This is a genomic window from Vibrio sp. PNB23_22_6 (assembly GCF_052877535.1).
Window position 1 is genome coordinate 57672 of the sequence record NZ_JBNFXP010000008.1, and the last position, 57671, is coordinate 115342.

A 57671-nucleotide genomic window follows, 5' to 3' on the forward strand; every position below is an offset into this window, starting at 1 on the left:
ATGGCATTGTTACGGTCAAGTGGTTTACCAACAATTTTGCCATCAATGACACACACTTGGTCACTACCTATGACTAAACTAGGCTGCTCTGTATCGCAGGATGTCGCTTTATCGATGGCGAGCCTCTGTACTAAGTCCAACGGACGCTCATCAGGCTGTGGTGTTTCGTCGCAATCTGGCGACACGCAAATAAACGGTGTTGAAAGTTTTTCCAGCAATTGTTTACGAAAAGGGGAAGTTGAGGCTAAAACAAGTTGGTAATTTTTCATTTTGAATTACAATTCACAAAAGCATTTTAGATAGCATAATCGATCAAAATTGATTCTGGCTAATGCTCTGTATGTTAAGCGTAAAAAAGTACAACTTTTTTTCCTTTTTCTTTGACTAATTTTGATTTGGAAGATAATATTCGCGCCCTATGCAAAAGGTAAAATTACCGCGAACGGTTGATCCGGCTAAAGCGGCACAGAAACGACTAGATTTCGATGGCATCATCCAAGCTAGTCTTTTTAAGCGCTTAGCGGAAATGACTGATGGCGTAAAACGCGACGCAGAAGTCTCATTGTCATTTGAGATAGATGAACAGCGACTTGTTGTTATCTCTGGTAAAGCTAACATCGAAGTCGAATTAGAGTGTCAGCGTTGTAACGAGGTATTCACACATCTGTGTGAAGTTGAATTCCTTTACACTCCTTACTACGGTGAGAAGACGGAAGAGGAAGCACCAGAAATTTATGATTTGGTAGATCTAAATGAGTATGGTGAATTAGACCTTATACAACTGGTTGAAGACGAGTTCATCTTAGCATTACCTCAAATTGCGATGCATGATGAAGCGGATTGTAGCGTTGATTCAAATAACATGGTTTTTGGTGAGATTCCTGAAGAAATTGAGGAAAAGAAACCGAATCCATTCGACGTTTTGAAAAGTTTGAAAAAGTAATCAGTGTGGTAATTGATGCTTTCTCATCTTTGAACCCAATAGTATAGGAGTAGGGTCAATGGCCGTACAAAAGAGCAAGAAGTCACGTTCAATGCGTGGTATGCGTCGTTCACACGATGCACTAACTACAGCAGCACTTTCTGTAGATGCAACTTCAGGTGAAACTCACCTACGTCACAACGTAACTGCTGAAGGTTACTACCGTGGCAAAAAGGTTATCAACAAGTAAGGTTGACCTTTGCAAAATATTACCGTTGCACTTGATGCAATGGGCGGGGATTTCGGTCCACGCGTAACAGTGCCTGCCGCCGTGCAGGCACTGTCTCATTTCCCAGAGCTAAAAGTGATTCTTATAGGTGATCAATCTCTGATCACGTCTCAATTATCTCAACTAGGTACATCAACCAGTTCTCGTTTGAGCATTGTTCATAGTGAGAAAGTGATTTCAAATTCAGAAAAACCTTCTTTAGCGCTGCGTAATAGTCAAAACAGTTCTATGCGTATGGCGCTCGATCTCGTTTCTGAAAGTGAGGCCGATGCTTGCGTGAGTGGTGGTAACACCGGCGCGCTAATGGCGCTGTCACGCTTTATTCTTAAGCTGCTTCCTGGTATTGAACGTCCTGCATTAGTTTCAGCTTTACCTACCATCAGTGGAAAACGTACTTGGATGTTAGATCTTGGGGCGAATGTGTCGTGTGATGCCGACAGTCTTTTCCAATTTGCTGTAATGGGTAGTGCACTAGCAGAAGAACATTTAGGTCGTCCCCCTCGTGTCGCTGTATTGAATATTGGTGCAGAAGAAATCAAAGGGAACGATTTAGTTAAACGCTGTGCAGAAATGCTTTCTCAAACCGACACGATTAACTTTGTTGGTTATATTGAAGGTAATCAAATTTTGCATGATGTTGCCGATGTTATTGTCTGTGATGGCTTTGTCGGCAATGTATGCTTAAAAGCCAGTGAGGGAACAGCGCATCTCTTTATCGAAAAGCTCAAAACGAGCATGATGGCATCAACGATAAAGGGGTGGATTGCTAGAAAGTTGTTTTCTCGGCTATTTAATGAACTAAAAACACTGAACCCCGACCAGTATAACGGCGCAAGTTTGCTAGGATTGCGCGGCATTGTCATAAAAAGCCATGGAAGTGCGGATGTATCTGCGATTGTCAATGCACTTGGCGAGGCAGTACACGAGGTCAAACGACAAGTACCAAGCCGTATTAGCGATCGTTTGGAAGCGGTTTTACTCGAGAGGCATTATTAGTCTTCATGTATAGCAAAATTTTAGGTACTGGCAGCTACCTGCCATCTCAAGTGCGTACGAACGCTGACTTAGAAAAAATGGTAGATACAAGTGATGAGTGGATCGTCGCTCGCACAGGTATTAAAGAGCGTCGAATTGCAGCAGAAGATGAAACTGTTGCGGACATGGCATTCTACGCAGCTGAAAATGCAATCGATATGGCCGGCATCGATAAAAATGATATCGACCTCATTATCGTTGCGACCACAAGCAGTAGCCATACTTTCCCTTCATCTGCGTGTCAGGTGCAGGCAAAGCTTGGTATTAAAGGTTGTCCTGCTTTTGACTTAGCCGCTGCTTGTTCCGGCTTTGTATACGCATTGTCTGTCGCTGATCAACACATTAAAACGGGTATGTGCAAAAACGTACTTGTGATTGGTGCAGACGCATTGTCAAAAACATGTGACCCGACTGACCGTTCAACCATCATTCTATTTGGTGACGCTGCGGGCGCTGTGGTTGTGGGTGCTAGCGAAGAGCCTGGTATCATCTCTACACACGTGTATTCAGATGGTCAATTTGGCGATCTACTGAGTCTTCCTGTGCCACAACGTGGCAAAGATGCCGACCAGTGGCTGCACATGGCGGGCAACGAAGTTTTTAAAGTGGCCGTAACTCAGCTCTCTAAGCTAGTAAAAGATACGCTTGAAGCGAACGATATGCACAAGTCTGAATTAGACTGGTTAGTGCCGCACCAAGCGAACTATCGTATTATTTCAGCGACAGCGAAGAAACTTTCGATGTCACTAGACCAAGTCGTGATTACATTAGATAAACACGGCAACACGTCTGCTGCAACAGTGCCAACTGCACTGGATGAAGCGGTTCGTGATGGTCGTATTAAACGTGGTCAAACCCTGCTTCTTGAAGCGTTTGGCGGGGGATTCACTTGGGGCTCTGCCCTAGTGAAATTCTAAGTTTCATAAGAATTAAAAATTTAAGATGCGCTAAGGTGCATCTTATTTCTTTTTACTTTGCTTAAAGGAAGACAACATGAGCAAGTTTGCTATCGTATTTCCAGGCCAAGGCTCACAAGCTGTAGGTATGCTTGCTGATCTAGGCGAACAATATGACGTAGTAAAACAAACATTTGCAGAAGCATCTGACGCACTAGGTTACGACCTATGGGCGCTTGTTCAAAATGGACCTGCAGAAGATCTAAACCAAACTTTCCGTACTCAACCTGCTTTGCTAGCGTCATCTGTTGCTATCTGGCGTGTATGGCAAGAGCTTGGTCTTGAGCAACCAGCAAACCTAGCGGGTCACAGCCTAGGTGAATATTCAGCATTGGTATGTGCTGGCGTGATTGACTTTAAAGAAGCAATCAAACTGGTTGAACTACGTGGTCAACTTATGCAAGAAGCAGTACCTGCTGGTACTGGTGCAATGTACGCGATCATCGGTCTAGATGATGAAGCGATTGCAAAAGCGTGTGAAGAAGCAGCGCAAGGTGAAGTGGTTTCTCCAGTAAACTTCAACTCGCCTGGTCAAGTTGTTATCGCAGGTAGTAAAGACGCAGTAGAGCGTGCGGGCGCACTATGTAAAGAAGCAGGTGCAAAACGTGCACTTCCTCTTCCTGTTTCAGTGCCTTCACACTGTGCACTAATGAAACCTGCAGCAGAGAAGCTAGCTGTCGCGCTAGAGTCTATCGAATTCAATGCACCACAACTTCCTGTAATCAACAACGTTGATGTGGCGGCGGAAACGGATCCTGCAAAAATAAAAGATGCACTTGTTCGTCAGCTACACAGCCCAGTACGTTGGACTGAAAGCGTACAGCTAATGAGCGAGCAAGGTGTAGAAAACCTACTTGAGTTTGGCCCTGGCAAAGTACTGACAGGTCTAACGAAACGTATCGTGAAAACACTAAGCGCAGCAGCCGTTAATGACGTTGCTTCGCTAGAAGCTGCTAAGTAATTCGTTCACGATAAGAAAAGGAAAACACAACATGATGAATCTAGAAGGTAAGATCGCTCTTGTGACAGGCGCAAGCCGTGGCATTGGTCGTGCGATTGCGGAGCTTCTTGTTGAGCGCGGTGCGACAGTAATCGGTACGGCGACTTCTGAAGGCGGCGCAGCGGCGATCAGCGAATACCTAGGTGAAAATGGCAAAGGTCTAGCACTTAACGTGACGGACGTTGACTCTATCGAAGCAACACTAAAAACCATCAACGATGAATTTGGCGCGATCGATATTCTAGTCAACAACGCCGGTATTACTCGTGACAATCTACTAATGCGTATGAAAGACGATGAGTGGAACGACATCATCAATACGAACCTTACGCCAATCTACCGCATGTCTAAAGCCGTTCTACGTGGCATGATGAAAAAGCGTTCTGGCCGTATCATCAACGTAGGCTCAGTTGTAGGTACTATGGGTAATGCTGGTCAAACGAACTACGCAGCAGCAAAAGCTGGTGTGATCGGTTTTACTAAGTCGATGGCGCGTGAAGTCGCTTCTCGCGGCGTAACGGTTAACACGGTAGCGCCAGGGTTCATCGAAACTGACATGACTAAGGCGCTAAATGACGACCAACGTGCAGCAACGTTGTCGAACGTGCCAGCAGGCCGTCTAGGTGATCCTCGTGAAATTGCTTCTGCAGTTGTGTTCCTAGCTTCACCTGAAGCGGCTTACATTACTGGTGAAACGTTGCATGTAAATGGTGGTATGTATATGGTTTAACGCACAGTTCGTGCAAAATGAGCTATTTTACTTTGTGAAAAATAGCCTATAGTTGCTGTTAACTGTCGTAAACTTGTCATGGTTATGCACAACATTTGTGCATGATATAAGTCAAAAATGTATTGAAATTCGGTTAATTTCGCTAAATTTGTGGTTTGACCAGCAAGGACCCCCTTGCAACTTTCAATAGTTCGAATAAACTACGGAATCATCGCATTAGGCGAAATCTGTAAAGGAAAAAAAAATGAGCAACATCGAAGAACGCGTAAAGAAAATCATTGTTGAACAGCTAGGTGTGGACGAAGCAGAAGTTAAAAATGAAGCTTCTTTTGTTGACGATCTAGGTGCTGATTCTCTAGATACTGTAGAGCTAGTTATGGCTCTAGAAGAGGAATTTGACACTGAGATTCCTGATGAAGAAGCAGAGAAAATCACTACTGTTCAAGCTGCAATCGACTACGTAAACAGCGCTCAGTAATTATCTCTCCCAGGCGGTCTCCTAGACCGCCTGTGTTCTTTCTAACTTCTTCTATCCTCTCATAGAAATATTCAATTCCCGGAGAATTATATCGTGTCCAAGCGTCGTGTAGTTGTCACTGGCATGGGTATGTTGTCACCGGTAGGCAACACAGTAGAATCATCTTGGAAAGCCCTGCTAGAAGGTCAAAGTGGTATTGTTAACATCGAACATTTCGATACGACAAACTTCTCAACTCGTTTTGCAGGTCTTATTAAAGATTTCGATTGCACAGAGTACATGTCTAAAAAAGATGCTCGTAAAATGGATCTCTTTATCCAGTACGGCATCGCCGCGGGTATCCAAGCGTTAGATGACTCTGGCTTACAAATTACCGAAGAAAACGCGGCTCGAGTTGGTGTAGCAATCGGCTCAGGCATTGGCGGTCTAGATCTAATCGAAACAGGCCATACAGCGCTTGTTGAAAAAGGCCCTCGCAAAGTAAGCCCATTTTTTGTGCCTTCGACCATCGTTAATATGGTGGCAGGTAATCTATCTATCATGCGTGGTCTTCGTGGTCCAAATATCGCGATCTCTACAGCATGTACGACAGGTCTTCACAACATCGGCCACGCTGCACGTATGATCGCATACGGTGATGCCGAGGCAATGGTTGCAGGTGGCTCAGAGAAGGCATCTACACCACTGGGTATGGCTGGCTTTGGGGCGGCTAAAGCACTTTCAACTCGTAATGATGAACCTCAAAAAGCATCTCGTCCATGGGACAAAGGCCGTGACGGCTTCGTTCTTGGTGACGGTGCAGGTATGATGGTTCTGGAAGAATACGAGCACGCGAAAGCACGTGGCGCTAAGATTTACGCAGAGCTAGTGGGCTTTGGTATGTCTGGTGACGCTTACCATATGACTTCTCCAAGTGAAGATGGTTCAGGTGGCGCACTAGCGATGGAAGCGGCAATGCGTGATGCGAAGATCACGGGTACACAAGTGGGTTACGTTAACGCTCATGGTACTTCTACTCCTGCCGGTGACGTAGCTGAAATCAAGGGTGTGAAACGTGCTCTTGGTGAAGAAGGCTCAAAACAAGTACTTGTCTCTTCAACGAAATCTATGACAGGTCACCTTTTAGGTGCGGCGGGTTCAGTTGAAGCGATCATCACGGTGATGTCTCTGGTTGACCAAATCGTGCCACCAACGATCAATCTAGATGACCCAGAAGAAGGCCTCGATATTGACCTTGTACCGCACACTGCGCGTAAAGTTGATATGGAATACGCGATCTGTAACTCGTTCGGTTTCGGCGGAACAAACGGCTCACTTGTATTCAAAAAGTTTGCAGAGTAAAACTCTTTAACACAGTTTTAGAGTAGTGAAACTTGTATTCTAACGGCTCGATGCTTAGCATTGAGCCGTTTTGTTTTATTTGTCGATCAGAAATCAAAGGGTATCTGAATGTTCTGGGTAAATGGACTTCCACAAACGCATGTTTCGCTCGGTGATCGCTCGTTTCAATATGGTGATGGCTGTTTTACCACCATCAAGACTAAGCATAGTCAGTTGGAGCACTGGCAAGCACATATTGAGCGTATGGAGGCGTGTCTAAAAACATTGCACATACCTTTTCCTGATTGGAATACGGTTTTTGATTGGGCGATGCTTGCGGTCTTAAAAGACGAGTCGGCAGGAATCAAAATTCACATCAGTCGTGGCACTGGTGGACGTGGATACAGTCCCGTCGGTATAGATGGTCCGGTTGTAACCATTTCGAACTTCGCATTTCCTTCTCATTATACTTTGTGGCAAGAAAATGGCGTGCAGTTAGGCGTTTGCAAAACCCGCCTAGGCATTCAACCGCTCCTAGCTGGCCATAAGCACAACAACCGAATAGAGCAGGTTCTCGCAAAGGCAGAAATTGAAGGTTCTGAATTTGCCGACGCTGTGACGTTAAATGTGCAAAATCATGTCATTGAAACTACAATGGCAAACCTTTTTTGGGTTAATGGTAAACGGGTATACACACCGCGGTTGAGTTTGTCTGGTGTGGCTGGCGTGATGCGCCGTAAGGTATTGGAGTTTCTCCAAACTGAAGGTTACCCAGTGCAAGTAGCCGAATTCACACTGACGGATTTGCTTGATGCAGAAGAGGTGTGGATGTGTAACTCACTACTGGGTGTTGCGCCGATTTCCGGTATTTCAACACCAGATAACAAGATTGAATTTCCAATTGGAAAATTGACACGACGACTTCAAGGGAATCTAAATACGTGATTAAAAAATTGTTTGCGTTTGTTGTACTGATTGCCGCTATTAGTGCAGCAGGTGTTTTTTACGTTGTTTCACAAACTAAGCAATACGTTAACTCGCCTATTCTTATTGAGCAGCCGCAGCTGTTTACAGTAGAAAATGGCACTAGCTTTCACCGAGTAATGCGCGACTTGGTGAAAGATAACATTATCGAAGCTTCTGACTACACTCGCTTGATGCCTCATCTTTATCCAGAGCTTCTTCAGGTGAGAGCGGGCACTTATCAACTAGAGCCAAAGCTTTCTCTCTATCAAACGTTAGAACAGCTCAATACGGGTAAAGAACATCAGTTTGCTATCACGTTTGTGGAAGGCAGCCGCTTTTCTGAGTGGGTCGACCAACTCAGCACCGCGCCTTATGTAAAACATGATTTGACAGGTCTGTCTGAAAAAGAGATGGCTGAAAAATTGGGGATTGATCGTGAAAAGCTTGAAGGCTTATTTCTTGCTGAAACCTACCATTACACCGCTGGCACAAGCGAAAGTCAGATCTTAGATCGTGCACATAGCAAGTTAAATAAAATTCTTGATGCACAATGGGAACAGCGTCAAGAAAAACTGCCACTGAAAGACAAATATGAAGCGCTGATTCTGGCTTCTATTATCGAAAAAGAGACCGCGATTGATTCAGAGCGTGAGCGCGTGGCTTCTGTATTTGTAAACCGTCTAAATAAACGTATGCGCCTGCAAACGGACCCGACCGTTATCTACGGCATGGGTGATGCCTACGATGGTAATATTCGTAAGAAAGATTTGCGTACTCCAACGCCATACAACACATACACTATCAATGGATTGCCGCCAACGCCGATTGCCATGGCGGGGGAGGCATCGATTGAAGCTGCTTTACACCCAGAAAACAGTAATTATCTATATTTCGTAGCAAGTGGAAAGGGCGGACATGTGTTTTCGAAGTCCCTTGCAGAGCACAATCGTGCTGTACGTGCCTATTTAAGAGAACTAAGAAAGAACAAATGATGAAAGCAAACTTTATTGTCGTTGAGGGCCTCGAAGGCGCGGGTAAAAGCACGGCGATTAAAACCGTTTTAGACACGCTAAATGCTGCGGGCATCGAAGATATCGTCAATACTCGAGAGCCAGGTGGCACACCGCTAGCCGAAAAAATGCGCGCTTTGGTTAAAGAAGGGCACGAAGGCGAAGACCTGAAAGACATGACAGAGCTGCTTTTACTCTACGCAGCACGTGTTCAATTGGTTGAGAACGTGATCAAGCCAGCGCTAGCAAATGGTCAATGGGTAGTTGGCGACCGTCATGATTTGTCTTCTCAAGCTTATCAAGGTGGTGGCCGCCAAATCGACGAGTCGTTGATGAAAAATCTTCGTGACACCACCTTAGGTGAATTTAAGCCGGCTTTCACGTTATACATGGATCTTGACCCTCGTGTTGGCCTCGAGCGAGCACGTGGTCGCGGTGAACTCGATCGTATTGAAAAGATGGACATTAGCTTCTTTGAGCGAACGCGTGAGCGTTACTTGGAGCTCGCAAATGCAGATGATTCCATTGTAGTGATCAACGCTGAGCAGTCGATTGAAGAAGTGGCGCAAGACATTAAAGCCGCTTTGAACGAATGGCTAGCATCATTGTAAGCAAAACGTGGATTGAGGTAGCTCATGTTAAATGACTTTCCATGGTTACAGCCCGTTTGGGATAACCTCAAAGTAAGCTTGGACTCAGACCGTATTCCTGGGGCGTTGCTGCTGCAGAGTCAGAGAGGGCTAGCAGTAGATAAGCTAGTCGGCTTGTTCAGTCGAGTACTGCTTTGTCAAAATTATAGTAGTGAAGCGTGTGGCTTTTGCCATAGTTGCCAGTTGAGCCAGGCTAATAATCATCCTGATTTACATTGGATCAAACCCGAAAAAGAGGGGAAATCGATTACAGTCGATCAAATTCGAGCATGTAACCGCTTAGCACATGAGTCTTCTCAGCTTAATGGCTACCGAGTGTTCATTATTGAACCTGCTGATGCAATGAATGAGTCAGCCTCTAACGCTCTGCTGAAAACCTTGGAAGAGCCTGGACAAAAGTGTTTGTTTTTGTTGGTTACGCATAACCAAGAACGATTGTTGCCAACGATTCAGAGTCGCTGTCAGCAGTGGGTGGTGACCCCACCTTCTACGGACCAAGCAATGAGCTGGATGAACGAGCAGGGCGCTTCACAAGTACCAGCTTATGCACTTAAGCTGAACATGGGCTCTCCGATTAATACGCTAGATGCTGTTAAGAGCGGTGAGCTTGATGAATACCAAGCGTTTGAGCGTTGCATTATTGAGACGTTGTCTTCACCGGTCTCCGATGTATATCAGTGTGCATCACTGATGGCTAAGAACCCTAGTAAAACGTTAGATTGGGCGTGGTATTTACTCACAGACGCACAAAAAGCCCAGTTTGGCGTCATGGAACCCGATCAGTTACCCGGAGCAACTAAGTTCCAGCCCAATAATTATAATGGATTTTACTTTTCAGCACAGAAACTGCTGGCGTTGAAAGCCCAATTACAGAGCTCACCTGGTTTAAACCTTGAGCTACTATCAATGAACTGGTTAATTGAGTCACGAGAGGCATTATGTTCGTAGATTCGCACTGTCATTTAGACAAATTGAATTACGATGATCTCCATATTAATGTGGAAGACGTTATTAACAAAGCAAAGCAAGCTAACGTAAAAGAGCTATTGTCTGTAGGAGTGACGTTGGACTCTTTCCCTAAAATGCTGGAAATGATCACGCCATATAACAACGTTTATGCGTCTTGTGGTGTACATCCATTAGATGTAGAAAGCGCGTTCTCTATGGAAACATTACGCCAACATGCCTCTCACGATAAAGTGGTGGCTATTGGTGAAACGGGTTTGGATTACCATTACAAACCCGAAACAGCTTCGCTGCAAAAAACGCGTTTTGAGCAGCAAGTCGAACTTGCGGTAGAGCTCAATAAACCCTTGATCATTCATACTCGCCATGCGCGCGCCGACACGTTAGATATCCTACGTAACGGTGGGGCAGATAAATGTGGTGGTGTGATCCATTGCTTTACTGAAGATTTACCTTTTGCAGAAGCTGCGTTGGATTTGGGCTTCTACATCTCAATTTCCGGTATTGTCACTTTTCGCCAGGCGACAGAACTGAAAGAGGTAGTGAAAGCGCTGCCGTTAGAAAAGTTGTTAATTGAGACCGATTCCCCCTACCTTGCGCCTGTTCCACACCGTGGAAAAGAGAATCAGCCAGCCTATGTCGTCGAAGTCGCTGCTTATATTGCGCAACTAAAAGGGTGTTCACTGGGTGAGGTAGGGCAAAAAACCACCGAAAACTTCCGAAATCTTTTTTTGCGATGAAAAATCAATATGTGTATCAAAAAGGGGCTATTGCCTCTTTTTTGTTTATAAATACATCAAAAGCATTGTTTAGTTTAATGTATACTGAATTTGTTGATTTAGTAGCATTCAAAAACTGCAAATGTAATTTTGTTACTAAAAATAACATCGCGCTTTATTTTCTTCACGCCTTAAAATTAATTATCAACATGAAAAGTGTCTTTAAAAACAGATAATTAGACTTGATATAATCCTTCTTGTTGCTGGTTTTTCATGTGATCCAAGACTTGTTTTGAAATTAAATTTCGTAACTATGTGGAAAGTTTGAGGGTCATCAATATATATTTAGCCTCGAAAAATATAATGCAACGTGTGGTTACATTTTCATGGGTGCTAACATTTAGGCTACGGGGGTGATCCGTTAGTGCCCAAATAAAACTTATAATTTATCAGGAGCATAAACATGTTTAAGAACCTTTTTGCCAACCTGCAAAAAGTTGGTAAAGCTCTGATGCTACCAGTATCAGTGTTACCAGTCGCAGGTATCCTATTAGGTGTTGGTGCTGCCCACCTAAGTTTCATTCCAGACATCGTTTCTAACCTAATGGAACAAGCTGGTGGCTCAGTATTTGGCCAAATGGCACTTCTATTTGCTGTTGGTGTAGCACTAGGCTTCACAAACAACGATGGTGTAGCAGGTCTTGCTGCAATCGTTGGTTACGGCATCATGACAGCAACGCTAGGTGTTATGGCTGGCATCATGGGTGTTGAGAAAATCGATACCGGCGTACTAGGTGGTATCCTTATCGGTGGTGTTGCTGCTTGGGCATTTAACCGTTTCTTCAAAATCCAACTTCCAGAATACCTTGGCTTCTTCGCAGGTAAACGTGCTGTACCAATCATCACGGGTTTCGCTGCGATTCTTCTAGCGGTTATTCTTTCTGTTGTATGGCCACCAATCGGCGGTGCTATCTCAGCATTCTCTGACTGGGCTGCACACCAGAACCCACAACTAGCGTTCGGTATCTACGGCGTTGTTGAACGTACACTTATCCCATTCGGTCTACACCACGTATGGAACGTACCGTTCTTCTTTGAAGCTGGTACTTGTGTGAACGCTGCTGGCGAAACTCAAAACGGCGTACTTACTTGTTACCTAGTTGCAGACGAAGCAACTCGCGCTGCTGGTAATGGCTTCGGTCAGCTAGCAGGTGGTTACATGTTCAAGATGTTTGGTCTACCAGCTGCAGCAATCGCTATTGCGCACTGTGCTAAACCAGAAAACCGCGCGAAAGTAATGGGCATCATGGCGTCAGCGGCTCTGACTTCATTCCTAACGGGTATTACAGAGCCTATCGAATTTTCATTCCTATTCGTTGCTCCTGTACTATACGGTATCCACGCTCTACTAGCGGGTTCTGCATACGTTGTTGCTAACACTCTAGGTTTTGTGCACGGTACTTCATTCTCACACGGTCTGATCGACTTCCTAGTTCTATCTGGTAACTCTCAGAAGATGGGTCTGATGGTTGCTGTTGGTCTAGTTTACGCTGCAATCTACTACGTAGTATTCCGTGCAGTGATTACGGCTCTTGACCTAAAAACTCCTGGTCGTGAAGACGAGTCAGCTGAATCTGTAGAGACTGCTGCTTCAGAAATGGGTGGAGAACTTGTTGCGGCATTCGGTGGTAAAGCAAACATCACTGGTCTAGACGCATGTATCACGCGTCTACGCGTGGCAGTAGCGGATACGGCTGCAGTTGACCAAGACAAACTGAAACAACTTGGCGCTGCTGGTGTTGTTGTTGTAGCAGGTGGTGTTCAGGCTATCTTCGGTACCAAGTCTGACAATCTAAAAACTGAAATGGATGAGTGGATTCGTAGTCACGGCTAATCTCAATCATTGATAAAAAGGAGGCTTCGGCCTCCTTTTTTATACTTACCATTCCTCGATTTCTTTTCTGGTTTCTGTCTCTATGGTGTCACTGCCATAGTGTTGATGTGTGCTGTGATCTTGCTCTCATTCTTACGTGTGTCGCTTTTTTCGTACGCTACTCTTACCTGCTGCTGACACAACAAACCCCCGCCATGTTTGAATTATGTACGCTGTTTTTTAAGAGTGATGACGAGTATGAAAAAGCAATTGATGCTAGTGATAGCAATGCTGCCAAGTGTCGTATTAGCGGCAAGTCAATCAAAAGACTTATCAGTAGGAATGGCGGTAGACCAACAACTCAGTGTTGTTGTGGAAATCGATAAGCAGTACCGAGGCATTATTGGCAACGATGGAATGGCATTTGATTACATCGCCAAACGTGGTTCATTTGACCAGAATATGCCAGTCAGTTGGTATGTCGGCGTTGGTGGCTGGTATGAATGGAATGATGAGTTTGGTCTTCGTGTCCCGTTGGGTTTGAACTGGGATCTATCTAAAGGGTGGGATTTGTACGCACAAATTCAACCGGAGCTAGAATTGTATCAAGGTCCAGACCTTCAGATTGGTGGTGCGATTGGTATGAAATACAATTTTTAAGCAACTGGAATTCTGACTCATGAGCCTCGATTTGAAGCAAGGCGTTAACCGTGATTGCAACATGCCGGTAACTTACCGGCACTTATTGTTGTCATTCGCCGTTAATTAAAAACGGAAGCTTAAACCAATATTAGACTGGAGTTGGTTCATCCAATCCGTTTCGAATCTGATGACACAATTTGAACCATCGGTCGGCAGCACGCACGCTCCTGAAGTATCATTATCGACCACCGTGCCAAGCCAACGAACTTGTGCGGTGAGGGCAACGTTCTGTGAAAACTCATATTCAAGTCCAGAAAATGCACTTGCAGAAAAACCGTATTTATCATCGACCCAATCCGCGTCGATGTAAGCTCCTCCTAGGCCTAAACCAATATAGGCTTGCCATCTTGGGGAGACCGGGTAGTAAATACTGCTTTGAAACTGAAGATAGTGAATATTTGAAGCGTTGTTGACATCTTTCAGCTCTGAAGATTGGTTTGAGTAAAACAGCCCAATTTTACCCAACTCTAACGGTGTTTCGATTGCTAAAGCATAATTAATTGTAGGATCAATGTCATAGTCGCGTTCATTTTCATCTTCAGCTGCGCCACCTACAGTAAAACCGATAAATGGAGTGATAGTCACGTTTGCTTGAGCGCCCATAGAACAGCCTAATAATATACTTCCAACTAGCCAGTTAAGTTTATTATTCATTTCTTATCTCCTTATTACGACTAAGTTAATTGTGATGCCTTAGCCAAAATTGTGCGACTAAATCAGACAAATCTTGAACATACCCCACACCAATGTTATTACTTTGTTAAAGTGAAGGAGGTGTTTATGGAACACGATCTAAAATCAGCGTTACTTATTGTCATCGTAGTATTCGCCGTTTTATTATCATTTGGCATTATTGCGATCACGACAGCTTAATCCTAAGGCCCTACGGCTATGATGCGTAACAGCGGTATCATCACGAATAGCTATGTCGAGCTCAATGTTGACGTTTACGAGCATTTTCGACGAGGCAAAACTGCCCTAGTCACTCAAGGTGGTGGGCAGAGAGGGATTTTTACCGCTGGTGTTTTAGATGCATTTTTGCTTTCGAATTTTGACCCTTTCGATGAGTTTTATGGCACGTCTGCTGGCGCATTAAACCTATGCTCATACTTATGTCGTCAACATGGTTTGGGTAAAGCCTTTATCACAGAACTTACGACCTCCCCCGAATTTTTTAATCTCATCCGCTACATACGAAATAAGCAATATTTGGGCTTAGAATGGGCACTAGAGCGTATTCAAGATTACCCTTATAAATTAGACGTCGATCTTGGTCGAAAGGCATTACGAGGGCGGGGAGCGTTTGCAGCAGTGACCAATGCACAGACACTCGCTGATCATTATTTACCAATTTTGGGGAATGAGTGGCGAGACACGATGGTCGCTACATGTGCCATACCAAAATTGTATCAAGGTCCAGTTGCGATTGAAGATCAAATGTTTGTCGATGGTGGAGTCTCGGCATCTATCCCTGTTCAGGAAGCTTGGCGTCAAAATGCCCGTAATATTATTGTGATCCGGACCGAGCCATTTTCGGCATCAGAAGCCAAATCACAAAGTGAAATTGGGGATACAGAAGTTGAGTGGTATCGAGAGTCGATAAACTCAGTACAAGAGTCTTGGCAGCAGCGTGTGAACCAGTGGAAAGACGATTGGAGTAACTTTTTTCAACAGAAAATTAATATCGCTCATCACTCCAAACTTTCAGGTAGACAGTTGCTCAACGGAGGGCGATGGCTGTTTGGGGCAGATAACTTGTATCGCTTGAGTCATCTCATTGGCGAGAACTTCGACTCGGGTTTAGCTGATATGCTGATGATACATTATCAGACGTTTGAACTTACCCAGGCTTTTTTATCTACTCCGCCCGATGACACTTTTATTCTACAGCTCGCTCCGCAACAGGAACTGCGCTCTTCTTCTTTACTTAGTGATCCTGAAGCGCTTGAGCATGATTACCAACTTGGCTTACAAACAGGTTTAAATCTTATTCAGCTCTATGATCAATTGAACATGGATAGTTAATACTAATCGTTGTAAATGATGGTTCATTCTAGCGGGTTGAAAAGACGCGATAACGGCGTCAAAAAATGATTGGAATAATACTACACGAGCAAAGGGGCTCTGATGCGAGCCCCGGCAAGAATCTTGTTTTATTAACTCGATAACGGATTTAAGCGGAAAGAATACGCAAACAATTGGTTGAGCCGACCACATCCATCACATCTCCTTGAGTGATGATCACGAGGTCTCCTTTATCGAGCAACCCATGCTCTTTTAGTGTGTCAATAGCATCTTGCGCTGCCGTCAACCCAGTTTCACCTTTTGGATCAAAGAAAACCGGAGTGACCCCACGATATAGAGCTGCACGGTTTAGTGTGGATTCATTTCGAGAGAGTGCAAAAATCGGCAAGCCAGAACTGAGGCGTGACATCATCAATGCTGTTCGCCCTGATTCGGTGAGAGCGATCATGGCTTTAATTCCCTCCATGTGATTGGCGGAATACATGGTTGCCATTGCGATGGTTTCTTCAGCGGAGGCAAAGGTTCGGTCCATACGATAAGTCGATAGGCTCGCTTCCGACATCCTTTCTGCTCCCATACACACTTCAGCCATGGATTTCACGGTTTCAATAGGGTATAGGCCTGCTGCAGTTTCACCAGAGAGCATCACCGCATCGGTACCATCGAGCACGGCGTTTGCCACATCCATGACTTCTGCCCGCGTAGGCATGGGGGCAGTGATCATCGATTCCATCATTTGAGTTGCGGTGATAACAAGGCGGTTTAAGCTGCGCGCACGACAAATCAGTTTTTTCTGTACGGCAACAAGTTCCGGATCGCCAATTTCTACGCCTAAGTCACCGCGTGCTACCATCACAACATCTGACGCAAGGATGATGTCATCGATAGACTCATTATTAGCAACGGTTTCTGCGCGTTCGACTTTGGCAACTAACTTAGCTTCTAGGCCAGCATCGCGTGCTAAACGACGAGCGTAATGCATGTCTTCGCCGTTACGCGGAAAAGAAATTGCTAAATAATCGACTTTAATTTCTGCTGCCGTCAGTATGTCAGCTTTGTCTTTTTCAGTAAGCGCATCAGCGGAGAGCCCGCCCCCTTTTTTGTTGATGCCTTTGTTATTGGAAAGTGGCCCCCCAACGGTGACGCGGGTATGAACCTTATTACCTTTAACGCTAGTAACTTGCAGTTGCACGCGGCCATCGTCAAGAAGCAGGATATCGTTAGGTGTAACATCTTTCGGTAGATCTTTGTAATCAAGGCCAACCGATTCTTGGTTACCTTCACCTTTTAGTAAATCGCTGTCTAATGTGAATTTATCCCCGACGCTAAGCGTGATCTTGCCGTCTTTGAAGGTGGACACTCGGATCTTAGGGCCTTGTAAATCACCCAGTATTGCGACTTGGCGGCCAAGTTTTGCAGCAATAGCACGGACTTTTTGTGCGCGCTGGATGTGGTCTTCACTGGTGCCGTGAGAGAAGTTCATACGAACGACGTTGGCACCAGCTTTGATTATCTCCTCAAGGTTATTGCCTTTATCGGTTGACGGACCGAGTGTGGTGACAATTTTTGTTCTTCTTAATATGGAAGTCATAGATTCTCCGAAGAATGCAGGTGTAGGATAAGAGCACTCAAATTCTATTCTTGCTAAGTATATGCACGGCACATGCAGATAGTTTGTATTTGGGGCAAAGTGCTGAAAAAGACGATGACACAGGCTTTGCTAACTAATTTGAAGAATAAAATAAGTTGTTTTTCAGATAATTTAACAGGAGTAGAATTCTTGTTATTTGATTGAATACACAAACGAACATGTTTATACGTGATGCTTGTCACGGGGATTTATCAATTCACTTCACAATTACTTCGCAAAGTAAAAAAATTACTCCGTTATAGAATTTCGGAGCGAAAAATGTACATGGCTCAACCGGGCCATATTGATCATATCAAACAGGTCAATGCTGGTCGTGTATATAAACTAATTGACCTCAAGGGTCCAATTTCTCGAATTGATTTGTCCAAGCAAAGCGAGCTTGCGCCTGCGAGTATCACCAAGATCACTCGAGAATTGATTGAAGCCCATTTGATTCATGAAACAACCGTACAGGAAGCGACCAGTCGTGGTCGCCCTGCGGTGGGTTTACAGGTCAATAATGAAGGTTGGCAATTTCTGTCGATGCGTTTGGGGCGAGGGTACTTGACCATCGCGTTGCATGAATTGGGGGGCGATGTACTTATCGACACCAAAATCGAAATTCATGAACTCGACCAAGATGATGTATTGGAACGTTTACTTTATGAAATTGATGAGTTCTTCCAAACTTACGCGGATCAACTCGATCGTGTTACCAGTATTGCGATCACTCTACCAGGTCTAGTGAATTCAGATCAGGGTATTGTGCTGCAAATGCCTCACTACAATGTCGAGAACTTAGCTCTCGGCCCTGAGATCTACAAAGCGACTGGCTTGCCAGTTTTTATTGCCAACGATACGCGTGCTTGGGCATTAGCAGAAAAGCTGTTTGGTCACTCTCAAGATAACGACAACTCAGTACTGATTTCTATTCACCATGGCTTGGGTGCCGGCATTATTCTTGATGGTCGAGTATTACAAGGTCGCCACGGTAACATTGGTGAATTGGGCCATATTCAAATCGACCCAAATGGCAAGCGTTGCCATTGTGGCAATATTGGCTGTTTAGAAACGGTTGCCAGTTCGCAGGCTATAAGAGAAGAAGTTGTCACTCGTATTGCGAATGGCGAAGCGTCAGCTCTTGCTGAACAAGAGGAGATGAGCATCGAGAGCATTTGTGAAGCAGCAGCAAATGGTGATCCACTGGCTGTTGATGTGATTGAAAAACTTGGCCGTTATTTAGGTTCTGCGATTGCGATAGTGATTAACCTGTTTAACCCTGAAAAAATACTGATTGGTGGCGTGATAAATCAGGCTAAAGAAGTGTTATATCCAGCGGTTCGTCGTTGCATTGAAGAACAAAGCTTGCCAGTTTACCACCAAGATCTGCAGTTGGTGGAATCCCGTTTTTACAAGCAAGCCACCATGCCGGGAGCCGCGCTTATCAAGCAGGCTCTGTACGATGGTCAGTTATTGATGAAGGTAATTGAGGGTTAACCTCATTTTCGTTTTCATAAAATGTTTATGAGGGTGAGCGGGATAGTTCGCCCTTTTTTAATTGCTCGGAGGTTGACAAGTTGTCATTCTGAGCAACGTTTCATTGCTATATCAATAGCATTAATGTTAGTTTCATAAGTAGTTAGGGCACACTCATCTTTCAGCCCTTAGTGCTCATATTAAAGTATTACTTTGTTATTTCAACACGGTTTTCTATAACGAGTGAAAGATAGTCTTGCAACGTTAGGTAGTAATATGTCCGGAGTGTTAAATACGGTTGATCAGCGCACAAATTTAGTGGGTGAAAATCGACTTGAGCTTTTGTTGTTCACGTTAAATAGTCGCCAGTTGTTTGCGATTAACGTCTTTAAAGTGAAAGAGGTGATAAAGCTCCCATCGTTGACCAAGCTACCTGGTTCTCACCATAACATTCGAGGTGTTGCTTCATTACGTGGTGAGGCTGTGCCTGTGATTGATTTACGTGGTTCGATCGGTTTCCCACCGCTACGTGGTGAGGCGGAAGAAGAGAACTTAATCATCACGGAATATAATCGTTCGGTACAAGGCTTTTTGGTTGGTTCTGTACGAAATATCATCAATACAGCGTGGACAGAGATTCAACCGCCGCCATTGACTTCTGGTCGTTCTAATTATTTAACAGCAATCACGCAAGTGAAAGACAGCGATACTTCTCAAATTGTAGAAATCATTGATGTAGAAAAGGTGCTAGCAGAAATCGTTCACTACGATGTGATTATCTCTGATGGCATTGTAGACCAAGAACTTGCCCATGCGTTGGTTGGCCGTAATGTTCTGATCGTCGATGATTCTTCTACTGCACGTAATCAGGTGCGAGATACTTTGTCTCAGCTTGGATTGAACATCATCGAATGTCGTGATGGTTTAGAAGCTCTGACTTTGCTTAATCGTTGGTGTGATGAAGGCAAAGACATTGAGAAAGAACTGTTGATGATGATAACAGACGCGGAAATGCCAGAAATGGACGGTTATAGGCTGACGCATGAAGTTCGTTCTGATCCCCGTATGTCGCAGTTGTTTATTACGCTAAATACGTCATTAAGCGGTAGCTTTAATGACGCCATGGTGCAAAAGGTTGGGTGTGACCGTTTTATCTCGAAATTCCAACCTGATCTTTTGGTCCAAGTAGCACAAGAGCGGATGCGTCAAATCGTATAAACGAATATTTCTTATCTTGTGACTAAGTTACCCATAAGTACTGGTGTTGTATGTATTGCAATTCGCTCTGCTTTTTTACCTATTTCCAACAATGAAATAGGTAGGTATATCACGTCACTTTTCACTTATGAGTCTATCTTGACTTATCAATATAGGGTATTTCCGTTTAATGATATGGCTAAAATCTAAACTTATCATGACTTTGCTTTTGTTACTGTATAGGAAATACTCAGCAAGGTTGTGTGTGCAATCAATAAGCTTACCAGCAATCACGTGTGTGACTTCTCCCTCATGCATCTAAGATGCCCTTGACCATCAGTACTTTTGAAGTGAGATAAGCTTACTTTTGAGCGCGTGCTGTTGCTCTCCATACAACCACATTGATGCTGCCAGTATCGTCTTATAGTGTGAAAAATGTAACGCTCATGGTGCGCTCTAGTACGCGTTTTACTTCCTCTGATGGGGAGTTGACTGGCTCATCACCATTACGTTTTTTAAGAAAAGGGTGCACTTGCAAGTCTCGGCACAACGGCGCAGCATTCCCTAAGTTTATATTTTGCTAAATGCTTTGCTGCTCGGCAACCACGCCATTAGGAGGGAAGTCGCCACCAAGCAGTGAGTCCAGTTCAGGAAAGCCGGCGCTGCTTAGGAACTGATTGTTGTCCGCTTTGGGTAAATTTGCTTGCCAAACAAGAGGTTGGTTTTTTAAGTGTTGGATGATGTCTCGCATAAATAAATGCCTGTATGTGCAGTATGTTTATGTAATAGAAAGGCGGAAGATTTTTGTGGCGAATAAAACGGAAAAAAGGCAGCGTTTGCTGCCTTTTTAATCGATTTAGTGAGGTTGCGTGAGTCTGTTACTTACTTTGGTTGAGCATCGATACATTGGCCGTTCACGTCCGTGACCGCTGGATCCATCAAGTGAAGGTAAAGCGGCATGATATCCAATGGCGTTTTTAGTGTGTTCGCATCTTCACCTGGGTACGCTTTTTCACGCATACGAGTACGAGTTGCACCAGGGTTAATGGCATTAACGCGCATTGGTGTATCGCTAAGTTCGTCTGCCAATACTTGCATCATGCCTTCTACCGCAAATTTAGAAATCGCATATGGTCCCCAGAAAGCGCGGCCAGAGTGACCCACCGTTGAAGAGGTAAAGATGATACGACCCGCCTCTGATTTACGCATGATAGGCAGTAGTGTCTGGGTCATCAGAACTTCGGCTTTTACGTTGATCTGCATGATGTCGTCGAAATCTTCTTCATTGATTTGCTCAAACGGACACAGCGTGCTGAGTACGCCAGCGTTGTGCAGTAGGCCATCTAAACGACCAAACTGACCTTCAATGGTTTCGGCCATATCGATGTAGTGTTGCTTGGTTGCACCTTTTAGATCGAGAGGGATAATAGCTGGTTGTGGGTAGCCTGCTGATTCAATCTGATCATAGATAGACTCAAGGTTGTTAACGTTTCTGCCAAGTAGAATGACCGTTGCACCGTGTTCGGCGTATGAAAGAGCGGCTTGGCGGCCAATGCCATTGCCTGCGCCAGTAACAAGAATGACTTTACCTTTTAAGGCATCTGCTGAAACGGAGTAGTTCACAGTGTTTAATCCTTATTATTGTATATAGTTCCGATATATAGGTGCTGTACCCAAGTTATTCACGTTGAGATTAGCATCTTGAGGTGACTTGGGTATTAATGCGCCCGTTTCTCGATGGAAAATCTTGGTAATCGTGACAAGATGGTTACAATACACCAATTCATGTGTTATACCAATTCCAGAACGGTTGTCCGGAATGTTATGCGAACCCTATCAATCAGAACAAGAGGTTACACATTTCCCTACCTTTTTATTGATTTTTCTACGTAACATATCGATGCCTATTACTGGTATGAGATAAAGGAGCTCTCATTGGAATTTTTATTAGATTACGGTCTGTTTTTGGCTAAGATTGTCACTGTAGTTGCAGCGGTCATTGTGCTGTTAGTTATTGCTAAATCAGCGGGTGGTAAATCCGGTGCAGCGAAAGGTGAGTTGGAGGTAACGAATCTTTCAGAACGTCACAAAGACGCGATAGAACAGCTAGAGCATCATCTACATGATGAAGCATTCATCAAGGCACGTGACAAAGCGGTAAAAAAAGAAGAAAAAGAAAAGAACAAAGCTCGCGAGAAAGAAATCAAACAAGCGAACAAAGAAGGAGCGCTAGATAGTAAACGCGAACCGCACCTGTTTGTTCTTGATTTCAACGGCAGCATCGATGCAAAAGAAGTGGCATCACTGCGTGAAGAGATCACGGCAGTATTAGCGGTGGCTCGCGAAGGCGATGAAGTATTGCTTCGCCTAGAGTCAGGCGGCGGCATGGTTCATGGCTACGGTTTGGCATCTTCTCAACTTGACCGCATTAAAGCTGCGGGTCTACCACTGACCATTTCTGTCGACAAAGTGGCGGCAAGCGGCGGCTACATGATGGCGTGTGTGGCAGATAAGATTGTGTCTGCGCCATTTGCGATTGTGGGTTCTATCGGCGTTATCGCACAGATCCCTAACTTCAACAAACTGCTGAAAAAGCATGATATTGAGTACGAGCAGTTAACGGCAGGCGAGTACAAACGCACATTGACGATGTTTGGTGAGAACACCGACAAAGCGCGTGATAAATTTAAGCAAGAGTTGGAAGAGACCCATGTCTTGTTCAAAGACTTTATTCGTGAGCGCCGTCCTGAGCTAGAACTTGATAAAGTCGCGACCGGTGAGCACTGGTTTGGTACGCAGGCGAAAGAATTAGGTCTCGTGGACGAAATCAGCACATCTGACGATCTCGTGGTTGCGGCATGCAAAGAGAAGACCGTTCTGTCTATTCACTACGTACAGAAGAAGAAGCTAGCAGACAAGTTGGCGGGTGTTGCCGGTAAAGTGGCTGACAGTGTGGTACTGAAGTTGGCTGAGCGCGGACAAAAGCCGATAGTTTAATCGTTTGGAGTGCATTTAAGTTTTAAAACGGCGAGGGTGAAAATTTTCGCCTTTTTATTGGAACTTTCCTCAATAGCGTGAACCCAACGGCGCATGGGGTGTAATGCTTTACACGACATTTTTCCTCGCTCCAGAGGACTAATGCCCGTATAATATGCGCCTCGAAAATCGAGCAAAATGCTGAAAAAAGAAATTATAGGTGGAGAAGAACATGTCCTCTCAAACTCCGGTTGTTACCGTAGATGGACCTAGTGGTGCAGGTAAAGGCACTTTATGTATGTTGCTAGCGAAGAAGTTGGGTTTTCACCTTCTTGATTCTGGCGCAATTTATCGTGTACTTGCACTCGCAGCGATTCACCACGGTGTAGACACTGAGTCAGAAGACGCGCTTGTCCCGCTTGCTACTCACCTAGACGTTCAGTTTGTTGCTGAAGGTGATCTAGTAAAAGTGATTTTAGAAGGCGAAGATGTCTCTGGCGAGCTTCGTAAAGAAGAAACTGGTATGGCGGCGTCTAAAGTGGCAGCACTACCACGCGTTCGTGAGGCGTTGTTACGTCGTCAGCGTGCATTTGAAGCTGCTCCAGGGCTTGTTGCTGATGGTCGTGATATGGGGACCGTTGTATTTACGAAGGCACAAGCGAAAATTTTCCTTGATGCGAGCGCAGAAGAGCGTGCTAATCGTCGCCTTAAACAGTTGCAAGATAAAGGGTTAGATGTTAAATTTGATGACCTTTTAAGCGAGATCCAAGAGCGTGACGATCGAGATCGTAACCGCCCAGTGGCGCCACTACGCCCTGCAGAGGATGCGCTTGTGCTAGATTCTACGTCGATGACTATCGACGAAGTGGTAGAAAAAGCACTACAATATATCGAATCGAAGCTAGCTGAGTAATTACGCTCGGCTAGACTAAGAGCGTTGGTCGCAAGGATGATGACTGGCGAATTTAATAACCCCATGCGGTAGGATACCCGTGGACGTTTAATTTATTGAAGATTAAATAAATGACTGAATCTTTTGCTCAACTCTTTGAAGAGTTTCTAAACGAAACAGAATTCCAACAAGGCAGCATCGTTAAAGGTACTGTAGTAGCTATCGAGAACGGTTACGTTCTTGTTGACGCTGGTCTTAAGTCTGAATCTGCTATCCCTGCTGAACAGTTCAAGAACGCTGCTGGCGAACTTGAAGTTGAAGTTGGTGCTGAAGTAGACGTAGCTCTAGACGCTGTTGAAGATGGTTTCGGTGAAACTCAACTTTCTCGTGAGAAAGCTAAGCGTCACGAAGCTTGGATCGTTCTTGAGAAAGCTTACGAAGAAGCTGAAACTGTTGTTGGTATCATCAACGGTAAAGTTAAAGGCGGTTTCACTGTTGAACTAAACGGTATCCGTGCTTTCCTTCCTGGCTCTCTAGTAGACGTACGTCCAATCCGTGACACTGCTCACCTAGAAAACAAAGAGCTAGAGTTCAAAGTTATCAAACTTGACCAAAAGCGTAACAACGTAGTGGTTTCACGTCGTGCAGTTATCGAATCTGAGAACAGCGTTGAGCGTGACGAGCTTCTAGAAACTCTACAAGAAGGTTCTGAAGTTAAAGGTATCGTTAAGAACCTTACTGACTACGGTGCGTTCGTTGACCTAGGTGGCGTTGACGGTCTTCTACATATCACAGATATGGCTTGGAAGCGCGTTAAGCACCCATCTGAAATCGTTAACGTTGGTGACGAGATCCAAGTTAAAGTTCTTAAGTTTGACCGTGAGCGTACTCGCGTATCACTAGGTCTTAAGCAACTAGGCGAAGATCCATGGGTAGCAATTGCTAAGCGTTACCCAGAAGGTCACAAACTAACTGGTCGCGTAACTAACCTAACTGACTACGGCTGCTTCGTTGAAATCGAAGAAGGCGTTGAAGGTCTAGTTCACGTTTCAGAAATGGATTGGACTAACAAGAACATCCACCCATCTAAAGTTGTTAATGTTGGCGACGAAGTTGAGGTTATGGTTCTTGAAATCGACGAAGAACGTCGTCGTATCTCTCTAGGCCTGAAACAGTGTAAAGCTAACCCATGGCAGTCATTCGCTGAAGCACAAGCTAAAGGCGACAAAGTTACTGGTAAGATCAAGTCTATCACTGACTTCGGTATCTTCATCGGTCTAGAAGGCGGCATCGACGGTCTAGTTCACCTATCTGACATTTCTTGGAATGTTACTGGTGAAGAAGCGGTACGTGAGTACAAGAAAGGCGACGAGATCTCTGCAGTTGTTCTAGCAGTAGACGCTGAGCGTGAGCGTATCTCTCTAGGCGTTAAGCAAATGGAAAACGACCCATTCAATGCTTACGTTGCTGATACTAAGAAAGGTGTTCTAGTTAACGCTACTGTAACTGCTGTTGACGCTAAAGGCGCTACAGTTGAAATCGCAGAAGGCGTTGAAGGCTACATCCGTGTTTCTGAAGTATCTCGCGATCGCGTAGAAGATGCTTCTCTAATCCTAAGCGCTGGTGATGTTGTTGAAGCGAAGTTCACAGGTGTTGACCGTAAGAACCGCGTAATCAACCTATCTATCAAAGCTAAAGATGAAGCGGACGAGCAAGAAGCAATGGCATCTATCAACAAGCAAGACGAAGCTGCTTTTGGTAATGCAATGGCTGACGCTTTCAAAGCTGCTAAAGGCGAATAATTTACTCGCTTAAGCTAAAAAGGAGCCGCAAGGCTCCTTTTTTATGCTTGCGATAACAGAAGTGGTAATACTAATGTCGATAATCTATTTTAAAAAAAGACATTTTTTGATTGCGCACTTTGCATGATTTTTGACTAGAATTGGTAGCAAGTGTTTGTTGGAATTAGTATTACTTACTATAATGAGTGATAAAGATACTCAAAGAGGGCAACTATGACTAAGTCTGAACTGATTGAAAGACTCTGCGCTGAACAAACACATTTATCAGCGAAAGAGGTAGAGGATGCTGTAAAAGATATTTTGGAGCACATGGCCTCTACACTAGAGAGTGGTGATCGCATTGAGATCCGCGGCTTTGGTAGTTTTTCTCTTCATTACCGTGAACCTCGCGTAGGTCGTAATCCAAAAACGGGTGACAAAGTGGAGCTAGAAGGTAAGTTCGTACCTCACTTTAAACCAGGAAAAGAGCTTCGTGAGCGAGTGAATATGGGTGGCTAAAGCTCTCTTATTAGATTAAAAAAGCGGCATACTCTCGTGTATGCCGCTTTTTTATAACTAGATTATTGGTAATATACATGGTCTGAAGAAACATTTTCCTGCATAATCTTACCTACTTACTCCTCAAAGGGTGATGTAATATGAAAATTATAAAAATCATTGCTGTTTTAGCGCTCTTTTTAATTGCACTGGCTTTAGGTTCTCAAAACCAAGAGATCGTGACCTTCAACTACCTGTTAGCACAAGGTGAGTTCCACTTATCAACCCTTTTGGGCGTGGTGTTTGTGGTTGGCTTTGCTTTGGCATGGGTTATCTTCGCTAGCATCCAGTTCAAGACTCAGCTTCAAGTTCGCCGTCTGAAAAAGAAACTTAAAAAGTATGAGCCCGCTGAAGCAGAAAAACCTGCGAAACCAGCAATAGAAAAACAGGCATAAGGATAAGGCTTAACTTTAATGCTTGAACTACTCTTCTTGTTATTGCCGATAGCGGCCGCCTATGGTTGGTACATGGGGCATCGAAGCGCTCAGCAAGACAAGCAGAAGCAATCTCATCAGATATCCCGTCAATACATGACGGGTCTAAATCTGCTCCTATCTGATCAATCAGATAAGGCGGTTGACCATTTTATTGAATTGCTCCAAGTCGATAACGAAACGATAGACACTCACCTAGCGTTAGGTAACCTTTTCCGTTCTCGTGGCGAGGTTGATCGCGCAATTCGAATTCACCAAAATCTTATTTCTCGTTCTGGTTTGACTCTAGATCAGAAAAATCTAGCACTTCAGCAGCTTGCGAAAGACTACATGGCTTCCGGTTTTTTAGATCGAGCAGAAAAAATCTTTGAGCAATTAGTTGAAGAACCCGACCATCGCGAAAGTGCACTTCAACAGCTTGTCACTATCTACCAACAAACGCGTGAGTGGGATAAAGCGATTCACTACGCCAATCAACTGGCCAAAATGGGCAAGAAGCGTACTCGAATCCGTGCCAACATTGCGCATTTCTGGTGTGAACTGGCGATGCTTGACCAAGCGGATGGCAACACCAGTAAAGCGATTCAACACTTCAAGAGAGCACTATCTGAAGACCCAAAATGTGTGCGTGCTAACATCTCTTTAGGAAGGATTTACCTAGAGTCAGAGGACTACAAGCAGACGATTAAGTACCTCTCCGGTGTCTTAGATCAGGATAAAGATTTCATTAGTGATGTATTACCTACTATCGCAGAGTGTTATCACCACTTAGGGCAAGAAGATGAGCTGGTGGAATTCTTGCGTGCATGTATCGACAAAAAAGCCGGTGTGTCTTCCGAGTTAATGTTAGCGCAAATGGTCGCTCATCATGAGAGTGTCGCGGCTGCGCAAGAACTACTGACTAAACAGTTACTGAAAAACCCAACCATGAAAGGTTTTTACCGCTTGATTGATTATCACATTGCTGAAGCAGAAGATGGTCGAGCGAAGGACAGTTTGTCGACGCTACAAGCGATGGTTGGTGAACAATTAAAAGTAAAACCGCATTACCGATGCCGGAAGTGTGGCTTCTCGACTCATTCCCTTTACTGGCATTGCCCATCTTGTAAAGGGTGGGGGACGATCAAGCCAATCCGCGGATTGGACGGCGAATAGTATTAATGCAGCAGGCAGAATTTTTTGTCTGCTGCATTTTTTTAGAACAAAAAGAAAATAGTTAGGAGATGAAATGATCGACCAAAAAGTTATTGTCGCACTGGATTATGATAACCAAGCTGATGCGCTTGCCTTCGTAGATAGAATTGATCCTGCGTCATGTCGCCTAAAAGTAGGCAAGGAAATGTTTACGCTATTTGGTCCTGATTTCGTACGTGAGCTTCATAAACGGGGTTTCTCTGTATTCCTAGACCTTAAGTTTCACGATATCCCGAATACGTGTTCAAAAGCAGTTCGCGCTGCGGCTGAACTGGGTGTATGGATGGTGAACGTGCACGCGAGTGGTGGTGAGCGCATGATGACAGCATCACGTGAAATTCTTGAACCTTACGGCAAAGACCGCCCACTGCTGATTGGTGTGACAGTGCTTACTAGCATGGAGCAGAGTGATCTCGCAGGTGTCGGCTTAAATATTGCGCCTCAAGAGCAAGTCATTCGTCTTGCGACGCTGACTAAAAACTCTGGCCTTGATGGTGTGGTATGTTCAGCGCAAGAGTCTTCTCTACTTAAAAACGAACTAGGCAAAGAGTTCAAATTGGTGACGCCTGGTATCCGTCCAGCAGGCTCAGAGCAAGGTGACCAACGCCGTATCATGACGCCGGTTGATGCAATCCAAGCGGGGTCAGACTACTTGGTTATTGGTCGTCCTATTACGCAGGCTACGGATCCAGCCGCTGTGCTTAAGTCAATCAACGACAGCCTTGCGAACATGTAAAATTCATCAGAGTTAGCTACGAAAGGTGGAGTGGGAACGCTTCACCTTTTTTGTTTTACAGCTGAAAAAAGGACTGAAAATCCTGCGATTGATATTGTATGAGGACACGATGTGGCTGTTGCCACTACGGGGATCACATTTTACTCACATAAATTGTTGTGATACTCGGAAAGTGCAACCATGTGTTATTGATGGGTTGCGTTACAAATGTGTAACGAATACTATGGTGTGGATGCATTCACTGCGTTGTAAGGTCAGGATGACCTAGTGAAACTCTCTGATATTAATACAGAAGCGAATAGGGACTTGCTTTGTATTAGCGCTTATCATTTCCTTTACTGTGCCTTTGCGCAGTCTCTCTGAGATTCACTTGTTGTTGTTCTATTCGCCTTACTACGTAAACACAACAAGGAAGATACAATGATAAAGACTCTGCCATTTGCAGCACTGGCGACATTGGCTGCGACGAGCTTTCAGCTAAATGCGGCTGAGCTGCCTGCAGATATAGAATGGATTTCGAATAATAACGAACCACTATTTGCTTCAGAAGATGCGGTACGAGGTGGGACTTATCGAACGTATATACAGAGCTTTCCCCAAACATTACGTAGTGTCGGGCCTGATGCAAACTCAGGGCTGCGTCAGTATTTAATGGATGGAACGCCAAAGCTTGCTCAACGCCACCCAAATACAGGTAAATGGATCCCTCAGCTTGCAAAAGAATGGGCGTTCGGGGATGACTATAAAACCGTTTACTTTAAGTTAGATGATACCGCTAAATGGTCGGATGGTGAAAAAATCACCGCTGATGATTACGTGTTTATGATGAAGTACTACACCTCTGACGACATTATCGATCCGTGGTACAACGATTTCTTTGAAAACAGCATAGTGAGCGTTGAGAAAATCGACGACTACACTATCAAAGTAAGCTTAGCCGTTGCGCAAAGTAATGACTCGTTGATGGTGATGATCAATATGCCAAGTAATGGTTTTCAACCTCGTCCAGAGCACTTTTTTGAAGGGGAAAAAGACGAAAACAAAGATGGCATGCCTGACAATTTTGTCCGTAAATTTAACTTCAAAGCGGAACCTACGGCAGCGCCTTACTACATAGATAACGTGAAAAAAGGCAAGAGTGTTACCTTTAAGCATGTCGGTGACGATTGGTGGGGATATAACAACCGTTACTATAAAAATCGTTATAATGTAGACAAAGTACGTATTACTGTTATTCGTGACTTAGACATCGCGATGAAGCACTTTGAAAAAGGTAACCTCGATTACTTTGATATGGTATTACCAAACTTTTGGCATGATAAGACCAATAGTGATGTTTACAAAAATGGCTATGTGCAAAAGTATTGGGGGTTTAATCAGTCTCCACAAGGAGCGGGTGGTTTGTGGATGAATACCGCTCAGCCAATGCTGGATAACCTAGAAGTACGTAAGGGCGTGATGCTCGCAACAGACTATGACGGTATGATTGAAAACATCATGCGCGGTGACTACTCACGTAAGCCACATGGTTTAGGCTTTGGTCATGGTGGTTATGATGACCCAAGTAATACGCCGCCTAAGTTTGATGCCGCAACAGCGATTAAGCACTTTGAAAACGCTGGTTTTGATAAAGTAGGTTCGGATGGCATTCGAGTTAACGATAAGGGCGAACGATTAAGCTTTGCAATTACTTACGGTTACAACTCTCATACCCCACGTATTGCCTACCTAAAAGAGCAGGCAAAACTTGCGGGGCTTGAGTTTACGCTTAACCTTGTTGATGGTTCTTCTGCGTTTAAATTCATTCTGGAGAAAAAGCACCAGTTAGCATTCCTCAATATGGGGTCAGGTGAAATCCCTGCTTATTGGGAGTACTTCCATTCTGCTAATGCGAATAAGCCGCAGACAAACGCACATACTAACTACAGCAGCCCTGAGCTGGATAAGCTGATTGAAGCGTACGACAACGAGTTTGAGCTGCAAAAGCGCTACGACTTATCACGTAAGATTCAAAAATACGTAGGCGATGCGAATGTTATTGTCCCAGGTTATATGGTTCCATACACACGTGATGCACACTGGCGTTGGGTGAAAGTGCCAAAAGAGGGTATGACCAAAAATACGGTAAGCATGTTCCATCCAATGGACATCGGTAACTTCTGGATAGATAAAACGGTGAAGAAAGAGACGCAAAAAGCGATGAAGAGTGGCAAAGCCTTCCCTGAAGTGACCGTGGTTGATGAGCGCTACAAGCTTTAGTCACTAAACGCTAAACGTTAAATAATCCAAAGCCCTGACTCATGAGCATGAGTCAGGGCTTTTTCGTTTCTGTCAGGCAATGTGTCGCTATATATTCTTAGCCATTTGGTCAGTTAGCTGATGTATACCCGTTGACAAAGCATCGACTAAGGCATCGTAGCCCTCATCTTGCAAAGGCACTGAGATACTTACAGGGGCTCTCGTTGTTACTTTGCCATCGGCATTGATCACTCGCCATTCACCTTCAAGTTCAGCATTGCCTTGGTAGCTTCCGTTGAATTTGTTGAGTGTCAGTTGTAGCTTGCTCTCGTTGCTTTGAGCGAGCAGGTTATCCACTTCAACGGGCCAATATTGGCTTTGTTTAGCACGCAGTTCATCGATCACGCGTTGAGTAATTTGCTCTGAAATACTGTGCGCCCATAAATTGTTTTTTGCTTGAATGATTTGCATTTCTGAAGTGCGATACACGATGCCACTGTCTGCCAGATAGCTCGCAAGTTCGACGGGATACACAACGAGTTGAGGTCGCTGTGCGATCACGCTATTACTTATCATTACTACATTGGCTTCCGGTAATACATACAAGGCTCCGGTTTCTTCCGGTGCACTGCTACAACCGGCTAGCAGGGCGGAAATCAATAAAAGTCCACGTTTCATTATTTTTGCCCTCTAACTGGGATCGGATCTTTGACGTCATCCTCGCCAAATACCAAAGAGTTTGGCTTTTCATTAAGCTGCTTCAACACTGGTTTGAATTCAGACATGACTTGCTCAAGTTCTTTCAGCGTAGATTCCATTTCACTGTACATGGTTGAGTTGGGGCCGTAGCCATCTAGCGTTTTTTGCAGTTGTTGGAGGCTTTGGCGAATATCTTCCGGAATCTGTTGAGTGTCATTCAAGGTCAGCAATTGGTTTACATTGGCTACCGTTTGCTGGATTGAAGCCAAGGTTTTATCGGTTGTATTCAATGTTGTACTGAGTGAGGAAAGTGCATCTTCTAAAGGTAAGTTGTTTATTTTTTTAAGAAAATCATTGATCTGAATCTGAACCTGAGCAAAGCTGCCGCGTTTAGTCGGAAATACATCAATACCTGAGTATTCACTTGCAGTGTAACTAGATTCATCAGAGTAATAGTCAGCTTCAATGTATAATGCACCAGTCAGCAAGCTGCCAGTTTTTAGCGTGCCGCGCAAGCCCTTGGAAAACTCAGACATTATTTCGCGTTTAAAGTCTTGTAATAAACTTGGATTGAAGTTTTCGTAGATACGTCCTGGCTCAATTCTTACAAGAACGGGAATATTTTTTACGGAAAACTCGTTGTTACTATGTGATAAATCCATCGGGACTTTCATCACCGTACCAATTCTTAAACCACGATATTCTACGGGGGCCTCCGTTTTCAAACCGCGAACGGATTCATCAAACAGCATAACGAAGTCAACGTAATTGCTGTACATGTCTGCACGTACCTGCTTAATATCGTCGTAAAGACGAAAATGCACTAATTCTTTGGTTAAGGGTTTACTGATACTATTGTCAGGAATAATGCTAAAAGTAACCCCCCCTGTTAATATGCTTTCTAAAGAGCCAAATTTTAAGTCGAAACCATTTGCATTAAGCTGTAAATCCACACCGGAATTTAGCCAAAATTTTGTCTTAGTTCGAACCAAGTTGTCGTATGGCTGGAATATAAATAGCTGATAATGAGCAAGTTTATCTTTCACGTCGAAGCTGGTTTTTTCGACGCGTCCTACGGTAAAGCCTTTATAAATGACAGGGTCGCCCACGCCGAGTTTTCCTGCCTCGGGATGAGTCAATACAACTCTTAGGCCTTTCGCATCAGGCGGAGCAACAGGAGGCGTATCTAAAATAGTAAATTTACGTTTCTCTTTGCCGGATTTTCCAGGTTGAAGTTGTATGTAAGCGCCTGAGAGAAGTGTTTCTAATCCGGAAACGCCTTCACGGCCAACCCTTGGTTTAACGACCCAAAATAATGTATCGTCACGCAGCATTCGAGCTGCGTCATGATCCATCTGCGCCGTGGCAATAATGTGGTCATAATCTTTGCTCAACGTTACTTTGGTAATGGTGCCAACTTTAACGTTCAGCGCTTTAATGTCCGTTTTTCCAACCTCAATCCCTTCAGCGGTTGGAAGCTCTAAGGTAATTTCAGGGCCAGTACTGGTTATATATTGGAATAACATCCACGCCCCCATTGCGAGTGCTAGGATAGGAATAATCCATATTGCAGAAACTTGCTTCTTAGGCTTTATTTGAGCGGTTGCCTGATTATCATCACTCATATTTGGCTTTCTCAGTTAAGTTATTCGTTCGTGGTTTCTGCGTATTATGTTGAGGTTGTTGCCAAAGCAAACGTGAATCAAAAGTCATGGCAGAAAGCATGGTTAAAATGACTACGGCAGCAAATGATAACGCCGCAGGGCCTGGGTAAATCGCCATTAAGTTATGCAGTTGAACCAAAGCAACTAAGATAGCGACCACAAAAATGTCAATCATTGACCAACGGCCAATAAATTCGGTTATACGATAAATTTTAAGGCGAGAAATACTCTCCTCCGGAGGCAAGCTTCGAGCTTTTTGCGCATTGTAATAGAGCCAAGCTAATGCAAACATTTTTGCCATTGGAATAAAAACACTGGCAAAGAAAATCACCATTGCAATGGGATAAGAGCCCAGATGCCACAGTAATATTACCCCTTCCATGATGGTTGAACCTTCTGACTTGCCCAAGCTGACGGTGTACATCATGGGATACAAATTGGCAGGGATATAGAAAATCACCGAGGCAAACAGCAGCGCCCATGCTTTTTGAAGATTATCACTTGGGTTGTATCTGTGAATCGGGCTTTGGCAACGAATGCACTTTTGGTGCTTTTTATCTTCAATAGGGTTTATTTGGTGGCATGTATGGCACCCGATGTGGTTGTGGCTGTGGTGGGTGTCCCCTTCTTTGACATTCGCTAATTCAATGACAGGGATGAAGTGCCCCCATAACCAACTCCGGTCTACCATTGAGATGCATTTCACTACGAGTATCGCGTACAAACAGAACGCCCAGAAGGAGTTCCCCATGCCGACTTCGGCCAAGGCAGCGATTTTTACCAAGCTCACTAATACACCAATCAAGAATACATCCACCATCAGCCAAGGCTCGATACGGAAGATAATTCTGCATAGCACTTTCGCCGTACGTTGGCGCTTTCGAGATAATGTGCGTTGGTGTGTTTTCAGTGCTTCTAGATGAAGAAACAGAATAAGGCTGATATAGATGCCGGGCAGGACTAAAACCGTGGCGAGCAAAAGTGCACCGAGTAAAGCATAGTGAAATTCTGCGAGCATTTCTGCTGCATGCATTAAGGTAATCTGTTGCGATAATCCCTGCACGCTAAAAGACATGAATTGGAAAGAAACGCTTAAAACCAGCATAATCAGGCAGGCGATAGATACCGCGATAATGCTCTGATAAGGTTTGGCATTGATCTTGGTTAGCGAGTGCTCGCAGCGAGGGCACTGTGCCTTTTGGCCTTGCTCAATGTCCGGGATACGAACGACTAAGCCGCACTCTTCGCAGGCAATTAATTGACGTGAATTGGGTTGAATGCTCATTCAGTAACTATTTCGGACTTTTATATCTAAGAATACTCCTTTTTTTAAATATGCGCTTGTTTTACATAGCGAGTCTTACAAGCATCTTACTTCTGATGCTTAGAGAGTCGCGTTACATACCAAGGTATCGTGAGGCAGCTTGGGAATATCTGGGCATTTTTGCTGCTATTAGGCCGTGATACTGCCAACAGAGGAACGTCTGACGAGAATCGGCATGAAAAGCTTATGCTCAGGGTGTTTTGATGTTTGATGATTGGCTAATTGCAGGGAGAGTTTAACGGCTTCATTCGCCATGACTTGAATCGGATACCGAATCGTAGTGAGGCGAGGGTAGATGTAGCGTGCAATATGGCCATCATCGAAGCCTATAACAGACATGTTTTCAGGAATGCGAATGCCATTTTCTTGCAGGAGTGTCATGCACCCGGCTGCCATATAATCGTTGTAAGTTGCGATGGCTGTAATGGGCGTGTTTTTGGCTAGTAAATTGACCATGGCTTGTTCGCCGCCAGTTTCGTCCGGTTCGCCGTATTCAATGTATTCTTCATGCTTCTCAATGCCGTTATCTCGCAATGCATCAAGATAACCGTCGCGGCGTCTTTGATGGTAGCCATAGGGAGCTCAGGATAATATATTTGATTCATTTAACAATGCGCGGGGGATGAACTCTCAAGTGAGAATAGTGGCGGTGTATCAAGGTATTAGTGAGTTGATAAAAACAGTTAGACAAAAAATCCCCAAGCCGAAACTTGGGGATTAAGCCATACTGACGTGTTTTGTGGTTATGTCATCAATCGATTATTGAGCTGGTTTGAACGTTATTTTGTAAGCGTATTGATTGTCCGTTAACTGGAATTCCTTATGTACGCTTGGACTCCATGAATCATCACCGCCAACCCCCATATGTTTATGATCTAGGCGTACGTAAATCTTCTCTTCTGCTACCAAATCATTGGTGTGCTTCGCTGCAGCTAAGTGTTGTTGAGCGTACTGACTCACACTGAACTGGAAGTCACCCGAGATTTCTAACTCATTCACCTTCAACCATTGCGTACCACAGCGCAGACCGCTGTCGGTAGGGAAAATGTATGGCGTGTGCATTTGCTCAAGTGTTTGTGTGTGCTGGCCGAAGCGCGCCGCTGCCAAACGGTCAGGGTAGTTTTCAAATGGACCTAAACCTTGCCACGTGATCGGTGCATGTTGATCATTCAATGGCAGTTGGAACTCTAAACCGATACGTGGCATTGGTGGTAAATCATCAGCCAACTTCACGTCGACAGCCAGTGCTATCTCACCGTTATTGCTCAGTGTGTGCGTCCAAGTCGTGATCGCCTGAACTTCACCATTAAAGTGGTAAGCGAACGTCGAAGTCACTTTCACTGCATGCGATAGGGTCTCACTGTGGCAAACGACGCATTGACGTTCCCACTGGCCGATACCCGCCATGTCCCAACGACACATCCAAGCGTTTGGATCGACGTTGTCAATTTCGCTCACACCGATGTCGTTATCCAGTGGTGCGCGGAAGAAGTTATCTTGTGGTGCCGCAAGCACTTGTGCTTCGCCATTGACACGCCAGTCTGTCATCAAGCCAGTTTGGTTATCCCAACGCCATTGATGTTTTTCATCCACGCTAGACACCAAAATGGCGTTGTCTTGCTGCGTTAGCATTGGCGCTTGTTGCGTTTCTAATGTTGGCAGAGCAAGGCCAGCTTTATTGCGTAGCACCATTTGCTCAGAAGCGACTACGTGTTCTGCGCCTGCCCAAGGCGTTGCAGCAATCAGAGTAACGTCGGTATTTAAGTGATATTGCGCTTCCGCTTTTGGTGCGAAGTTAAGGGCAATCTCAATACTAGTTTGGCTGTCGGCTTCCACGTTAAGTGCGAACGACCCCGTTTGGATGACTTTGCCATCTTCCAATAGAGACCAGTTCAATTGCTCATTATCGGTCGCGCGGAACAAGTTCTCGTTAGTCACCAATAGTGAACAAGCGTCTTGGGTTTGTTCTTGTAGTGATACGGTGATCATGCGTTGGCAGTATTTTGCTTCTTCCAACGTTGGATGAACCGTGCGATCTGGGAAGATCAAACCGTTGATGCAGAACTGACGGTCATTGATTTCATCACCAAAGTCGCCGCCGTAAGCCCAGAAGTGTTGGCCGTTTTCATCCCATTGGCTCAAGCCTTGGTCCACCCAATCCCAAATAAAGCCACCTTGTAGGCGAGGGTAATCACGGAACGCATCCCAGTAGTCATTAAAACTACCCAGACTGTTGCCCATCGCGTGTGCGTATTCACACAAAATCAAAGGACGAGTTTCGTTTGGTAGTGACACCCATTTCTTGATTGCCCATTTAGGCACGGCTTCGTCTTTGATGTCGGTATTCACACGTGCGTACATTGGCGCAATGATGTCGGTTGCTGTGGTGTTTGAACCGCCGCCTTCATACTGCACTGGGCGAGAAGGATCGTAGTTTTTAGACCAAGCGTACATGGCATTGTGGTTACTGCCGTGACCAGACTCGTTACCTAAAGACCAGATGATGATCGAAGGGTGGTTTTTATCACGCATCACCATTTGGGTGTAGCGGCTCATGTAAGCGTGCGCCCATTGTGGATCGCTCGATAGGCGGTTCATTGGTTGCATGCCATGAGTTTCGATGTTCGCTTCATCGCACACGTATAGGCCGTATTGGTCACACAGCTCGTACCAACGAGGATGGTTCGGGTAGTGCGCCGTACGTACCGCGTTGAAGTTGTATTGCTTCATCAAGCAGATGTCACGGATCATGTCCTCTTCCGTCATCACATGACCTAGCTCTGGGTGGTGTTCGTGACGGTTCACGCCGCGGATCAGCAAAGGCTTACCGTTTAGCTTCAATTGACCATCGGTGATTTCCACTTTACGGAAACCCACAGGGTATGCTTCGCTCTCTAGGTGCGTGCCGTTTTCATCCAACAGTGAAACGACTAAGCGGTAAAGGTTCGGTGTTTCTGCCGTCCATTTCTTTGGCTCGCGTACGTGTAGCGTTTGGAATACCACATCATCCCAAGTGCCACGTTCGTCAATGCGACGGTTATGTGGACGGTCGATGCGTGGCTCTGTCACGGCGTGTTTGCCATCAAACAGCTGCACTTGAACTTGGTAGGTGTCTGGCGCAGAAATAGAAGTCACAATTGACAGTGAACCGTCGCGATAACACGCGTCTAAATCAGGCGTGATGAATACATCTTCAATGCAGTGTTGTGGCTTTGACAGTAAAGTCACGTCGCGGAAGATACCACTTAGCCACCACATATCTTGGTCTTCTAGGTAACTGCCATCGCTCCAGCGAATCACCATTACGGCTAAGTTGTTCTCTCCTGCAACAAGGTAAGGCGTTAGGTCGAATTCAGAAGGCAGGCGGCTGTCTTGGCTGTAGCCAACCCAAGTACCGTTACACCAGAGGTGGAAAGCCGAGTTCACGCCATCAAAGATAATGCGCTGCGTATTGGTTAAATCTTCTGGTGAAAGTGACACGATAGTACGGTAGCAACCCGTTGGGTTATCACTTGGTACAAACGGTGGGTTTACCTCAAATGGGTATTTCACGTTAGCGTAGATCGGTTTGTCATAACCTTGCATCTGCCAGTTTGAAGGTACGGTAATCTCGTCCCAGTCTTTGTCATTAAATTGTGACTCGATGAATTCGCCGTCAACTTGCTCTGGCGCATCAAACAGTTTGAATTTCCATTGTCCGTTCAGCGATTGACGCTGGGCTTGAATACCATCGCGAGCATGGTCAATATAGCGGAAACTGGAAAGAGGGCTGTGAGCCTTAAGACAGTGAATGTTCACTGATTGCGGGTTTTCCCAGTCGCGTCTTTGGATAATTTCTGAAAATGCCTTCATGGTTTTCCTACTTAACTTTTTGTTTCTAATCTTGTTCCGCGACGGAATTTGAGTCCGTAGCGAGGGTGTTTTTGGTCTTGTTGTGAAGCGTTATTTTGCTAACTGCTTCACGAGATAATCTTTTGCTTGGGTAAAGCCTTGCTCAGCCGCTTGGTTGGCAATCGCCGCGGCTTGTTTTACGTCGTTGTCTTTAAGTGCTGAATCGATTTGAGATTGGTACAGTGTCCATTCGTCTTGTGCTTCAGGGGATGCGGCAGGGGTTAACTCTGCTTTTGCGGTGTCGTTGGTATGCGTGCCTAATTCCGCCAAAAGCGTCAATACGGCGTTGTTGTCGGAGGCACTCGCCGTGACATCAATAACGCCAAAAGGTTGGAATTCAGCTGTGAGCGGAAGTTGTTTACTGCCAATGACGTTTTGCGTTTCTGCGTAGACTTCTTCTTGGCGCTTACGGTTGAGATCCGCGCCTAATAGTGATGGATCTGAAGCAATCACGATGTACTCCGCACCGTTGAGTTGCGGGTTTATTGTTACCATTTTTTCGATACGCTCTAAACCGCGCATGCCAGTTGTGTGGTAGTTGAAGTCTGTTGCGGAGTAATCGGATAAAAGCTGCCATTTCGCGTCATAAATAAGAACGTTCGCAGCAAATAGAGCGTTATTATCAACATAAGAGCGCACTAAGAGTGAGAATGGCGCGTCAGAAGTGATTTGGTAGCTCATCACTGGGAGCGGTTTGGATGAAGCAGAACCTGAAGAAAGTAAAACCGCACCGCTTAAGCTTGGCAGATTCGCATCGATGACCACTTGCTGGTGGAAAGGAATCGATAGGGCAGTCAGAGGCAAAGCGTCTAACGTTGAGCAACATTGTGGTTGGCTCAAATCGGTATTGAAGGTTTGCTCTGATAATCCACTGCATGCGCCAAGTGACAGAGCAATGAATAGAGTTGCTAGCGGTTTTAATTTCATCTGTGTTGTCCTTTGTGGGGTGAGCGCATTACTCACCCCCGTTGGGATCAAAAATAGTAACCGGTTTGGGTTACCACCATGTTTCGACGTTAAAGCCGAAAGTCACTTCGTCTTCATTTTTCACATTTATACTTTGTGCACGGCCGTAGACTTCGCCGCCACGGTTCCACTCGTCGGTTTTTTCTGAGTATGTTGCGAATAGACGAATGGATGGACGAGCCCAAACGCCTTTGCCTGCTTGGAACATTTGCGCCACGGTCACTTTATACATGTCGTTGGTGCCGGCACCGTTTTGAGCCTCTACCGATTCGTAGCCAACTTCAAGTGCGGTCGCTAAGAATTCTGTCCAACTGTATTGAGGACGTGCGCCAACGCTGAACCATTTATCGCCATCGTTGTTATCAAGATTTTTGTCTTGGTATGCGATGGAATACATTACTTGGAAATCTTCATTTATGTTTAGATCACCAGAGTTGAAGATTCGCCAACTGTAACCATCGTGTGCAACACCTGTGTTGTACTTGCGATCAGAACCACCTTCGGCGCTCATCAAACCGCCAGCCAGCGCATCCGTACCGTATTGGAAAGCAAATGTGTTTGAACCATAGTTCCAAGCTTGACGGTAAAGTGCAGAAAGCATGGCGCCAGAAGTGGTGATGTCACTTTCGTCATAGCTAGAGTTTTGAGTGAACACATAGTTCAAACCGACCGTAAGATCTGCGCTGTCGCTCAGTTCAATGCCGCTCAAACGTGCGTCGATGTTGTGTAAACTGCGGCCATCCGCACTGGATTTTGGTGCCATCCATGCGATGTGACCTTTGGCAAAACCAAGATCCCAGTTTTCAATACCGATCCCCGTGCTTGACGTATCCCAGTATTTGATGTCAATCATGTGGACTTCATGACGACGGTAAAAACGCTCACCAGCCCAAATCGTGGCTTCTGCTTGACCATCGAACAGGCCGTGACCTGCGGACCACATTTGAATAAGGCTAACGTCCCCCCAGCTTTCGCCACTGCCAAGGTATAACGTGGTGTCAAAGTACGCATCGCCTTGTTGCCAAACGTCTGCTTTCAAGCCTGCTTCCCACCAGTTCAGTTCGTTACCCAAACGGTAGTTGCCGTAGCCTTGACTAGCACGAATCACATGGTTGAGTTCACCTTTCCCATCATTCTGTTCATCGTTATCGGTGTAGATGTTGCCCCACTTGGCGTAGCCAAAGTACGTTACGTTTTCCACTGCTGCTATCGCAGCAAGCGGTGTTAGGGCGAGGGTTAACCCAAGCGCTCTTACAAGCGTCTTTTGTTTCATGAAGTGTCTCCATTTCATTTATATGGATTTATTTTTTTTGGTTTGAGTCCTAACTCGCTACGCAGTGTAAATAAACTCTGGAAACGTTTACATGACAAGGTTGGCATTTTTGTCGTAATGAGGGGGGTATTACTATTTTGTGTGATTCGGGTCACTTAAATGGAGGTTTGAAAGGTGGTTTGAGGTTACTTTTTGTTCTTGTCAGTTGAAATCGTTATCTTTAAATGTAGGAGGTTTAAAAAAGAAATTGAAGATTGTTCTATGTTATACCCTGATTTATACAGATTTTATTTTGAGTAAGGACAGAGGGGGAAAGAGAGCCCAATTGAAATCAACTGGGCATGTGAGACAAGGAAGTATATACAACAAATGGTTCGCGGGCGCACTGCACACGAGCATTTGCCGCATCGTCAAACTGGGATTTTGAGTTAGGACCCAAGAGAGACACTTCATAAAGAATCTCTAAGCCACAAGAATACGGTGGTCAGTTAACCACTTCAAGAGGTGAGGCTTTCAACTGAGTGATTCGTAGCCTTATTTATTCTTTTGTTGCGGTGAGGTAGTGAGTTAAATTGTGAAAAATTCTTTACAAATCGGTGTTTTATTTGTTTTTACGTGTAGAGTCTTAAAGGAGTCAGTAACCAAAGAAACTTAGATTTTTATCAACTGATTGGCGCGTAATATAAGTGGGAGTAAGGGATAGCGATGAGGCATATAATTTCAAAAATAATTTTGTAAACGTTCCCATGATTTTGGCGTTGCTCACAGATTCTTTTGTTTTTTTCATTATGATGCGACGTAATTTCCAGTTCCAAGGTAAGACAAGATTATGGACAAAACACTGATTGAGCTAGCAGGTCAGCAGACGCAATTGATTGTAGAGTTAGGAGAGTACGCCGAGATCCTACATTGGGGACAAAAAGTCGGTGGTGATCTTGAACGTTACCGTTTAGCTCTACATCGCCCTGTGCCATACGGACGCCTAGATGTGGACGTATCAATGACTTTGCACCCTGAGCTAGGTCGTGGCGTTTTCAGCAGCCCAGGCGTAGAGGGGCACCGAAACGGGCAAGATTGGGCTCCTGTGTTTGTTATCACGGATGTTCAACAGACGAAAGATAGTTTAATGATTGTAAGCGAAGACACCATTGCAGGCTTACATTTGACGACAGAGCTCAAGTTAGATGCACACGATGTTGTGAAAACTCGCCATACATTGACTAACGTTAAATCTGGTGTTTACCAAGTCAACCGTCTTGCCAACACCTTACCTTTACCCGCTCGTGCAAATGAGCTGATGACTTACTACGGCCGTTGGGTGCACGAATTCCAGACGGTTCGTCAGCCGCTATTGCAAGGCGGTTACCAACAAGAAAACCGCCGCGGACGTACTTCACATGAACATTATCCTGCGCTTGTTGTTGGCACGACTCACTTTGATGAAATGAATGGCGATGTGTGGGGCTTCCATTTCGCATGGAGTGGCAACCACAGATTGCGTGTAGACGTGAAAGCCGATGGTCGCCGTTACATGCAGGCTGAAGTTATTTACCTGCCTGGTGAAGTGGCTTTAAAAGAAGGTGAGAGTATTACGACTCCTTGGTTGTATGCCAGCCACAGTAATTCTGGTTTGAATGGCATGAGTCATCATTTTCACTCTCATGTGCGTGAAACGATTCTACCGAGTGATTTCACGGAAAAACCTCGCCCGATCCACCTCAATACGTGGGAAGGCATCTATTTCGACCACGATCCAGAATACATCATGTCGATGGCAACTCAGTCGGCGAAGATGGGTGTTGAACGCTTTATCATTGATGATGGTTGGTTCAAAGGGCGCAACGGTGACAAAGCTGGGCTAGGGGATTGGTTCCTATGTGAAACTAAGTATCCAAATGGTTTGCTGCCGATTGTTGAGCACGTGAATAAACTCGGTATGGAATTTGGTCTATGGTTTGAGCCAGAGATGATCAATAAAGATTCGGATTTATATCGTGCTCATCCAGAATGGTTGTTAGCAGTTGACGGCTACGAGCAGCCAACAGGTCGCAATCAATATGTGATTAACCTACAAAATGATGATGCGTTTAACTTCCTGTTTGAGCGATTGGATCACTTCTTATCGACTTACAATATCGCCTACATTAAGTGGGATATGAATCGTGAAGTCGTTCAGCCTGCGCATCTTGGTCAGGCGTCTGCGCACAATCAAACCCAACGTTACTATGACTTAGTGGATAAAGTTCGTGATAAACACCCAAATGTCGAGATCGAATCTTGTGCGGCAGGCGGTGGTCGTATTGACTTTGAAGTGCTGAAACGGACTCATCGATTCTGGGCTTCAGATAACAACGACGCACTTGAGCGTCAAACCATTCAACGCGGTATGAGCTACTTCTTCCCGCCAGAAGTGATGGGTAGCCATATTGGTGCGAGTCATTGTCATAGTACACGCCGTCGTCACAGTATCGAGTTCCGAGGGCTTACGGCACTGTTCGGTCATATGGGGATTGAGCTTGACCCAGTGAAAGAAGAACAAGTGGAAAAAGAAGGCTTTGAACGCTACATCAAGCTGCACAAAATGCTGCGTCCATTGCTACACAGCGGCAGAACTTGGCGAATCCCAACCGACGATAAAGCACATCAAATTCATGCGGTGGTTTCTCATGACCAATCGGAAGCGGTGGTGATGATTGCTCAGCTCGCGATGCCAACCAACTCATTGAGTGGTCACTTACGAGTACCGGGGTTAGAGCCAAAGGCGACATACCGAGTGTCTGTGTTAGATAAACCATCGAATTACGGTGACATTGTTAACTACCAACCGCCTTGGACTGAATCAGGCTGTGAACTCTCAGGAGCTTGGTGTGAAGAGATCGGATTAACCATGCCAATTCTTGATGCAGAAAGCGCAATGTTGGTGAAGTTTGAGCGTATCAGTTAACAATTTTCCCTAAACCTCGCGATATTCGAGACCTATCGCTTATCAACCGTAAACGTATGCCGTACAACCTATAAGGTTGTACGGCTTTTTGCGTTGGTTTTAATTGGATATTTGAAATCGTTCTCATGCTTAATGAACGTAAAGTGTTGATAAAAATGCCCAAATAACACGATATCCTCCCATTAATAGGTCTAAATATTGTTCGATGTCTCATTTTGAAAACTTGCCTGTAAACGTTCCCATAAAGCGGTTTTTGATCACAGTAAGGCATTCAGTGTGTGAGTAGCATTAGTATCGAAATATAAATAAAAGACGTCGACGTTATGAATTCTAGTTAGGGGAATGAATAGCAGTACGACACTAAGGAACGATTATGTCTGATAAAATTACGCTACAAACCAAGCTGTCCTACGGTCTTGGCGCACTCGGTAAAGACTTTGCATGTGCACCTATCTACATCTTCTTAATGTTCTACTTCACTGACGTAGCCGGCTTGTCTGCTGCTTTCGTTGGCACCATCTTCTTAGCTGCTCGTGTTATCGATGCCATCACTGACCCAATGATGGGAGTGATCGTTGACAACACGCGCTCAAAATTCGGTAAATTCCGTCCTTGGATTGTGATTGGTACGCTCTTAAACGCAGTAGTGCTGGTTGGCCTTTTCAGTACACACATGTTTGAAGGCACTACGCTTTACATCTACGCAGCGGCGGCATACATCCTTTGGGGTCTAACGTACACCATTATGGATATCCCATACTGGTCAATGATTCCTGCGCTATCAAGCTCTCGCCAAGAACGTGAAAAACTTGTGGTATGGCCACGTCTGTTCGCAAGCCTTGCATGGTTCATTACTGGTACTTACGGTCTGCACATTGTGGGCGAGCTAGGTAACGGCAACCAAGGCGACGGTTTCTTCAATGTTGCGATGCTGATTGCGGTTCTGTTTGTGATGAGCGCATTCTTGATTGCTCGTAACGTAAAAGAGAAAGCGGCACCGGCGAATGCGAAACCAGCAGAGAAATTCAACTTCAAAGACGTACTGACTATCATCGGTAAAAATGACCAGCTTAAAGCGCTGATCGGTACCGTTCTGTCTTTCCAAATTGCGAATCTATTAGTTGGTGGCTTTGCGATTTACTACTTCTCTTACGCACTCGGCAACGCAGAACTATTCCCAGTTTACATGGCAGTAGCTGGCGCAGCGGAAGTGGCGGGTGTGTTCTTGTTCCCACGTATTGCTTCATTGCTGCCGCGTAAGCTTCTATGGCCTATCGCTTGTGGTTTCCCAATTTTATCTTGCGTACTTCTGCTATTGATGGGCTTTATCGCTCCTGCAAACGCGCTAATGATTGGTATGGCGGGTGCGGCAATTAAGTTTGGCGTAGGTATCGCGAACGCACTTCAAACAGTAATGCTAGCTGACGTTGTAGACTACGGTGAGCACAAAACAGGCCGCCGCAGTGAGAGTGTTATCTTCTCAGTACAAACGATGCTAGTGAAATTTGCAGGTGCAGCGGGCGGCTTCATCGTGGGTGTGGGTCTATCTGTTGTGGGCTACGTACCAAACGTTGAGCAATCAGCAAGCACCATCATGGGTCTAGAATTTATGATGATTGGTCTACCAGCAATCATGATGACTATCAGTGGCGTGATTTACCAACGTTACTACCATCTTCATGAAGGCTTCAATAAAGAGGAAGCTGAACAAGAAACTCAAGCAGAGAGAGTTCCAGTGCAAGCTTAGGTATGACACTTTTTACTTAAGTAGTCCCTACCAATTTAGTCACTAAGATAAACGCCTCCAGAGATGGAGGCGTTTTTTATAAGGATAATATCATGAGAACGTGACACCGAAAGAGCTTCAGCGGCTTTAGTGAAATTACCCAGTTGCGCGATCAAAACGAACGAGCGAATGTCAGCAAGGTTATTTTATTGAGCATGTTGAATGACTTGAAGAAAGAGTAACCTTAAGATTATCACTCTTATTTAGTGTTCCTTAAAACAAGAACTCTTGAGCTTTAGTGACGCTCACGTATGATTTCCCATGTTTCCACTGTTATAGAGTTCACAATGCGTCTATCGATCTTAAGCCATGCTTCGTTTCGCTGTTTCCTGACGTTAGCACTCACTTTGTTTTCGTTATTCGTGCACGCGAAAACGACGGATACCGGATGGCTTACGAATCCGCAACACCCGCCAGTACAAACGCGTCTGGTGCTTACCGGGCAGCAAGATCGTCTAGCAAAAAACGTAACGGGATACCTTGATGTCAAACTCAGTGGCGATTGGAAAACCTATTGGCGTTCGCCGGGTGAGGGTGGCATCGCACCTTCCATTGATTGGGAAAAATCACAAAACCTAACTAAAGTCGATTGGCAGTGGCCTTATCCGAAAAAGTACGAGCTACTTGGTGTCGAGACGTTAGGTTACAAAGGTGATACCGTTTTCCCGATGACGTTCCATGTTGAAGACATGAGCAAACCAGTGGTGATTGATGCGACCCTGACGTTGTCTTCGTGTACAACGATCTGTGTATTGACGGATTACCACATTCAGCTGTCTTTCTTGCCTTCCGACTTACAAGTTGATGAAGGTGTGATGTTCACCTACGCGCAAGCGGTCAGCAGTGTGCCTCAAGCGTCGCCATTTGTTGAAGTGACAGAAGCAAACTGGGATGCAAACCAATCTAAGCTGCAAATTAAACTGACCAACTCACAAGGTTGGCAAAAACCAGAAGTGTTGGTTGATGGCGTCGATGAAGCAACCAGCGATTACAGCTTCAAATTAGAAGGGCAGCATCAAAAGGGCAATACGCTTACCGTAAACTACCTAGTGAATACTTGGTTGGGTGATGTAGAGCTGGATAACCAATCGATTTACGTCTCAATCAAAGACAATAACTTGCTGGCACAAGAAACCGCGCAAGCAAAAACAGGAGTGATTACTGAAGCTTTGCCAAGTACCTCACTGGTGAACATATTCTTGTTCGCGCTATTAGGCGGTTTGATTTTGAATATCATGCCTTGCGTTTTGCCAGTTCTGGGCATGAAGCTAAGCAGCATTGTGGCGGCGCAGGGGGTGGAACGTCGTCAAATTCGCACGCAATTCATTGCTTCTTCGTTAGGTATTCTGACCTCGTTCTGGTTATTGGCTGGCTTTATCTTAGTGCTGAAACTGACAGGTAACGCTATCGGATGGGGTATGCAATTTCAAAGCCCATGGTTCTTAGGCTTAATGCTGTTGGTAACCGGACTGTTTGGTGTCAACATGCTTGGCTTGTTTGAAATTCGCCTGTCTTCAGGTACGAATACTTGGTTAGCTTCGAAAGGCGATAACTCGCTATTTGGACATTACGTGCAAGGTATGTTCGCGACTCTGCTAGCAACGCCTTGTTCAGCACCTTTCCTTGGAACTGCTGTTGCGTTTGCGCTGGGTGCAGACGTGGTGACTCTGTTTGCTATCTTCACTGCATTGGCATTAGGCATGGCGCTACCTTGGATCTTAGTGGCTATTTTCCCGGGCATTGCACTCAAGCTACCAAAGCCAGGTCAGTGGATGAATGTCGTGAAAATCGTATTCGGCATCATGATGTTGGCAACCAGTGTGTGGTTGTTATCACTGATGACAAACCATCTGCCAGTATTTTGGGTGATCTTAATTGGCTTGGTCGCGTTTATTCTTATCATGGCGCGAGTTAAGCGTATTTATGGCAATAAAGCGTTAGCGATTTCCGGCACGGTTTCGTTGATTCTGATTGCTGGTGGTCTGGTACTCGGCAGTGTGACAGCCAATCACTGGGCAACGCCATTACCACAAGATTTGGCTTGGGAAAAACTGTCAAATGAAGCGATTGCAGACCACGTGAAGAATGGCCGTGTGGTGTTCGTCGATGTCACCGCAGACTGGTGTGTGACTTGTAAAGCCAACAAAATCGGCGTGATCTGGCAAGATCCGGTTTACTCACTGTTGCAAAGCCCTAATGTCGCGACACTGAAAGGCGATTGGACACACCCGAACGGCTCCGTCACCGACTTCTTACGTGCGCACGGTCGCTTTGGTGTGCCATTTAATATCGTTTATGGTCCAGCTGCGCCAGAGGGGATTCCTCTACCAGTGATTCTGACTGACGATGTAGTGGTGAAAGCCATCGAGCAAGCGAGCGGAGGCACGATTAAGTGAACACAGTAAAAAAGCGCAAGTCGCTGAAATACTGGCTTAGTCAAGCGTTGCAAATGGTGCTCATGGTGACCGTGATTTCGGTCGCCATGGATTGGTACCGCACCAAAGACATCCCTAAAGAGCAAGCACCGCCTCTGAGTGCGATCATGGCCGATGGCGAGTTTGTCGATGTGATTGCCAAAAGTCATGAAGAACCAGTGGTTGTGTACTTTTGGGCAACTTGGTGTCCGGCGTGTAAGTTTGTTAGCCCAAGCGTGAGTTGGTTAAGCGATTACTATGAAGTGGTTGCAGTATCCGGCGCATCCGGACCGGAAGAGCGCGTACAAAAGTTCATGCAGGCGAAAGACTACCAGTTCGACAACATCAACGATCCGAAAAGCAGCATTATGCAAGAATGGAGCATCAGCGTGACGCCGACTATCTATGTATTAAAAGATGGAAAGGTAAGCTCAATCACCACAGGTGTTACGACACCAATAGGCATTTTAGCAAGGATCTGGATGGCCAAAATCAATGTGTAGCATGTCGACTTTTTTCACGCTTTTACAATAACATAGGTGTTTAAGTGAATATGGCGTGCTACATTGGCAGCGTTCAATGATAAAGGAGGGAACATGGACGTTGCCAAAATGTATGATGAAGTATCTGAGCGCTATCAGAAGCTAATTAAAGACAGCCAATACGTTGGCCCACATTGGGTAGATGAAAAGTTAAAAACACTCGATCTTAAACAAGTCTCTGCTCTCGATTTGGCTTGTGCCACAGGCAGTATCGGGGAGGTCATCAAAACTCATTACCCAGAAGCTACTCTTCACGGCTTGGATATTTCATCCAAAATGGTCGATAAAGCACGCGAGACAAACTTCTATCAAAGCGTCAGCGTCCATAACCTAGACCAACCTTTCTCTCCGATTTTCAATCAAACCTTCGATATCATTACTGCACTCGGTTTCACGGAATTCCTTACCAATCCTCAGTCGCTACTGCAATGCATCGCTAATAAGCTAAATGCCGACGGACGCTGTTTCATCAGTTTTCAATGTCACGACCCAGATGGAAAAGACCTACCGAGAAATACCTACAGTGGGACCGTTGTACATACCGCTTACACTGAGAGCGAAGTCCATGAGTTCAGCCAAAATGCAGGGCTTGAAGTCGTATCACTAGAAAACCTTGTTGGCTACACATCAGGTGCTGGCTATGTATGCCGTTACTTGCTCTTGGAGTTAAGAAAGCCAAGTTAATCAACTTTCGGGAAGGACACCATGCAAGGATATCGCATTAGCACTGCCTTTGCAGAGATGGATCTGGATTGCATCCATCACTTCATTTCACAGAGCTATTGGGCAAAAGGAGTGTCAAGAGACAAGCTAGATAAAGCGGTGCGAAACTCCTTTTGTTTCGGTGTGTTCACAGAGTCTAATCAACAAGTCGCGTTTGCTCGCCTTATTACTGACAAAGCCACCTTCGCTTATCTCGCCGATGTTTTCGTGCTCCCAGATTACCGTGGGCAAGGCATAAGTAAGTGGTTAGTTTCTGAAATTGTGGCCCATCCAGAGCTTCAAGGTTTGCGCAGGATGATGCTTGCGACGCGTGACGCACATGGGTTGTATGCGCAATATGGTTTTAAACCAATAGAACCAGTTGAGAACTTTATGCAGATATGGCAACCAGACGTGTATCAAAAATGATTTTGAATGGCACAAAATGAATGATCATTTGGTTCACAAACGGTGCTTTGCGTGGGTGGGGAATACGCAGGGCCCAATTCGGTGAAAAAATGAAATAGTGATAAATTTAGTTTCTTCTATACTCATATCAATGGATTACGTTCCTTAAAAGGATAGAAATGTTTACGTTTAAACAACTGGCGGGTGTAGCGGCTCTTCCCTTAATAATAGTGCCTCAAATCTTGGCCAGTGAGAGCCGTTTTTCCGCACATAGCGACAATTATTTACTCCCGTTTTATACCGAGTCGAAAGTCAACCAGAAGCGCTTTGCACCGCTAAACCCTAATGGTCATGCCGCAAAGGACGTATTTATCCAATTTCAGATAAGTATGAAATACAAGCTGTTGTCTTTTGGCGATCATGGCTTGTTTGCTGCTTACACACAACGTTCGAACTGGGAAGCGTATGATGACTCTGCCTACTTTCGGGATGACCAATACAACCCTGACCTTTTTTACCGTTGGAACGTTAACCCATGGCAACTTTCATTCGGTTTTGAACATCAGTCTAATGGCGCTGGCGGCACGGACGAAGTAAGCTGGAACCGCGCTTATCTCGACACCAAATGGGATTTCGATACGGGCTTTGTGCGCGTTAAGCCGTGGATAGATGTGGGTAATAAAGACTACAACCCAGACATTGTCGACTATCTTGGTTACGGTGAGTTGGATCTAGGCTGGCTTCCAGTCAATGACAATGAAGTAAAGCTCACCGTCGCGAACTTGTTTACTAAAGATTGGCAATACGGTTTCTACCGACTCTCTTGGGACTTCCCTGTTTATCAGGGCTTGCGGGGTTACATGAAAGCGGAGACTGGTTATGGCCTGACGATATCAAATTATGATTTTGATGAAAGTGCCTTTGGAGCGGGGTTTGCGTTTGATTTCTAGTCGCGGAGAAAAGAGAAGTATGAGTCGACGATGAAAGAGCTCGCGGTGCTGACTCAAGAAACAAGCGCCACTTTTTTTATATTGTACGTTGATAAATGCTTGGATGAAAATCCAGCAGCCTGTTTTGGTAAGGGTTATCCCAACGCAGTGAGCGAGCGGAAGCAATAAAGCATTTTTCTGCGAAAGTAGGGGAGCCTTGGATAACTTTTTACACGGCGAGAGAAACGGAAGGCTTGCTTTATCGATATGGTTTTTCGTTAAAAGAGAATAAAACATTAGCAGAGTTAAACTTATCGCCTGCGTAGATGGGCTTACAGGCTTCCCAGAGGCGATTGCTATCGAAGCCGTCCATCGTCACTTCCGTAAACTGACCAAAACTAAGGGTGGGTTCCCAAATGAAAATAGCTTGCTCAAGCCGCTTTATGCTAGGATATTAAACGCATCTAAGAAATGGACAATGCCAATCCAGAACTGAAATATGACATTGTCTCAACTGGCGATTCACTTTGAGGGGCGCTTGGATGAAGTCTTAGATATCTAACTAAAATTAGCAGACACAGAAGCCTGAACGCCCTCGTTTATAAACCTCGACTGAGTTGGCACTTCTATTTTTGCGCGTCCAAATTTAAGATGGTAATCGCGTTGGCAACGCTCGTTGCTAGAATATCAATTGCTCCGGTACGAAGAGCTCCAACAATCGATAATGGTTTACTGCTTTCTGCGGCTATGGCGATAACCTGAGGGATCTTCTGGTAATCGGAAATGGTTAAGCCAATGACACGATTACTCATTTTTGTGTCCTGAACTTCCCCTTTGATGTCGTAGAAATCATAACCGCCAACTTCCCCTACAACGCCTTGCTGAATACGGGCCTCAACCATTTCTTGTACTGAGAACCATCCTAGGTTGACCATATAGCTACTTTCGTTCAAATCACCGATACCAACCAATGCGACATCAGCTTTACGAGCAATGTCCATGGTTTGCTGTACCGTTTCATCCTCTAGTAGTGCGCTACGTAACTGAGGGTTACGGATATACGCTGGCGCATACAGTGTCTCACTAACCCCGCCAAAGGTTTTAGCGAAGCGACGCGAAATATGGTCGGCATTGAGGATACCGCCTCGTGGGTGAATCCCGCCGATACTTGACACAAAGGTACACTTTTTAGGGTTCACAATACCGGTATGTTCCGATACCGCAGACACATTTCGTCCTTGGCCAACCGACACGACCATGCCGTCTTTGAGAGTCGCGGATAGGTATGTCGATACCACTCCGGCGAGTAGTGACCGCTGTTCGTCTTCGGTTGGTTGGTCCAGAGCGATCAGTGCACGCTTAAGGCCAAAACGCTCTTTAAGCTGTTCTTCCAGCTTGGCACCAAATACAGGGTGGTACTTGACCTTAATTTCGACAATACCTTGGTCTCTAGCGCGTTTTAATAAGCGGCCAATTTTGACGCGAGATAAACCAAATCGTTTTGAAATCTCTTCCTGAGTGGCACCGTCTTGGTAATACGCAACCGAGATTTCGGTGAGTAGGTTAGTCTCTTCGGCCTGTTCAATATTATTCAGTTCCATGTTGTTCCTTGTGAAATGGCCGCTTAATGCGGCTCTTGTTTATATCGCGGCTGACTCAAGTTCACTATCTAGCAGGCGTGAATCATGAGTGGATTTGAACATTCTAATCTTTTTTGACTTGCCTTGTACAAGTAGAGTCTCGGTAGTTAGTGATAGGCACTGCTTATGAACACCGTTAAGTACGTCGCCCCTAGTGATTCCGGTTGCCGCGAGTACGGCAAGCGCATTGGATTGTCCCATGGCTGTCATGCGCGTACCTTCAATAGGGTCTACTGCGATATCAATCTCAACACCACCTAGCCCGAGTTGCTCACCTATATATAGCATTGGCGCTTCATCGATTTCTCTCTCGCCAATCACAATGGTTGCGTCGACCTGAGTTCAATTCAGTTGCAAGCGCATTGCTTCTACAGCAGCGGCGTCTGCTTTTTCTTTGTCTCCTCTACCAAGCCATTGGTAGCCAGCTAAAGCGGCATGCTCGGCTACTTGTGCGAGAGCGAAGCCTAGTTCATCCATGGTACAGGTCCTTATCAAAGTATTCATGGTTGTTCATTTGTTCAGATTACTAAACATGTGCTCATTGTGCAAAACAAACGAACACGATATAGCCAGTTCAAAGGTTAATTGTTATGTGCGCATTGGTTTAGTGAATGCTTGCTGAGTGTTTCATAGTTAAAATTAGATTTAAGGCTCTACTTATGATGCTATTTAGATAGAACTTCATTGAGTTATATTGTTGTTTTTATTGATCTTAATCATTTTTATGTAAAATTGACTGTTACGGTTCACATAATTATAAATTTAAATATCCAGCGCTATGGCGATCACGCAGTTGTTATCAAGGTGTAACTAATTAGTGATCAAAATCCCACTTGGTAAATGTTGATATGTTATTTGTCTGTGTAATGGTCCAATATCATTTGTAACTTTCGTGGTCATATGAACAGGAGGAAACATGATAGCAATAGGTTGTGATGATGCGGCGATTGAGTTGAAAGAGTGCCTGAAATCGCACTTGGCTTCGAAAGGTATTGAATTTGTTGATTATGGAATCGATCCACAAAATGCAGAGCTTTACCCAGACATAGCAAAGACAGTCAGTGTTGCTGTCAGAGAAGGTAAACATCAACGCGGAATTATTCTCTGTGGTACGGGGATTGGTGTCTCAATAGTTGCGAACAAAGTACCGGGCATTCGAGCTGCTCTTTGCCACGATACTTTTTCAGCAGAGCGAGCGCGTAAAAGTAACGATGCTCAAATTATCACAATGGGAGCGCGAGTCATCGGTCATGAGTTAGCTAAGTCGATTTTGGATACTTGGTTGGATTCTGAGTTTTCTGATGGTCCATCTACTGAAAAGTTAAATAGAATCAAGGAGATAGAGAGAGAGTTTATTAGTTAATTTAGATTCAATGTTTAATGGAATAACGTGGAAATAAAAATGAAAAATACCAAACTAACGCTTACTGCACTTGCAATCACAACCCTACTATCGACTAACGCATTTGCAGAAGACCTGAAAGTGGCAACCAGTGCTCAAGTCGGCTCACTCCAGTACAACACAACTCAATACTTCACCGAAGTTGCGAACGAAGAGTTTAAGAAACAAGGCATCGATTACAACCTGAAGTTCTTCGGTGCAGCTCAATTAGGTAAAGACAAAGATGTTCAACAAAAACTGAAATTGGGCACAGTGGATTTGGCGCTACTAACGTCAACACTGCCAACTCACGTATCAGAAATGGCACTGTTTGAACTGCCATTCCTCGTGTCTGACCGTGAACACGTTGCCAAAATTGAGCAAGACGTATTCTGGCCATACATTGCGCCTGCAGCTGAGAAGAAAGGCTACAAAGTCATTGGCTTTTGGGAAAATGGCTTCCGCAACATTACTAACGCGAAACGCCCAATCAATACACCAGAAGATTTGCAAGGCTTGAAAGTTCGTACGCCAAACAGCTCATGGCGCGTGAAAATGTTCAAAAACTGGGGGGCTAACCCAACGCCAATGAGTTTTAGTGAAGTATTCATTGGTCTACAAACTGGTGTTATCGATGGGCAAGAAAACCCATACACCAACATTTACGCGGCAAAATTGCATGAAGTACAGGATTACCTAAGTGTGACAAACCACGTGTACACGCCAGCGTACCTCACTGCGGGAGCACGCCACTATGGTAAGTTCCCTGATGATGTTCGTGCAATCTTAGAAAGCTCTGCGAAGCAAGCGCAGCAATGGGGCTATCAACAAGCAACAAAACTTGAGAACGAGCTAAAAGATAAGCTGGTTGCGGGTGGTATGAAGCTTAACGTTGCAAACCGCGATGCCTTTGTTAGCGCAAGTCAGCCAATCTACGACGACTTCGTGAAAAACGTAAACAACGGCAAGGTGATGTTAGACAAGGTTCTGGCGGCAAGTAACTAAGGTAAAACGCCCTAACGTTTATCTCTAAGTACTGCGCTGGAAAGCGCAGTCTAGCTGTCACTTGTTACGAGGGCTTACGATGTCTTTTTTAGCTAGCATAAATACAATTTCAAATATTCTAGAAAAAGTGCTGATCACGATTTCGATGACGATTCTCATCGCATTAAGCACCATTATTATTGTCGCTGTTTTTTCACGGTTTAGCGGCGCTTCTCTTCATTGGTACGACGAAGTGTCGGCCATTCTTTTAGCTTGGTTGACCTTCTATGGCTCGGCTTTGTGTGCGTTAAAGCGCACGCATATGGGCTTTGGTGGGTTGGTGGCTAATATGCCGCTGGGTATGCGCAAAGCCATTTTCCTATTGAGTGAATTCATCGTCATTGCGTTCTTTGCAGTGATTGCTTGGGCCAGCTACTACATCTTACAAATCTTCGGTGACGAGACGCTAACCAGTCTAGATTTTATCCCTTTAGCCTTTGCGCAATCAGCACTACCAATTGGTGCGGTGCTGTTCATTGTGGCGCAATTGTGTTCTTTCCCTAAAGCATGGGCATGGGTTCGCCTAGGTTCAAACCAAGAAAACGAAGAGATCAGAGAAGCCATTAAGGATGCGAAAAAAGATATGGCTAAAGCCATGGAGGCTGTGAAATGAGCGCGCTAGTTGTACTATTTTGTTTAATTGGCTTGGTAATGATCAACGTTCCAATTGGTATAGCGATTGGCGCTGTAGCTCTGATTGGTATGGTAGCGACATCGGGCATCGATGCGATCTATAACGCGGCATTGGCGATGTTTGAAGGTGGCTCTAAATTTACCCTGCTGTCTATTCCATTGTTTGTTTTTGCTGGCGCATTGATGAATACCGGTGGTATCTCGCTGCGTTTGATTAATTTTGTTAACGCGATTGTGGGTTTTGTCCGCGGTGGCCTTTCAATGGTTAACGTTGGGGTATCGATGGTCTTCGCTGAGATCTCGGGTTCCGCGGTAGCCGACGTTGCAGCGCTAGGCTCGATCTTGATTCCTGCAATGAAAAAACGAGGTTACTCGGGTAGTTTCTCTGCGGCAGTCACGTCTTCTTCAGCCTCACTCGCGGTTATCATCCCACCTTCTCTACCTATGATTATTTACGGCGCGATGGCGGACGTATCGATCTCGCAGCTATTCGTCGCTGGCATAATTTCTGGCCTACTGGGTGCGGCGGGTATGTTTGCGGTATGTTACTACTACGCAGTGAAATACGATTTACCTCGTGAAGAGTCGTTCAGCTTACGTAAGTTGTGGGTGGCATTTAAAGATGCGTTTTGGGCACTGACTCTGCCGTTCGCCATTCTAGGCGGGATTCTTTCTGGCTTTATGACCGCCACAGAAGCTGCGGGTATTGCAGTACTACTTGCGATTGTTATCAGTGTTTTCATCTACCGTGAAATGAACCTAAAGCTGTTTTACAAAGCGATGATGGAAGGCGTTACGGGTACCTCAGTAGTGATGCTATTGGTGGCGACTTCAGCGGTGCTTGGTTTGTTCCTAACTGAGCAAGAAGTACCACAAGCAATGGCTGCAGGCATTCTTAGCATCTCCGAAAACAAATACGTTGTGCTGATGATGCTGAACCTAATGCTACTGGTTGTTGGCGTGTTCCTACATGGTGCGGCAGCGATCATCTTAACGGTGCCAATTGTATTACCGCTGATTCATGAGTTGGGGATCGACCCAATCCACTTCGGCATAATGCTTGCGCTTAATATCTCGATTGGTCAGCAGACGCCTCCGGTTGCGAGTGTGCTGATCACCGCGTGTTCGATAGCGAAGCGTGACATTTGGCAAGTAACTAAAGTGAACATTCTATTTATTGGTGTTCTGTTCGCAGTGTTAATGCTTGCGACCTACGTTCCAGCACTGTCTGTTGGCTTTGTAGACTACATGTATAAATAACTTCAAGGATTTGAAAAATGACTAAACCTACTATTGCTCTTGTACTTGGCGACCCTTCAGGTATCGGTCCTGAAGTGGCAGTAAAAGTATTGGCTGAGGAAGCAAACCGCCAACAAGCAAACATTCTGATCATTGCCGATGAGTATGAACTGCGCAAAGGCATGGACATCGCGCAAGTGTCATTTGATTACGATGTGGTCGACAACTTTGAACAAGCAGATTTCCAGTCGGGTAAGCCTGTATTGCTGAGCTTCTCAAGCTCTCACGCGGATGCAATTGAATACGGCCAAGCCACGCCGCAAGGTGGTACCTATGTACTGGAAACACTGAAAATTGCTGTTGACCTAACGTTAGCGCACAAAACACATGGTATCTGCTTCGCACCATTGAACAAGCAAGCGATGAACATGGCAGGGCTAGCACATCGTGATGAACTGTCATGGTTTGCAGAACTGACGGACTTCCACGGTTTTGGCTGTGAAGTGAATGTGGTCGATGACATTTGGGCTGGACGCGTGACTTCGCATATTCCATTCAAGAATGTGGTGGAAAATCTCACGGTAGATTCTGTGCTAGAAACCATCGAGTTGATGAACACAACCTTGAAGTCTGCTGGTTTTGAGCAGCCTCGTATTGCGGTGCAAGCACTTAACCCGCACGGCGGTGAAGGTGGCCTGTTTGGTGATGAAGAAATCACGGTAATCACACCAGCGATTGAGAAAGCTAAGCAGAAGGGCATCCAAGCGTTCGGACCTTTCCCAGGTGATACCACGATGTGGGTGGTGGAGAAAGAGAGCATGAACTCAATCGTATCCATGTATCACGATCAAGGTGCAACCGCACTGAAGATGATGGGCTTCGATCGTGGTGTGACCGTTCAAGGAGGGATCCCAATTCCGATTGCAACGGCAAACCATGGCAGCGCATTTGATATCTACGGCAAGAATGTCGCGTCGACACCAGCGATGGAAAATGCACTCAAGCTGACGGTCCGTATGGCATCTAGCTACCAAGTTAACAATCAGTAGTAGGGCAGGGAAGAATATGAGAAAGCCAAAAAAATTAATTAATGACCCTATGAATGTTGCTCAGGAGCAGTTCGATGGTTTGCTCTCGGCAATGAATGGAAAATTGGAAGCATTACCGGGGATTACCGCGGCGATGCGCACAGATTTTCCATCAGACAAAGTGGCGATTGTCACTGGTGGTGGTGCAGGGCACGAGCCTTTATTTGCGGGTTATGTTGGCCGAGGCTTAGCGGATGCAGCGGCACTCGGCGATATCTTTGCAGCGCCTGCGCCTAACGTGATTTTACAAACTACTGAAGCGGTCAATAACGGTAAAGGTGTGATTTACATTTATGGTAATTACGCTGGCGATAATATGAATTTCGATATCGCGGCCGAGCTTGCGGATGA

Annotated in this window: 52 protein-coding genes and 6 pseudogenes (2 of these 58 cut by a window edge); 41 read left to right on the forward strand and 17 right to left on the reverse strand. The window is 45.1% G+C overall.

All coding sequences use genetic code 11. The annotated features are described in order from the left end of the window. Window positions 1-269: the start of a Maf family protein gene (locus ACVA54_RS08640; protein ID WP_099079530.1), read on the reverse strand. 313 nt of this gene lie to the left of the window's left edge; only the first 269 of its 582 coding nucleotides appear in the window; its start codon is at window positions 267-269; the stop codon falls past the left edge of the window. Between the two features lie 149 nt (window positions 270-418). On the opposite strand from ACVA54_RS08640, the gene yceD reads away from it, so the two are divergent. From yceD to ACVA54_RS08715, 15 genes are all read left to right on the forward strand, one after another. Next, window positions 419-943 (forward strand): 23S rRNA accumulation protein YceD, encoded by a 525-nt coding sequence (gene yceD / locus ACVA54_RS08645; protein WP_099079531.1) that lies wholly within the window; start codon window positions 419-421, stop codon window positions 941-943. A 58-nt stretch (window positions 944-1001) separates the two neighbouring features. Then, window positions 1002-1172, forward strand: coding sequence for a 50S ribosomal protein L32 (rpmF, locus tag ACVA54_RS08650; protein ID WP_004414666.1), 171 nt, complete (start codon window positions 1002-1004; stop codon window positions 1170-1172). Window positions 1173-1181: 9 nt separating this feature from the next. Further along, entirely contained in the window at window positions 1182-2207 is a 1026-nt protein-coding gene (gene plsX / locus ACVA54_RS08655; protein WP_099079532.1) for a phosphate acyltransferase PlsX, read from the forward strand. A gap of 5 nt (window positions 2208-2212) precedes the next feature. Continuing rightward, window positions 2213-3163, forward strand: coding sequence for a beta-ketoacyl-ACP synthase III (locus ACVA54_RS08660; RefSeq protein WP_099079533.1), 951 nt, complete (start codon window positions 2213-2215; stop codon window positions 3161-3163). Window positions 3164-3239: 76 nt separating this feature from the next. Beyond that, window positions 3240-4163, forward strand: coding sequence for an ACP S-malonyltransferase (fabD, locus tag ACVA54_RS08665; protein WP_446580425.1), 924 nt, complete (start codon window positions 3240-3242; stop codon window positions 4161-4163). Between the two features lie 34 nt (window positions 4164-4197). Beyond that, complete coding sequence (fabG, locus tag ACVA54_RS08670; protein ID WP_172438126.1) at window positions 4198-4932, forward strand: 3-oxoacyl-ACP reductase FabG; 735 nt, start codon at window positions 4198-4200, stop codon at window positions 4930-4932. Window positions 4933-5176: 244 nt separating this feature from the next. After that, on the forward strand, window positions 5177-5410 hold the full coding sequence (gene acpP, locus ACVA54_RS08675) for an acyl carrier protein (protein WP_004406112.1): 234 nt from the start codon (window positions 5177-5179) through the stop codon (window positions 5408-5410). 93 nt (window positions 5411-5503) lie between these two features. Further along, window positions 5504-6751 (forward strand): beta-ketoacyl-ACP synthase II, encoded by a 1248-nt coding sequence (fabF, locus tag ACVA54_RS08680; RefSeq protein WP_119463624.1) that lies wholly within the window; start codon window positions 5504-5506, stop codon window positions 6749-6751. Between the two features lie 108 nt (window positions 6752-6859). Then, window positions 6860-7675 carry an aminodeoxychorismate lyase gene (gene pabC, locus ACVA54_RS08685; RefSeq protein WP_119463623.1) on the forward strand — a complete coding sequence of 272 codons (816 nt, stop codon included), beginning with the start codon at window positions 6860-6862 and terminating at the stop codon, window positions 7673-7675. Beyond that, window positions 7672-8688, forward strand: coding sequence for an endolytic transglycosylase MltG (gene mltG, locus ACVA54_RS08690; protein WP_119463622.1), 1017 nt, complete (start codon window positions 7672-7674; stop codon window positions 8686-8688). Before pabC ends, mltG begins: the two co-directional genes overlap by 4 nt. Next, window positions 8685-9317, forward strand: a complete 633-nt coding sequence (gene tmk / locus ACVA54_RS08695) for a dTMP kinase (RefSeq protein ID WP_099079539.1) — start codon at window positions 8685-8687, stop codon at window positions 9315-9317. The genes mltG and tmk overlap by 4 nt, the downstream gene beginning before the upstream one ends. Before the next feature lie 24 nt (window positions 9318-9341). Beyond that, window positions 9342-10304 carry a DNA polymerase III subunit delta' gene (locus ACVA54_RS08700; protein WP_446580420.1) on the forward strand — a complete coding sequence of 321 codons (963 nt, stop codon included), beginning with the start codon at window positions 9342-9344 and terminating at the stop codon, window positions 10302-10304. After that, window positions 10295-11062 carry a TatD family hydrolase gene (locus ACVA54_RS08705; RefSeq protein WP_446580419.1) on the forward strand — a complete coding sequence of 256 codons (768 nt, stop codon included), beginning with the start codon at window positions 10295-10297 and terminating at the stop codon, window positions 11060-11062. The genes ACVA54_RS08700 and ACVA54_RS08705 overlap by 10 nt, the downstream gene beginning before the upstream one ends. Before the next feature lie 442 nt (window positions 11063-11504). After that, on the forward strand, window positions 11505-12935 hold the full coding sequence (gene ptsG, locus ACVA54_RS08710) for a PTS glucose transporter subunit IIBC (RefSeq protein WP_446642527.1): 1431 nt from the start codon (window positions 11505-11507) through the stop codon (window positions 12933-12935). Window positions 12936-13172: 237 nt separating this feature from the next. Continuing rightward, a complete protein-coding gene (locus tag ACVA54_RS08715) occupies window positions 13173-13574 on the forward strand; it encodes a hypothetical protein (protein WP_099079544.1) in 402 nt (133 codons plus the stop codon). Window positions 13575-13679: 105 nt separating this feature from the next. Here the strand turns inward: ACVA54_RS08715 and ACVA54_RS08720 are convergent, their stop codons facing one another. Next, the gene (locus ACVA54_RS08720; protein ID WP_099079545.1) at window positions 13680-14270 is read right to left on the reverse strand and encodes an outer membrane beta-barrel protein; all 591 of its coding nucleotides are present in this window, start codon (window positions 14268-14270) and stop codon (window positions 13680-13682) included. A 126-nt stretch (window positions 14271-14396) separates the two neighbouring features. Here ACVA54_RS08720 and cydH point away from each other — a divergent pair, with 126 nt between their 5' ends. Beyond that, entirely contained in the window at window positions 14397-14489 is a 93-nt protein-coding gene (gene cydH / locus ACVA54_RS08725; RefSeq protein ID WP_446617397.1) for a cytochrome bd-I oxidase subunit CydH, read from the forward strand. A gap of 18 nt (window positions 14490-14507) precedes the next feature. Continuing rightward, on the forward strand, window positions 14508-15641 hold the full coding sequence (locus ACVA54_RS08730; RefSeq protein WP_099079547.1) for a patatin-like phospholipase family protein: 1134 nt from the start codon (window positions 14508-14510) through the stop codon (window positions 15639-15641). 148 nt (window positions 15642-15789) lie between these two features. On the opposite strand, the gene pyk is transcribed toward ACVA54_RS08730, so the two are convergent. Further along, window positions 15790-17232 (reverse strand): pyruvate kinase, encoded by a 1443-nt coding sequence (pyk, locus tag ACVA54_RS08735; protein ID WP_119463618.1) that lies wholly within the window; start codon window positions 17230-17232, stop codon window positions 15790-15792. 318 nt (window positions 17233-17550) lie between these two features. Here pyk and mlc point away from each other — a divergent pair, with 318 nt between their 5' ends. Both mlc and ACVA54_RS08745 read left to right on the forward strand, forming a co-directional pair. Then, window positions 17551-18768, forward strand: coding sequence for a sugar metabolism global transcriptional regulator Mlc (mlc, locus tag ACVA54_RS08740; RefSeq protein WP_446649527.1), 1218 nt, complete (start codon window positions 17551-17553; stop codon window positions 18766-18768). Window positions 18769-19023: 255 nt separating this feature from the next. After that, window positions 19024-19965: a chemotaxis protein CheV gene (locus ACVA54_RS08745; RefSeq protein WP_119463617.1), complete on the forward strand. Its 942-nt coding sequence runs from the start codon at window positions 19024-19026 to the stop codon at window positions 19963-19965. 231 nt (window positions 19966-20196) lie between these two features. Here ACVA54_RS08745 and ACVA54_RS08750 read toward each other — a convergent pair. The 3 genes and pseudogenes from ACVA54_RS08750 to ACVA54_RS08760 form a co-directional block, all read right to left on the reverse strand. Continuing rightward, window positions 20197-20386, reverse strand: a pseudogene (locus tag ACVA54_RS08750) (OB-fold nucleic acid binding domain-containing protein); the annotation flags it as partial. A 141-nt stretch (window positions 20387-20527) separates the two neighbouring features. Further along, window positions 20528-20695 (reverse strand): annotated as a pseudogene (locus ACVA54_RS08755) (translesion DNA synthesis-associated protein ImuA); the annotation flags it as partial. A gap of 131 nt (window positions 20696-20826) precedes the next feature. Continuing rightward, complete coding sequence (locus ACVA54_RS08760) at window positions 20827-21567, reverse strand: YciK family oxidoreductase (RefSeq protein WP_099079551.1); 741 nt, start codon at window positions 21565-21567, stop codon at window positions 20827-20829. Between the two features lie 312 nt (window positions 21568-21879). Between ACVA54_RS08760 and sohB the strand changes: the two genes are divergently transcribed. The 8 genes from sohB to ACVA54_RS08800 all read left to right on the forward strand — a co-directional run bounded on the left by sohB (window position 21880) and on the right by ACVA54_RS08800 (window position 30774). Then, the gene (gene sohB / locus ACVA54_RS08765; protein ID WP_099079552.1) at window positions 21880-22941 is read left to right on the forward strand and encodes a protease SohB; all 1062 of its coding nucleotides are present in this window, start codon (window positions 21880-21882) and stop codon (window positions 22939-22941) included. A 211-nt stretch (window positions 22942-23152) separates the two neighbouring features. Continuing rightward, a complete protein-coding gene (cmk, locus tag ACVA54_RS08770) occupies window positions 23153-23833 on the forward strand; it encodes a (d)CMP kinase (protein ID WP_099079553.1) in 681 nt (226 codons plus the stop codon). 110 nt (window positions 23834-23943) lie between these two features. Next, window positions 23944-25614 carry a 30S ribosomal protein S1 gene (rpsA, locus tag ACVA54_RS08775; protein WP_099079554.1) on the forward strand — a complete coding sequence of 557 codons (1671 nt, stop codon included), beginning with the start codon at window positions 23944-23946 and terminating at the stop codon, window positions 25612-25614. A gap of 213 nt (window positions 25615-25827) precedes the next feature. Then, complete coding sequence (ihfB, locus tag ACVA54_RS08780) at window positions 25828-26112, forward strand: integration host factor subunit beta (RefSeq protein ID WP_099079555.1); 285 nt, start codon at window positions 25828-25830, stop codon at window positions 26110-26112. A 140-nt stretch (window positions 26113-26252) separates the two neighbouring features. Then, the gene (locus ACVA54_RS08785) at window positions 26253-26546 is read left to right on the forward strand and encodes a LapA family protein (protein ID WP_099079556.1); all 294 of its coding nucleotides are present in this window, start codon (window positions 26253-26255) and stop codon (window positions 26544-26546) included. A gap of 18 nt (window positions 26547-26564) precedes the next feature. Then, window positions 26565-27740 carry a lipopolysaccharide assembly protein LapB gene (gene lapB / locus ACVA54_RS08790; RefSeq protein ID WP_099079557.1) on the forward strand — a complete coding sequence of 392 codons (1176 nt, stop codon included), beginning with the start codon at window positions 26565-26567 and terminating at the stop codon, window positions 27738-27740. A 73-nt stretch (window positions 27741-27813) separates the two neighbouring features. Continuing rightward, on the forward strand, window positions 27814-28515 hold the full coding sequence (gene pyrF, locus ACVA54_RS08795) for an orotidine-5'-phosphate decarboxylase (protein WP_099079558.1): 702 nt from the start codon (window positions 27814-27816) through the stop codon (window positions 28513-28515). Window positions 28516-28935: 420 nt separating this feature from the next. Beyond that, window positions 28936-30774, forward strand: coding sequence for an extracellular solute-binding protein (locus ACVA54_RS08800; protein WP_099079559.1), 1839 nt, complete (start codon window positions 28936-28938; stop codon window positions 30772-30774). Between the two features lie 87 nt (window positions 30775-30861). Here the strand turns inward: ACVA54_RS08800 and ACVA54_RS08805 are convergent, their stop codons facing one another. From ACVA54_RS08805 to ACVA54_RS08835, 7 genes and pseudogenes are all read right to left on the reverse strand, one after another. Beyond that, window positions 30862-31431, reverse strand: a complete 570-nt coding sequence (locus ACVA54_RS08805) for a PqiC family protein (protein ID WP_099079560.1) — start codon at window positions 31429-31431, stop codon at window positions 30862-30864. Beyond that, the gene (pqiB, locus tag ACVA54_RS08810) at window positions 31431-33077 is read right to left on the reverse strand and encodes an intermembrane transport protein PqiB (protein ID WP_446649528.1); all 1647 of its coding nucleotides are present in this window, start codon (window positions 33075-33077) and stop codon (window positions 31431-31433) included. The genes ACVA54_RS08805 and pqiB overlap by 1 nt, the downstream gene beginning before the upstream one ends. Further along, on the reverse strand, window positions 33070-34401 hold the full coding sequence (locus tag ACVA54_RS08815) for a PqiA/YebS family transporter subunit (protein ID WP_446619270.1): 1332 nt from the start codon (window positions 34399-34401) through the stop codon (window positions 33070-33072). The genes pqiB and ACVA54_RS08815 overlap by 8 nt, the downstream gene beginning before the upstream one ends. A gap of 168 nt (window positions 34402-34569) precedes the next feature. Next, window positions 34570-34998 (reverse strand): annotated as a pseudogene (locus ACVA54_RS08820) (substrate-binding domain-containing protein); the annotation flags it as partial. A 201-nt stretch (window positions 34999-35199) separates the two neighbouring features. After that, the gene (locus tag ACVA54_RS08825) at window positions 35200-38292 is read right to left on the reverse strand and encodes a beta-galactosidase (protein ID WP_446642627.1); all 3093 of its coding nucleotides are present in this window, start codon (window positions 38290-38292) and stop codon (window positions 35200-35202) included. 90 nt (window positions 38293-38382) lie between these two features. Beyond that, on the reverse strand, window positions 38383-39258 hold the full coding sequence (locus tag ACVA54_RS08830; protein ID WP_446642626.1) for a MalM family protein: 876 nt from the start codon (window positions 39256-39258) through the stop codon (window positions 38383-38385). A gap of 70 nt (window positions 39259-39328) precedes the next feature. Beyond that, a complete protein-coding gene (locus ACVA54_RS08835) occupies window positions 39329-40570 on the reverse strand; it encodes a carbohydrate porin (RefSeq protein WP_446649529.1) in 1242 nt (413 codons plus the stop codon). An 829-nt stretch (window positions 40571-41399) separates the two neighbouring features. On the opposite strand from ACVA54_RS08835, the gene ACVA54_RS08840 reads away from it, so the two are divergent. Together ACVA54_RS08840 and melB are read left to right on the forward strand one after the other, a co-directional pair. Continuing rightward, window positions 41400-43514, forward strand: a complete 2115-nt coding sequence (locus ACVA54_RS08840; protein WP_446642624.1) for an alpha-galactosidase — start codon at window positions 41400-41402, stop codon at window positions 43512-43514. A gap of 373 nt (window positions 43515-43887) precedes the next feature. Next, complete coding sequence (gene melB / locus ACVA54_RS08845; protein WP_099079565.1) at window positions 43888-45261, forward strand: melibiose:sodium transporter MelB; 1374 nt, start codon at window positions 43888-43890, stop codon at window positions 45259-45261. Between the two features lie 44 nt (window positions 45262-45305). On the opposite strand, the pseudogene ACVA54_RS08850 reads toward melB, so the two are convergent. Continuing rightward, window positions 45306-45457, reverse strand: a pseudogene (locus tag ACVA54_RS08850) (LysR family transcriptional regulator); the annotation flags it as partial. Window positions 45458-45587: 130 nt separating this feature from the next. On the opposite strand from ACVA54_RS08850, the gene ACVA54_RS08855 reads away from it, so the two are divergent. The 6 genes and pseudogenes from ACVA54_RS08855 to ACVA54_RS08880 all read left to right on the forward strand — a co-directional run. After that, window positions 45588-47696 carry a protein-disulfide reductase DsbD family protein gene (locus ACVA54_RS08855; RefSeq protein WP_446644405.1) on the forward strand — a complete coding sequence of 703 codons (2109 nt, stop codon included), beginning with the start codon at window positions 45588-45590 and terminating at the stop codon, window positions 47694-47696. Beyond that, on the forward strand, window positions 47693-48217 hold the full coding sequence (locus ACVA54_RS08860; protein WP_446649530.1) for a protein disulfide oxidoreductase: 525 nt from the start codon (window positions 47693-47695) through the stop codon (window positions 48215-48217). Before ACVA54_RS08855 ends, ACVA54_RS08860 begins: the two co-directional genes overlap by 4 nt. A 93-nt stretch (window positions 48218-48310) precedes the next feature. Beyond that, the gene (locus tag ACVA54_RS08865) at window positions 48311-48940 is read left to right on the forward strand and encodes a class I SAM-dependent DNA methyltransferase (protein WP_446649531.1); all 630 of its coding nucleotides are present in this window, start codon (window positions 48311-48313) and stop codon (window positions 48938-48940) included. Window positions 48941-48961: 21 nt separating this feature from the next. Next, a complete protein-coding gene (locus tag ACVA54_RS08870; protein ID WP_446649532.1) occupies window positions 48962-49387 on the forward strand; it encodes a GNAT family N-acetyltransferase in 426 nt (141 codons plus the stop codon). 158 nt (window positions 49388-49545) lie between these two features. Beyond that, entirely contained in the window at window positions 49546-50316 is a 771-nt protein-coding gene (locus ACVA54_RS08875; RefSeq protein ID WP_446596537.1) for a phospholipase A, read from the forward strand. Between the two features lie 334 nt (window positions 50317-50650). Continuing rightward, window positions 50651-50857, forward strand: a pseudogene (locus ACVA54_RS08880) (IS256 family transposase); the annotation flags it as partial. A 64-nt stretch (window positions 50858-50921) separates the two neighbouring features. Here the strand turns inward: ACVA54_RS08880 and ACVA54_RS08885 are convergent. The 3 genes and pseudogenes from ACVA54_RS08885 to ACVA54_RS08895 all read right to left on the reverse strand — a co-directional run. Continuing rightward, a complete protein-coding gene (locus ACVA54_RS08885) occupies window positions 50922-51896 on the reverse strand; it encodes a sugar-binding transcriptional regulator (protein WP_099079570.1) in 975 nt (324 codons plus the stop codon). Window positions 51897-51935: 39 nt separating this feature from the next. Continuing rightward, entirely contained in the window at window positions 51936-52094 is a 159-nt protein-coding gene (locus ACVA54_RS08890; protein WP_446649544.1) for a hypothetical protein, read from the reverse strand. A 6-nt stretch (window positions 52095-52100) separates the two neighbouring features. Continuing rightward, window positions 52101-52412: pseudogene (locus ACVA54_RS08895) on the reverse strand (fructose-bisphosphatase class II); the annotation flags it as partial. Window positions 52413-52851: 439 nt separating this feature from the next. On the opposite strand from ACVA54_RS08895, the gene rpiB reads away from it, so the two are divergent. From rpiB to ACVA54_RS08925, 6 genes are all read left to right on the forward strand, one after another. After that, window positions 52852-53298, forward strand: coding sequence for a ribose 5-phosphate isomerase B (gene rpiB / locus ACVA54_RS08900; protein WP_099079571.1), 447 nt, complete (start codon window positions 52852-52854; stop codon window positions 53296-53298). A 39-nt stretch (window positions 53299-53337) separates the two neighbouring features. Continuing rightward, window positions 53338-54321 (forward strand): TRAP transporter substrate-binding protein, encoded by a 984-nt coding sequence (locus ACVA54_RS08905; protein WP_099079572.1) that lies wholly within the window; start codon window positions 53338-53340, stop codon window positions 54319-54321. Between the two features lie 79 nt (window positions 54322-54400). Continuing rightward, the gene (locus ACVA54_RS08910) at window positions 54401-54973 is read left to right on the forward strand and encodes a TRAP transporter small permease (protein WP_099079573.1); all 573 of its coding nucleotides are present in this window, start codon (window positions 54401-54403) and stop codon (window positions 54971-54973) included. After that, complete coding sequence (locus ACVA54_RS08915; RefSeq protein WP_099079574.1) at window positions 54970-56253, forward strand: TRAP transporter large permease; 1284 nt, start codon at window positions 54970-54972, stop codon at window positions 56251-56253. Before ACVA54_RS08910 ends, ACVA54_RS08915 begins: the two co-directional genes overlap by 4 nt. 17 nt (window positions 56254-56270) lie before the next feature. Further along, window positions 56271-57281, forward strand: a complete 1011-nt coding sequence (locus ACVA54_RS08920) for a 4-hydroxythreonine-4-phosphate dehydrogenase PdxA (protein ID WP_099079575.1) — start codon at window positions 56271-56273, stop codon at window positions 57279-57281. Window positions 57282-57297: 16 nt separating this feature from the next. Next, on the forward strand, window positions 57298-57671 hold the start of the coding sequence (locus ACVA54_RS08925) for a dihydroxyacetone kinase subunit DhaK (RefSeq protein WP_099079576.1). The gene runs 628 nt beyond the window's last position; 374 of the gene's 1002 nt are visible here — the first part of the coding sequence; its start codon is at window positions 57298-57300; the stop codon falls past the right edge of the window.

What these genes read in the sequence shown, in the direction of transcription:
- ACVA54_RS08745 (WP_119463617.1), top strand. Translation starts at nt 19,024, where the DNA reads ATGTCCGGAGTGTTAAATACGGTTGATCAGCGCACAAATTTAGTGGGT.
- ACVA54_RS08875 (WP_446596537.1), top strand. Translation starts at nt 49,546, where the DNA reads ATGTTTACGTTTAAACAACTGGCGGGTGTAGCGGCTCTTCCCTTAATA.
- ACVA54_RS08920 (WP_099079575.1), top strand. Translation starts at nt 56,271, where the DNA reads ATGACTAAACCTACTATTGCTCTTGTACTTGGCGACCCTTCAGGTATC.
- ACVA54_RS08885 (WP_099079570.1), bottom strand. Translation starts at nt 51,896, where the DNA reads ATGGAACTGAATAATATTGAACAGGCCGAAGAGACTAACCTACTCACC.
- ACVA54_RS08840 (WP_446642624.1), top strand. Translation starts at nt 41,400, where the DNA reads ATGGACAAAACACTGATTGAGCTAGCAGGTCAGCAGACGCAATTGATT.
- pyrF (WP_099079558.1), top strand. Translation starts at nt 27,814, where the DNA reads ATGATCGACCAAAAAGTTATTGTCGCACTGGATTATGATAACCAAGCT.
- ACVA54_RS08835 (WP_446649529.1), bottom strand. Translation starts at nt 40,570, where the DNA reads ATGAAACAAAAGACGCTTGTAAGAGCGCTTGGGTTAACCCTCGCCCTA.
- fabG (WP_172438126.1), top strand. Translation starts at nt 4,198, where the DNA reads ATGAATCTAGAAGGTAAGATCGCTCTTGTGACAGGCGCAAGCCGTGGC.
- cmk (WP_099079553.1), top strand. Translation starts at nt 23,153, where the DNA reads ATGTCCTCTCAAACTCCGGTTGTTACCGTAGATGGACCTAGTGGTGCA.
- ACVA54_RS08830 (WP_446642626.1), bottom strand. Translation starts at nt 39,258, where the DNA reads ATGAAATTAAAACCGCTAGCAACTCTATTCATTGCTCTGTCACTTGGC.
- pabC (WP_119463623.1), top strand. Translation starts at nt 6,860, where the DNA reads ATGTTCTGGGTAAATGGACTTCCACAAACGCATGTTTCGCTCGGTGAT.
- ptsG (WP_446642527.1), top strand. Translation starts at nt 11,505, where the DNA reads ATGTTTAAGAACCTTTTTGCCAACCTGCAAAAAGTTGGTAAAGCTCTG.
- ACVA54_RS08915 (WP_099079574.1), top strand. Translation starts at nt 54,970, where the DNA reads ATGAGCGCGCTAGTTGTACTATTTTGTTTAATTGGCTTGGTAATGATC.
- ACVA54_RS08705 (WP_446580419.1), top strand. Translation starts at nt 10,295, where the DNA reads ATGTTCGTAGATTCGCACTGTCATTTAGACAAATTGAATTACGATGAT.
- rpsA (WP_099079554.1), top strand. Translation starts at nt 23,944, where the DNA reads ATGACTGAATCTTTTGCTCAACTCTTTGAAGAGTTTCTAAACGAAACA.
- ACVA54_RS08720 (WP_099079545.1), bottom strand. Translation starts at nt 14,270, where the DNA reads ATGAATAATAAACTTAACTGGCTAGTTGGAAGTATATTATTAGGCTGT.
- rpmF (WP_004414666.1), top strand. Translation starts at nt 1,002, where the DNA reads ATGGCCGTACAAAAGAGCAAGAAGTCACGTTCAATGCGTGGTATGCGT.
- ACVA54_RS08700 (WP_446580420.1), top strand. Translation starts at nt 9,342, where the DNA reads ATGTTAAATGACTTTCCATGGTTACAGCCCGTTTGGGATAACCTCAAA.
- ACVA54_RS08785 (WP_099079556.1), top strand. Translation starts at nt 26,253, where the DNA reads ATGAAAATTATAAAAATCATTGCTGTTTTAGCGCTCTTTTTAATTGCA.
- ACVA54_RS08910 (WP_099079573.1), top strand. Translation starts at nt 54,401, where the DNA reads ATGTCTTTTTTAGCTAGCATAAATACAATTTCAAATATTCTAGAAAAA.
- melB (WP_099079565.1), top strand. Translation starts at nt 43,888, where the DNA reads ATGTCTGATAAAATTACGCTACAAACCAAGCTGTCCTACGGTCTTGGC.
- mlc (WP_446649527.1), top strand. Translation starts at nt 17,551, where the DNA reads ATGTACATGGCTCAACCGGGCCATATTGATCATATCAAACAGGTCAAT.
- ACVA54_RS08805 (WP_099079560.1), bottom strand. Translation starts at nt 31,431, where the DNA reads ATGAAACGTGGACTTTTATTGATTTCCGCCCTGCTAGCCGGTTGTAGC.
- rpiB (WP_099079571.1), top strand. Translation starts at nt 52,852, where the DNA reads ATGATAGCAATAGGTTGTGATGATGCGGCGATTGAGTTGAAAGAGTGC.
- pyk (WP_119463618.1), bottom strand. Translation starts at nt 17,232, where the DNA reads ATGACTTCCATATTAAGAAGAACAAAAATTGTCACCACACTCGGTCCG.
- ACVA54_RS08825 (WP_446642627.1), bottom strand. Translation starts at nt 38,292, where the DNA reads ATGAAGGCATTTTCAGAAATTATCCAAAGACGCGACTGGGAAAACCCG.
- pqiB (WP_446649528.1), bottom strand. Translation starts at nt 33,077, where the DNA reads ATGAGTGATGATAATCAGGCAACCGCTCAAATAAAGCCTAAGAAGCAA.
- ACVA54_RS08800 (WP_099079559.1), top strand. Translation starts at nt 28,936, where the DNA reads ATGATAAAGACTCTGCCATTTGCAGCACTGGCGACATTGGCTGCGACG.
- fabD (WP_446580425.1), top strand. Translation starts at nt 3,240, where the DNA reads ATGAGCAAGTTTGCTATCGTATTTCCAGGCCAAGGCTCACAAGCTGTA.
- tmk (WP_099079539.1), top strand. Translation starts at nt 8,685, where the DNA reads ATGATGAAAGCAAACTTTATTGTCGTTGAGGGCCTCGAAGGCGCGGGT.
- yceD (WP_099079531.1), top strand. Translation starts at nt 419, where the DNA reads ATGCAAAAGGTAAAATTACCGCGAACGGTTGATCCGGCTAAAGCGGCA.
- ACVA54_RS08870 (WP_446649532.1), top strand. Translation starts at nt 48,962, where the DNA reads ATGCAAGGATATCGCATTAGCACTGCCTTTGCAGAGATGGATCTGGAT.
- ACVA54_RS08815 (WP_446619270.1), bottom strand. Translation starts at nt 34,401, where the DNA reads ATGAGCATTCAACCCAATTCACGTCAATTAATTGCCTGCGAAGAGTGC.
- ACVA54_RS08730 (WP_099079547.1), top strand. Translation starts at nt 14,508, where the DNA reads ATGATGCGTAACAGCGGTATCATCACGAATAGCTATGTCGAGCTCAAT.
- acpP (WP_004406112.1), top strand. Translation starts at nt 5,177, where the DNA reads ATGAGCAACATCGAAGAACGCGTAAAGAAAATCATTGTTGAACAGCTA.
- ihfB (WP_099079555.1), top strand. Translation starts at nt 25,828, where the DNA reads ATGACTAAGTCTGAACTGATTGAAAGACTCTGCGCTGAACAAACACAT.
- ACVA54_RS08865 (WP_446649531.1), top strand. Translation starts at nt 48,311, where the DNA reads ATGGACGTTGCCAAAATGTATGATGAAGTATCTGAGCGCTATCAGAAG.
- ACVA54_RS08715 (WP_099079544.1), top strand. Translation starts at nt 13,173, where the DNA reads ATGAAAAAGCAATTGATGCTAGTGATAGCAATGCTGCCAAGTGTCGTA.
- ACVA54_RS08855 (WP_446644405.1), top strand. Translation starts at nt 45,588, where the DNA reads ATGCGTCTATCGATCTTAAGCCATGCTTCGTTTCGCTGTTTCCTGACG.
- cydH (WP_446617397.1), top strand. Translation starts at nt 14,397, where the DNA reads ATGGAACACGATCTAAAATCAGCGTTACTTATTGTCATCGTAGTATTC.
- ACVA54_RS08905 (WP_099079572.1), top strand. Translation starts at nt 53,338, where the DNA reads ATGAAAAATACCAAACTAACGCTTACTGCACTTGCAATCACAACCCTA.
- ACVA54_RS08660 (WP_099079533.1), top strand. Translation starts at nt 2,213, where the DNA reads ATGTATAGCAAAATTTTAGGTACTGGCAGCTACCTGCCATCTCAAGTG.
- lapB (WP_099079557.1), top strand. Translation starts at nt 26,565, where the DNA reads ATGCTTGAACTACTCTTCTTGTTATTGCCGATAGCGGCCGCCTATGGT.